Source organism: Dyella choica (assembly GCF_003977665.1).
GTDB classification, from domain to species: domain Bacteria; phylum Pseudomonadota; class Gammaproteobacteria; order Xanthomonadales; family Rhodanobacteraceae; genus Dyella_B; species Dyella_B choica.
The window spans coordinates 1-56,533 of sequence record NZ_RYYV01000018.1 but is presented as its reverse complement, the minus strand read 5'-3'; the positions used below and the strand labels follow the sequence as shown (position 1 = coordinate 56,533).

The 56,533-nt window shown below is 62.4% G+C and carries 53 protein-coding genes and 1 riboswitch (1 of these 54 cut by a window edge); of the genes, 36 read left to right on the top strand and 17 right to left on the bottom strand.

From position 1 onward, the window contains the following. Window positions 1-772, bottom strand: partial view of a cysteine synthase A gene (gene cysK, locus EKH80_RS18870; protein WP_126686345.1) — the 5' portion only. Its footprint begins 203 nt before the window's first position; the window shows 772 of its 975 coding nt (coding positions 1-772); it begins with the start codon at window positions 770-772; its stop codon lies off the left edge, out of view. A 116-nt stretch (window positions 773-888) separates the two neighbouring features. On the opposite strand from cysK, the gene ribD reads away from it, so the two are divergent. After that, complete coding sequence (ribD, locus tag EKH80_RS18865; protein WP_230473814.1) at window positions 889-1,983, top strand: bifunctional diaminohydroxyphosphoribosylaminopyrimidine deaminase/5-amino-6-(5-phosphoribosylamino)uracil reductase RibD; 1,095 nt, start codon at window positions 889-891, stop codon at window positions 1,981-1,983. 104 nt (window positions 1,984-2,087) lie between these two features. Here the strand turns inward: ribD and EKH80_RS18860 are convergent, their stop codons facing one another. Next, window positions 2,088-3,098 (bottom strand): zinc-dependent alcohol dehydrogenase family protein, encoded by a 1,011-nt coding sequence (locus EKH80_RS18860; RefSeq protein ID WP_126686344.1) that lies wholly within the window; start codon window positions 3,096-3,098, stop codon window positions 2,088-2,090. Window positions 3,099-3,189: 91 nt separating this feature from the next. Between EKH80_RS18860 and EKH80_RS18855 the strand changes: the two genes are divergently transcribed. The 15 genes from EKH80_RS18855 (at window position 3,190) to EKH80_RS18785 (ending at window position 17,211) form a co-directional block, all read left to right on the top strand. Further along, the gene (locus tag EKH80_RS18855; RefSeq protein ID WP_126686343.1) at window positions 3,190-4,101 is read left to right on the top strand and encodes a LysR family transcriptional regulator; all 912 of its coding nucleotides are present in this window, start codon (window positions 3,190-3,192) and stop codon (window positions 4,099-4,101) included. Window positions 4,102-4,257: 156 nt separating this feature from the next. Then, a riboswitch (FMN riboswitch) is annotated at window positions 4,258-4,407 on the top strand. Window positions 4,408-4,536: 129 nt separating this feature from the next. Beyond that, entirely contained in the window at window positions 4,537-5,175 is a 639-nt protein-coding gene (locus EKH80_RS18850) for a riboflavin synthase (protein WP_126686342.1), read from the top strand. A gap of 18 nt (window positions 5,176-5,193) precedes the next feature. Continuing rightward, window positions 5,194-6,285: a bifunctional 3,4-dihydroxy-2-butanone-4-phosphate synthase/GTP cyclohydrolase II gene (gene ribBA / locus EKH80_RS18845; RefSeq protein ID WP_126686341.1), complete on the top strand. Its 1,092-nt coding sequence runs from the start codon at window positions 5,194-5,196 to the stop codon at window positions 6,283-6,285. A 132-nt stretch (window positions 6,286-6,417) separates the two neighbouring features. Beyond that, window positions 6,418-8,643, top strand: a complete 2,226-nt coding sequence (locus EKH80_RS18840; RefSeq protein WP_126686340.1) for a beta-glucosidase family protein — start codon at window positions 6,418-6,420, stop codon at window positions 8,641-8,643. 157 nt (window positions 8,644-8,800) lie between these two features. Then, a complete protein-coding gene (gene ldcA / locus EKH80_RS18835; RefSeq protein WP_126686339.1) occupies window positions 8,801-9,754 on the top strand; it encodes a muramoyltetrapeptide carboxypeptidase in 954 nt (317 codons plus the stop codon). Between the two features lie 166 nt (window positions 9,755-9,920). Beyond that, the gene (ribH, locus tag EKH80_RS18830) at window positions 9,921-10,382 is read left to right on the top strand and encodes a 6,7-dimethyl-8-ribityllumazine synthase (protein WP_126686338.1); all 462 of its coding nucleotides are present in this window, start codon (window positions 9,921-9,923) and stop codon (window positions 10,380-10,382) included. Next, entirely contained in the window at window positions 10,382-10,828 is a 447-nt protein-coding gene (gene nusB, locus EKH80_RS18825) for a transcription antitermination factor NusB (RefSeq protein WP_126686337.1), read from the top strand. Before ribH ends, nusB begins: the two co-directional genes overlap by 1 nt. Before the next feature lie 61 nt (window positions 10,829-10,889). Next, window positions 10,890-11,909 (top strand): thiamine-phosphate kinase, encoded by a 1,020-nt coding sequence (thiL, locus tag EKH80_RS18820; RefSeq protein WP_126686336.1) that lies wholly within the window; start codon window positions 10,890-10,892, stop codon window positions 11,907-11,909. Then, entirely contained in the window at window positions 11,906-12,406 is a 501-nt protein-coding gene (locus EKH80_RS18815; protein WP_126686335.1) for a phosphatidylglycerophosphatase A family protein, read from the top strand. The genes thiL and EKH80_RS18815 overlap by 4 nt, the downstream gene beginning before the upstream one ends. Window positions 12,407-12,544: 138 nt before the next feature. Further along, window positions 12,545-13,396 carry a hypothetical protein gene (locus tag EKH80_RS18810; RefSeq protein ID WP_126686334.1) on the top strand — a complete coding sequence of 284 codons (852 nt, stop codon included), beginning with the start codon at window positions 12,545-12,547 and terminating at the stop codon, window positions 13,394-13,396. A 58-nt stretch (window positions 13,397-13,454) separates the two neighbouring features. Then, the gene (locus EKH80_RS18805) at window positions 13,455-14,252 is read left to right on the top strand and encodes a putative periplasmic lipoprotein (RefSeq protein ID WP_126686333.1); all 798 of its coding nucleotides are present in this window, start codon (window positions 13,455-13,457) and stop codon (window positions 14,250-14,252) included. 159 nt (window positions 14,253-14,411) lie between these two features. Continuing rightward, on the top strand, window positions 14,412-15,179 hold the full coding sequence (locus EKH80_RS18800) for a hypothetical protein (protein ID WP_126686332.1): 768 nt from the start codon (window positions 14,412-14,414) through the stop codon (window positions 15,177-15,179). 94 nt (window positions 15,180-15,273) lie between these two features. Then, a complete protein-coding gene (locus tag EKH80_RS18795) occupies window positions 15,274-16,242 on the top strand; it encodes a potassium channel beta subunit family protein (RefSeq protein WP_126686331.1) in 969 nt (322 codons plus the stop codon). A gap of 107 nt (window positions 16,243-16,349) precedes the next feature. Further along, window positions 16,350-16,565 (top strand): hemin uptake protein HemP, encoded by a 216-nt coding sequence (gene hemP, locus EKH80_RS18790; RefSeq protein ID WP_425481165.1) that lies wholly within the window; start codon window positions 16,350-16,352, stop codon window positions 16,563-16,565. A 76-nt stretch (window positions 16,566-16,641) separates the two neighbouring features. Beyond that, a complete protein-coding gene (locus tag EKH80_RS18785; RefSeq protein ID WP_126686330.1) occupies window positions 16,642-17,211 on the top strand; it encodes a hypothetical protein in 570 nt (189 codons plus the stop codon). 45 nt (window positions 17,212-17,256) lie between these two features. Here EKH80_RS18785 and EKH80_RS18780 read toward each other — a convergent pair whose 3' ends face one another. Then, the gene (locus EKH80_RS18780) at window positions 17,257-17,691 is read right to left on the bottom strand and encodes a hypothetical protein (RefSeq protein WP_126686329.1); all 435 of its coding nucleotides are present in this window, start codon (window positions 17,689-17,691) and stop codon (window positions 17,257-17,259) included. A gap of 376 nt (window positions 17,692-18,067) precedes the next feature. On the opposite strand from EKH80_RS18780, the gene EKH80_RS18775 reads away from it, so the two are divergent. The 15 genes from EKH80_RS18775 (at window position 18,068) to EKH80_RS18705 (ending at window position 36,984) form a co-directional block, all read left to right on the top strand. Continuing rightward, window positions 18,068-19,339, top strand: coding sequence for an efflux RND transporter periplasmic adaptor subunit (locus EKH80_RS18775; RefSeq protein ID WP_126686328.1), 1,272 nt, complete (start codon window positions 18,068-18,070; stop codon window positions 19,337-19,339). 26 nt (window positions 19,340-19,365) lie between these two features. After that, window positions 19,366-20,088: an ABC transporter ATP-binding protein gene (locus EKH80_RS18770; protein WP_126686327.1), complete on the top strand. Its 723-nt coding sequence runs from the start codon at window positions 19,366-19,368 to the stop codon at window positions 20,086-20,088. 92 nt (window positions 20,089-20,180) lie between these two features. Then, window positions 20,181-21,497, top strand: a complete 1,317-nt coding sequence (locus tag EKH80_RS18765; RefSeq protein WP_126686379.1) for an ABC transporter permease — start codon at window positions 20,181-20,183, stop codon at window positions 21,495-21,497. Between the two features lie 11 nt (window positions 21,498-21,508). Then, the gene (locus tag EKH80_RS18760; protein ID WP_126686326.1) at window positions 21,509-22,741 is read left to right on the top strand and encodes an ABC transporter permease; all 1,233 of its coding nucleotides are present in this window, start codon (window positions 21,509-21,511) and stop codon (window positions 22,739-22,741) included. Between the two features lie 93 nt (window positions 22,742-22,834). After that, on the top strand, window positions 22,835-24,160 hold the full coding sequence (locus EKH80_RS18755; protein WP_126686325.1) for an ABC transporter permease: 1,326 nt from the start codon (window positions 22,835-22,837) through the stop codon (window positions 24,158-24,160). 12 nt (window positions 24,161-24,172) lie between these two features. Continuing rightward, entirely contained in the window at window positions 24,173-25,426 is a 1,254-nt protein-coding gene (locus EKH80_RS18750) for an ABC transporter permease (RefSeq protein WP_126686324.1), read from the top strand. Between the two features lie 31 nt (window positions 25,427-25,457). Next, window positions 25,458-26,762, top strand: a complete 1,305-nt coding sequence (locus EKH80_RS18745) for an ABC transporter permease (RefSeq protein WP_126686323.1) — start codon at window positions 25,458-25,460, stop codon at window positions 26,760-26,762. A gap of 1 nt (window position 26,763) precedes the next feature. Next, a complete protein-coding gene (locus EKH80_RS18740) occupies window positions 26,764-27,993 on the top strand; it encodes an ABC transporter permease (protein ID WP_126686322.1) in 1,230 nt (409 codons plus the stop codon). A 17-nt stretch (window positions 27,994-28,010) separates the two neighbouring features. Next, complete coding sequence (locus tag EKH80_RS18735) at window positions 28,011-29,336, top strand: ABC transporter permease (protein ID WP_126686321.1); 1,326 nt, start codon at window positions 28,011-28,013, stop codon at window positions 29,334-29,336. A 10-nt stretch (window positions 29,337-29,346) separates the two neighbouring features. Beyond that, the gene (locus EKH80_RS18730) at window positions 29,347-30,564 is read left to right on the top strand and encodes an ABC transporter permease (RefSeq protein WP_126686320.1); all 1,218 of its coding nucleotides are present in this window, start codon (window positions 29,347-29,349) and stop codon (window positions 30,562-30,564) included. Between the two features lie 33 nt (window positions 30,565-30,597). Continuing rightward, window positions 30,598-31,758: an alpha/beta fold hydrolase gene (locus tag EKH80_RS18725; protein ID WP_126686319.1), complete on the top strand. Its 1,161-nt coding sequence runs from the start codon at window positions 30,598-30,600 to the stop codon at window positions 31,756-31,758. A gap of 144 nt (window positions 31,759-31,902) precedes the next feature. Continuing rightward, window positions 31,903-32,682, top strand: coding sequence for a L,D-transpeptidase family protein (locus EKH80_RS18720; protein ID WP_230473812.1), 780 nt, complete (start codon window positions 31,903-31,905; stop codon window positions 32,680-32,682). 97 nt (window positions 32,683-32,779) lie between these two features. Then, window positions 32,780-34,123 (top strand): sigma-54-dependent transcriptional regulator, encoded by a 1,344-nt coding sequence (locus EKH80_RS18715; RefSeq protein WP_126686318.1) that lies wholly within the window; start codon window positions 32,780-32,782, stop codon window positions 34,121-34,123. 114 nt (window positions 34,124-34,237) lie between these two features. Beyond that, a complete protein-coding gene (locus EKH80_RS18710; protein WP_126686317.1) occupies window positions 34,238-35,614 on the top strand; it encodes a sensor histidine kinase in 1,377 nt (458 codons plus the stop codon). 83 nt (window positions 35,615-35,697) lie between these two features. Next, window positions 35,698-36,984: a threonine/serine exporter family protein gene (locus tag EKH80_RS18705; protein ID WP_126686316.1), complete on the top strand. Its 1,287-nt coding sequence runs from the start codon at window positions 35,698-35,700 to the stop codon at window positions 36,982-36,984. A 65-nt stretch (window positions 36,985-37,049) separates the two neighbouring features. Here the strand turns inward: EKH80_RS18705 and EKH80_RS18700 are convergent, their stop codons facing one another. From EKH80_RS18700 to EKH80_RS18690, 3 genes are all read right to left on the bottom strand, one after another. Then, complete coding sequence (locus EKH80_RS18700; RefSeq protein ID WP_126686315.1) at window positions 37,050-37,385, bottom strand: H-NS histone family protein; 336 nt, start codon at window positions 37,383-37,385, stop codon at window positions 37,050-37,052. A gap of 294 nt (window positions 37,386-37,679) precedes the next feature. Further along, window positions 37,680-39,377, bottom strand: coding sequence for a proline--tRNA ligase (locus EKH80_RS18695; protein WP_126686314.1), 1,698 nt, complete (start codon window positions 39,375-39,377; stop codon window positions 37,680-37,682). 128 nt (window positions 39,378-39,505) lie between these two features. Further along, on the bottom strand, window positions 39,506-39,946 hold the full coding sequence (locus tag EKH80_RS18690) for a DUF4124 domain-containing protein (protein ID WP_126686313.1): 441 nt from the start codon (window positions 39,944-39,946) through the stop codon (window positions 39,506-39,508). Between the two features lie 285 nt (window positions 39,947-40,231). Between EKH80_RS18690 and pssA the strand changes: the two genes are divergently transcribed. The 3 genes from pssA to rimI are packed head-to-tail and all read left to right on the top strand — an operon-like array spanning window position 40,232 to window position 41,961. Continuing rightward, entirely contained in the window at window positions 40,232-41,008 is a 777-nt protein-coding gene (gene pssA, locus EKH80_RS18685; RefSeq protein ID WP_126686312.1) for a CDP-diacylglycerol--serine O-phosphatidyltransferase, read from the top strand. Next, window positions 41,005-41,490 (top strand): hypothetical protein, encoded by a 486-nt coding sequence (locus EKH80_RS18680; protein WP_126686311.1) that lies wholly within the window; start codon window positions 41,005-41,007, stop codon window positions 41,488-41,490. The genes pssA and EKH80_RS18680 overlap by 4 nt, the downstream gene beginning before the upstream one ends. Beyond that, a complete protein-coding gene (gene rimI, locus EKH80_RS18675) occupies window positions 41,491-41,961 on the top strand; it encodes a ribosomal protein S18-alanine N-acetyltransferase (RefSeq protein ID WP_126686310.1) in 471 nt (156 codons plus the stop codon). Window positions 41,962-42,065: 104 nt separating this feature from the next. Here the strand turns inward: rimI and EKH80_RS18670 are convergent, their stop codons facing one another. The 5 genes from EKH80_RS18670 to EKH80_RS18650 all read right to left on the bottom strand — a co-directional run bounded on the left by EKH80_RS18670 (window position 42,066) and on the right by EKH80_RS18650 (window position 48,694). Beyond that, entirely contained in the window at window positions 42,066-44,909 is a 2,844-nt protein-coding gene (locus EKH80_RS18670; protein WP_126686309.1) for a valine--tRNA ligase, read from the bottom strand. A 228-nt stretch (window positions 44,910-45,137) separates the two neighbouring features. Next, the gene (locus EKH80_RS18665) at window positions 45,138-46,484 is read right to left on the bottom strand and encodes a GH39 family glycosyl hydrolase (RefSeq protein ID WP_126686308.1); all 1,347 of its coding nucleotides are present in this window, start codon (window positions 46,482-46,484) and stop codon (window positions 45,138-45,140) included. A gap of 133 nt (window positions 46,485-46,617) precedes the next feature. Next, window positions 46,618-47,412 carry a helix-turn-helix domain-containing protein gene (locus EKH80_RS18660; protein WP_126686307.1) on the bottom strand — a complete coding sequence of 265 codons (795 nt, stop codon included), beginning with the start codon at window positions 47,410-47,412 and terminating at the stop codon, window positions 46,618-46,620. A gap of 7 nt (window positions 47,413-47,419) precedes the next feature. Continuing rightward, window positions 47,420-48,271 carry an alpha/beta fold hydrolase gene (locus tag EKH80_RS18655; RefSeq protein ID WP_126686306.1) on the bottom strand — a complete coding sequence of 284 codons (852 nt, stop codon included), beginning with the start codon at window positions 48,269-48,271 and terminating at the stop codon, window positions 47,420-47,422. 54 nt (window positions 48,272-48,325) lie between these two features. Further along, window positions 48,326-48,694, bottom strand: coding sequence for a nuclear transport factor 2 family protein (locus EKH80_RS18650; RefSeq protein WP_126686305.1), 369 nt, complete (start codon window positions 48,692-48,694; stop codon window positions 48,326-48,328). Between the two features lie 269 nt (window positions 48,695-48,963). On the opposite strand from EKH80_RS18650, the gene tsaB reads away from it, so the two are divergent. Then, window positions 48,964-49,662, top strand: coding sequence for a tRNA (adenosine(37)-N6)-threonylcarbamoyltransferase complex dimerization subunit type 1 TsaB (gene tsaB, locus EKH80_RS18645; protein ID WP_126686304.1), 699 nt, complete (start codon window positions 48,964-48,966; stop codon window positions 49,660-49,662). A gap of 62 nt (window positions 49,663-49,724) precedes the next feature. On the opposite strand, the gene EKH80_RS18640 is transcribed toward tsaB, so the two are convergent. Continuing rightward, window positions 49,725-50,654, bottom strand: a complete 930-nt coding sequence (locus EKH80_RS18640) for a YeiH family protein (protein ID WP_425481164.1) — start codon at window positions 50,652-50,654, stop codon at window positions 49,725-49,727. A gap of 198 nt (window positions 50,655-50,852) precedes the next feature. On the opposite strand from EKH80_RS18640, the gene EKH80_RS18635 reads away from it, so the two are divergent. After that, window positions 50,853-51,737 carry a LysR substrate-binding domain-containing protein gene (locus EKH80_RS18635; RefSeq protein ID WP_126686377.1) on the top strand — a complete coding sequence of 295 codons (885 nt, stop codon included), beginning with the start codon at window positions 50,853-50,855 and terminating at the stop codon, window positions 51,735-51,737. 82 nt (window positions 51,738-51,819) lie between these two features. On the opposite strand, the gene ptsP is transcribed toward EKH80_RS18635, so the two are convergent. From ptsP to hprK, 5 genes are all read right to left on the bottom strand, one after another. After that, complete coding sequence (gene ptsP / locus EKH80_RS18630) at window positions 51,820-53,568, bottom strand: phosphoenolpyruvate--protein phosphotransferase (RefSeq protein WP_126686302.1); 1,749 nt, start codon at window positions 53,566-53,568, stop codon at window positions 51,820-51,822. 125 nt (window positions 53,569-53,693) lie between these two features. Further along, window positions 53,694-53,963: an HPr family phosphocarrier protein gene (locus tag EKH80_RS18625; RefSeq protein ID WP_126686301.1), complete on the bottom strand. Its 270-nt coding sequence runs from the start codon at window positions 53,961-53,963 to the stop codon at window positions 53,694-53,696. Next, on the bottom strand, window positions 53,956-54,348 hold the full coding sequence (locus EKH80_RS18620; RefSeq protein ID WP_126686300.1) for a PTS sugar transporter subunit IIA: 393 nt from the start codon (window positions 54,346-54,348) through the stop codon (window positions 53,956-53,958). The genes EKH80_RS18625 and EKH80_RS18620 overlap by 8 nt, the downstream gene beginning before the upstream one ends. A gap of 43 nt (window positions 54,349-54,391) precedes the next feature. Further along, window positions 54,392-55,285, bottom strand: a complete 894-nt coding sequence (gene rapZ / locus EKH80_RS18615) for an RNase adapter RapZ (RefSeq protein WP_126686299.1) — start codon at window positions 55,283-55,285, stop codon at window positions 54,392-54,394. 30 nt (window positions 55,286-55,315) lie between these two features. After that, window positions 55,316-56,266 carry an HPr(Ser) kinase/phosphatase gene (hprK, locus tag EKH80_RS18610; protein WP_126686298.1) on the bottom strand — a complete coding sequence of 317 codons (951 nt, stop codon included), beginning with the start codon at window positions 56,264-56,266 and terminating at the stop codon, window positions 55,316-55,318. Between the last annotated feature and the right edge of the window lie 267 nt (window positions 56,267-56,533).

The following is a 56,533-nucleotide window of genomic DNA, read 5'->3' as shown; positions in this document are numbered from 1 at the left end:
CTTCTTCCTTCGCCAGTCGCCGGGACGTATCACGGGCCACTACTTCATCCACCGGCAAGTCCAGGTCGAAGATCTTGCGGTTCAGCACTTCGGGCACGAAATCCGGTGTCCAGCCCTGGATTTTGTGCGGCTGCCATGGCTTGTCCTGCAGCAGGGACGCGCCGGCCGGTTCGGAGACCACGATTTTCACTTCCGGGCGTGCCAGCTTGAGCATCTCGCCTACGCCGGTGAGGGTGCCGCCCGTGCCCCAGCCGGTCACGAAGGCGTCGAGCCGCTTGCCGGCGAAATCGCGCAAGATTTCCGTCGCGGTGGTATTGCGGTGATAAGCCGGATTGGCCGGATTCTGGAACTGCCGTGGCAGAAACCAACCGTGCTGCTTGGCTAGTTCTTCAGCGCGTCGCACCATGCCGCTACCGCGCTCGGCAGCGGGCGTCAGGATCACCCTGGCGCCGTATGCGCGCATCAATTTGCGGCGTTCCACCGAGAAAGTCTCGGTCATGGTCGCCACGAAGCGGTAACCACGTGCCGCGCACACCATCGCCAGTGCAACGCCCGTGTTGCCCGAGGTGGCTTCGACTACCGTATCGCCCGGCTTGAGCAGGCCTTTCTTTTCCGCGTCCAGAATGACCGCGATGGCCAGGCGGTCCTTGACCGATCCGCCAGGGTTGAAGGCCTCCACCTTGGCATAAAGTGTTACGTGCGAAGGTGCCACGCGATGCAGACGAACGATGGGCGTATTGCCGATGGTGTCCAGGATATTGTCGTAGATCATGGCCGTACCCTTTGCGCAAGATAAGAACAGAAGGCTACTCCCGATTTCGTCGCCGCGACAAATGCCAGCCGATCGCGCACACTGACCATCCTGCATATTCATATTCAGAAGCTTCCATGACCTTTTCCGGCCTCGATGCTGTGCACATGGCGCAGGCGCTGCGCCTGGCCGAACAAGGCCTTTACACCACCCAGCCCAATCCACGTGTGGGGTGCGTCATAGCCCATGGCGAACGAGTGGTAGGGCAGGGCTGGCATGAACATGCCGGCGAACCGCATGCCGAGGTGCACGCATTGCGGGAAGCGGGGGAGCAGGCGCGAGCGGCCACCGCTTTCGTCACGCTGGAACCCTGCGCCCATCATGGCCGTACCCCCCCTTGCGCCGATGCGCTGGTTGCCGCCGGCATCCGGCGGGTGGTCATCGCCGCGGAGGACCCGTTTCCGCAGGTGGCCGGGCAGGGCATCGCCAAGCTGCGTGCCGCAGGCATTGAAGTGGAAAGCGGTCTGATGCGGGAGGCGGCGCGCGAGCTCAACATCGGATTCTTCAGCCGGATCGAACGCCATCGTCCCTGGGTACGCGTGAAGCTGGCGATGAGCCTGGATGGCCGCACCGCACTTGCCAATGGTGAATCGAAGTGGATCACCGGCGAAGCAGCCCGTGCGGATGTGCAACGTTGGCGGGCGCGCAGCTCGGCGATACTCACCGGGATAGGCACAGTGCTTGCCGACAATCCCCAGCTCACGGCGCGACTGCCGCAATCCGGCGGCATCCACTCACCCTTGCGGGTTGTCCTTGATCGTCATTTGCGTACTCCTGCCGGCAGCCACGTCTTGGACGGCCAAGCACCCACGCTCGTGCTTCACGCAGCGTCGGCAAAAGTGAACGACGGGCGCTTCGCCAGGGTGGAATGCGTGGCCGTTACCGAACAAAACGAAGCCCTTGATTTGCCTTCCGTACTGGGGCTGCTCGCAGAGCGAGGCTGCAGCGAACTGCACGTCGAGGCTGGGCCGACACTCTGCGGCGCATTGTTTGCCGCCGGCCTGGCCGATGAGCTGCTGATCTACGTCGCGCCATTGCTACTGGGCGACACCGCAAGGCCTTTGTTGGCTTTGCCCTCTCTGGCCGATATGGCAGCACGCTGGAAGCTCAGCTTGCTGGACACCCGCGCCGTTGGCCAAGACCTGCGTTTGCGTCTGCGGCCCGCTGGGTAGGTTGGGTTACCCGGACTAAAGCGCGTCTGAAAAAGTCCGTGACGAACTTTTTCAGACCGTCCCTAGACCTGCGCAACCCAACCCATGCGATCACTGCCTTGCCGTCATCGGGCGAAGTCGATGCCGATTTTTCCGAAGTGCCTGCCTGCAAGCATGTGCTCGAACGCGGCGGGAAGTTCCTCAAAGCCGTAGACCTGGTCGAGCACCGGTTGCAGCCGGGTAGCTTCGAGGGCTGCGACCATGCGTTCGTGTTGCTCCAGCGAAGCGACCGAAATGCCTTGCACATGCACACGCTTGAGGATTATCTGCGTGAGAGGGATCTGCGCATCGATTCCGCCCATGAAACCCACCACAGCAACAAAGCCATGCATGCGCACTGCATCGAGCGACTGTGCAAAGGTCGACGCGCCTGCGGTTTCGATCACGGCGTCCGCGCCAAAGCCGCCGGTGGCTTCGCGCACCGCCGCGCCCCATTGTGGCGTTTCGCGGTAGTTGATGCCGATATCCGCGCCTAGCGCCTTGCCGCGGGCCAGTTTTTCATGGCTGGAGGAAAGCAGGATCACCTTTGCGCCGCGCAGCTTGGCGAACTGCAAGGCGAATAAGGATACGCCGCCGGTGCCCAGCAACAGCACGGTCTGGCCAGTGGTGATGTGCGCCTGCTCCAAGGCCTGCCACGCCGTGAGCGCGGCGATCGGCAGCGTTGCTGCCTGCAGGCTGTCCATATGCGAAGGCGCATGGGCGAGCGAGTATGCGTCGAAACAGGCCATTTCGCGCATCACGCCTTCGGCCGGTCCGCCGATTTCAGCCGCTTCCCATTCCGGGCGCATGGCACCGGCAAGCCAGCGCGACTTGTAGAACGTGGTGACTCGATCGCCCGGCTTGAAGCGCGTGACGGCTTCGCCGACCTCCAGCACCGTGCCCGCACCGTCTGATATCGGAACCATGGGCAAGCTCACAGCACGATAGAGATTGCCGCTCACCAGCAGCTGGTCGCGGTAATTGAGCGAGGCGGCTTCCATTCGCACCAGTACCTCGTTGGGCTTGGGGCGGGGTGGGGGCAGGTCGACGAGCTTCAGGTGCTCGGCTCCGAAAGCGGTGAGCTGGATGCTGCGCATGGTGGTGCTCTTGGTTAGGGGAACGGCGCCATGCTCCGACTTTCAGTAAGGAATGATAATCTCGTGCAAACACATATCTTTTATTCAACAAATGAACAAATCATCCGAGCTGACGCCAACCCGCCTGCGGGAGCTTCGTGGTTTTGCGGCTGCTGCGCGCCTGTTGAATTTTTCCCGGGCGGCACGCGTTGCCGGCTGCACGCCCTCCGTGCTCAGCCGGCGCATTGCCGCACTGGAACAGGCCACCGGCAGCGCGTTGTTCCTGCGCACCACGCGGCGCATGACGCTGACTGCGCGCGGCGAACAACTGCTCGCTTATTGCGAGCGGCTGGAAACGGTGATGGCCGAACTGGCCGTCAATCTGCGTCCTCGCTCGGGCGAATTGGCGGGGCGGTTATGTGTGCATCTCCCGGCTTCGTATGGGCGCACATGTATTGCCCCCTTGCTCGCCCAATACATGCGCAGCCATCCCCAGGTGCGCATCGAAGCGAGCTACGACGACACCTATGTCGATCTGGTCGAGACAAAGGTGGACCTGGCCTTGCGCGTGGGCAAATTGGCCGATGCGAGCCTGGTAGCCAGGCGGGTAGGAACGATGCGTCGTTACCTGTGTGCGGCGCCCGATTATCTGGCTTCAGCGCCGCCGTTGAACGATCCGTCCGATCTCAAACAGCACCGTTGCATCGCTTTCAGCAATTTGCGCACCGGCACTTTGTGGCAGTTCATGCGCCAACGGCAGCGGCGTTCGGTGCGTATCGAGCCAGTACTGACTTGCAACGACTCACAAGCTGTGCGCGACGCCATCCTGGCTGGGGTCGGCATGGGGATCCAGGGCGACTACATGGCGGACGGGTTGGTGGCGGAAGGGCGCCTGGTCGAGGTGCTCACCGATTGGCCGCCGAGCAGTTCGCCGATTCACCTAGTGTGGCTGCCCGGGGCGGATCGAGCCCAGGTCGTGCGCAGCCTGATCGATTTCCTGGTGCAGGCGCTTACGGGACAGTGAGCGACGCAGCGCGTAGGCTGGGTTGATAGTCCCAGCTTTGCACGCGACATCCCGATGCTGGGATTGTCATCCCAGCCTACGCACCTTCCACCCACGCGAACGGCCGCGCCCGCATTCGGTGTTAAACTATGCCAGCCGGTTTCCGGCACTTACAACAAACGTCTTCAGGGCGGGGTGTAATTCCCCACCGGCGGTAGGGGTCTTGAAGGGCCCGAGCCCGCGAGCGCTTCCGGCTCCGCCGGAAGGTCAGCAGATCCGGTCGAATGCCGGGGCCGACGGTCATAGTCCGGATGAAAGAAGACGGCAGCATGCGCCGCGCAAGCGGTGCGTGTGCCTTATGCCTTGGGGCGTTCCCACCTTAAGTATTTCGTGGAGAACGTTCATGTCCATGCATTGCGATCCGGTTCCAAGCACCTTCCTGATGGAGGTGCACTGATGTTTACCGGCATTATCCAAAGCGTTGGCCGCGTCACGCGGCTGGAGCCGCGCGGCGGCGACGTACGGTTGCACGTCGACACGGCCGAGCTTGATCTTTCCGACGTGCAACTGGGCGATAGCATTGCGGTGTCTGGCGTGTGCCTGACCGTGGTCACGCTTCATTCGGGTGGCTTTTCCGCCGATGTTTCCAACGAGACGCTGTCGCTCACGACCCTGGGCGGGCATCAGAGTGGCGATCCGGTGAATCTGGAAAAAGCCCTGCGGCTCGCCGATCGTCTGGGCGGCCACCTGGTCTCCGGCCATGTCGACGGCGTGGGCAAGGTGGTTGCGATCACGGCCGATGGGCGTTCGCAGCGCTGGACCTTCGAAGTGCCGGCGCAGCTCTCGCGCTACGTCGCATCGAAGGGCTCCATTTGCATTGACGGCACCAGCCTTACCGTCAATGAGGTGAATGGTGATCGGTTCGGGGTCAACCTCATTCCCCACACGGTGGAGCACACGGCGTTCCATGCAAGGCGCACGGGCGATGCGGTGAATATCGAGGTCGACGTGGTGGCTCGTTACGTCGAGCGCCTGATCGGCGGCGAGGCGTCGCGGATCGACGAGGCATTTCTCAAACAGCACGGTTTTGCGTGAGTCCCAAAGGAACAGCACATGGCATTCCATACCATTCCGGAAATCCTCGAAGACATCCGCGCCGGCCGCATGGTGGTGATCGTCGATGACGAAGACCGCGAAAACGAGGGCGATCTGGTCATGGCCGCGCAAATGGTGCGGCCCGAAGACATCAACTTCATGGTGCGCGAAGCACGCGGCTTGTTGTGCCTGACGCTCACTGAACAGCGCACGCGCCAGCTTGGCCTGCGCCCGATGGTGAGCGACAACACTTCGCCGTACCACACCAACTTCACCGTATCGATCGAGGCGGCCGAAGGCGTCACCACCGGCATCTCCGCGCACGATCGCGCGCGCACCATTCAGGTGGCCGTGAAATCGGATGCGAAACCACAGGATCTCTCGCAGCCAGGTCATGTTTTTCCGCTCACCGCGAAGCCGGGCGGCGTACTGACGCGTGCGGGCCACACGGAAGCCGGCTGTGATCTGGCCGCACTCGCTGGCCTGGAGCCGGCATCGGTGCTGATCGAGGTGTTGCACGAAGACGGCTCGATGGCGCGCCGTCCCGAGCTCGAAGTGTTTGCCAAAAAGCACGACCTGAAGATCGGCTCCATCGCCGACCTGATCCGCTATCGCCTGGAAACGGAAAAAACCGTGCAGCGCGTGCATGAAGAAGAGGTGCAGACGGAATTCGGTCCGTTCCGTCTGGTGGCCTATCGCGACGCGATTCGCCATGGCTTGCACTTCGCCCTGGTGCGCGGCAGCGTGGATGATGGCCATCCGGTGCTGAGCCGAGTGCACGTACGCAATACTTTGTCCGACGTGCTGCATCTGCAACGCGAAGACCTTGGCCTTACCGTCACCGCCGCTTTGCGCCGCATTGCCGATGAAAACCGCGGCGTACTGCTGGTGCTGTCCGGTGAGGACACACCCGAGGCATTGCTGCGCCGCCTCAACCGGCAACCCGCGCTGCAAGCACCCAGCGACGAGCATCAGGAGTGGCGCCAACATGGCCTGGGTGCACAGATCCTGACGGATCTGGGCGTGCATCGCCTACTTGTGCTTGGCACGCCGCGCAAACTGGTGGGGTTGGCGGGATTCGGTCTGGAAGTGGTCGAGTACGTAGAATGAGTGGCCGGCAGCCCTTCCCATGAAGGCGGAAGGGCTGCAATGATCATAAGCGCGGCTGGCCCTATTCAGCACTGCCACGGACCCCGCTTCGTGGCATCCTTCGCCTGGTTGAAACCAAACGAAGGGATCGGGATGAAGCTCGCCAACCTGCCGCGCACCGCCGCTTTTGTCCGCACCGCCTTGTTCACTGCGCTTTCGCTGGCTTGCCTGACACCGGCATGGGCAGATCAGGCCGCAGCTTCCCCGGACCAGCGCGCCAACCAGTTGCTCAAGCGCATGTCGCTGGAAGACATGCACCATATGGTGCAGAGCTACAACGACATGATGTCCCTGAAACAGCAGCCGGGCGGTATCGGTGCGGCGGGTTACGTGCCGGCACTGCCGAAGCTCGGCATTCCTGCCTTGCAGGAGAACGATGCCGGCATCGGCGTGCACAACTATCCGGTCGACCAGGGGGCGGGAAAGCAGCCGGCCCACGTGCGCGGCGAAGCGGGCAATGCCACGCCGTTGCCTTCAACGCTCGGCATTGCAGCCACCTTCAATCCGCAGGTCGCGTATGAAGGCGGCCGCATGATTGCGGGCGAGGCGCGCCACCAAGGTATCAATGTGTTGCTGGCCGGCGGCATCAACCTTACGCGCGAGCCACGGGATGGACGCACCTTTGAATACCTCGGCGAAGATCCGCTGCTCGCGGCGCGTATCGATGGCGGGGAAATTCGCGGAATCCAGTCGCAGCACGTGATCTCCACCCTCAAGCACTATGCCCTGAACGACCAGGAAACCAATCGTCTTACGGTCAGCTCCAATATCGACGAGCGCGTGATGCGCGAATCGGATCTGCTCGCGTTCGAGCTGGCCATCGAAGACGGGCATCCGGGTTCGGTGATGTGCGGCTACAACAAGGTCAACGGCGAATGGGACTGCTCCAGCAAGCATCTGCTGCAAGAAATCCTCAAGGGTGACTGGAAATATCCCGGCTGGGTGATGACCGACTGGGGTGCCGACCATGGCGTGATGGACGCGATGGCCGGCACCGACCAGGTCTCCGGGATCGACGCAGGCACCGGCTTCAGCCTGGGGCAGACGTCGAGCAGCTTCGGCGCACCACTGCTGCTGGCGATCCAGAAGGGGGATATTCCGCGCAGCAGGCTCGAAGACATGACGCATCGTATTCTGCGCTCCATGTATGCAGCGGGGCTGTTCGAGCATCCGCCGGCGACCAAGCCGCTGGACGTCGAAGCCGACGCGACGGTGGCGCTGCATGCTGCGGAAGAAGCGATCGTGCTGCTGAAGAACGATCACGATCAGCTGCCGTTGCACGAGGAAATCAAGACGGTCGCGGTCATTGGCGCGCACGCTGACGCCGGCGTGTTGTCGGGGGGTGGTTCCGCCCAGGTATGGCCCATCGGCGGTCCGGCCATTCCGGCGGTAAAGGGCCCGGATTGGCAGTGGAAGGTCTTCGATCCTTCCTCACCCGTGAAGGCACTCAAGCAACTGCTGCCGAATGCAAAAATCGCCTATGACGACGGCAGCGATCCGGTCAGGGCTGCCGCCTTGGCGAAGTCGTCCGATGTGGCCATTGTGTTCGCCACTCAGTGGACTTGCGAAGGTGTCGATCAAGCGGATCTCGCGCTGCCGGACAAGCAGGATGGCCTGATCGAAACCGTCGCTGCCGCCAATTCGCATAGCGTGGTGGTGCTGGAAAACGGCGGGCCGGTGAAAATGCCGTGGCTGTCGAAGGTCGGCGCCGTGGTGGAAGCCTGGTATCCAGGCGCGCGTGGCGGCGAAGCGATAGCCGGTGTGCTCACCGGCAAGGTGAATCCGTCTGGCCGCCTGCCGGTCACCTTCCCGCAGGACGAACAGCAGTTGCCGCGCCGGCAGATCACCCAGGAGCAACAAGTCGACTACAACATCGACGGCGCCGCCGTCGGCTATAAGTGGTTCGACAAGAACAACCTGCAACCGCTGTTTCCGTTCGGTTTCGGGCTTTCGTATAGCCGTTTCGATTACAGCAACCTGCAAGTAAGCGCGCAAGGCGATCGTGTTACGGTGAGCTTCAAAGTGAGTAATGCCGGCCAGCGCGAAGGCATGGACACGCCGCAGGTCTACGTGAGCCTGCCTGGCGACAGCGGTGAAGCACCTCGCCGGCTCGCGGGTTTCCAGAAGCTTGCGCTGCAGCCGGGACAGAGCCGCACCGTGACCGTCACGATCGATCCACGCTTGCTGGCGACGTTCGATGTGCCGGGGCACCAGTGGAAGGTTGCCGCAGGAAGTTACCCGATCCGGGTCGGACATTCGTCGCGGGACTTCGAGTTGAACGGTGCTGCGACGGTCGCTGCAGCGACGATGGCGCCTTGATACCGGTTGGGGTGCAAGCCCCAACCTACGCGCTAATGAGGCTCGCTGTTGCGAGGCCACGATCCAGTCGCAACCAAGTCATGGATATTCCACAGTCACTTGGGCTGCATGGTATAGATTGCTTTCCCTGCCTACGGAATGTTGAAACGAGCCTTGCATGCCATCCCACCCGTCCTGCCATATCCGCCTGATTGCTCCTTCCGGCTACCCACACGACCGTGAAGCCATGACGCGCGGCGTGCAGCGCTTGCGCGACGCTGGCTGCACGATGGACGGGGTGGATGTGATCGATCGCACCGAGCTGCGTTATGCCGGTAGCGATGCGCAGCGCATGGCCGACATCAACGGGCTGGCGACGCTGGATACCTTGCCGGATATCGCACTGTCGATCCGTGGCGGTTACGGCGCGACACGCTTGTTGGAGCACCTGCGGTACGACGCTTTGCGCGAGCGTCTGGCCGGCCAGCCGTTGGTGCTGGTCGGCCACAGCGATTTCACCGCGTTGCAGATGGCGCTGTATGCGAAAAGCGGTCTCGTCACCTTCGGCGGGCCGATGCTGGGGCCGGATTTCGGCGCGCAGCGGCTGAGCCCGCTGACCTGGCGGCATTTCTGGCGCACGCTCAGCTCGCCGCAGGGCAATGCGAGCTGGGATTGCGGGGAAGTTGCGGAGCTGGCTGTGGAAGGGCCGCTGTGGGGCGGCAATCTCGCCATGTTGTGCAGCTTGCTGCAGACGCCGTACTTCCCGCGCATCGAGGGCGGCATCTTGTTCGTGGAAGACATCGGCGAGCCGCCGTTCCGTATCGAGCGGTTGCTTTATCAGCTGCATCTTTCGGGCGTGCTGAAGCAGCAGAGGGCGCTGATCCTGGCGGACTTTACCCATTGCCGCCCGGCCCCGTATGACAACGGCTATGACCTTGCCGATGGCTTCAGGCAGATCCGCCAGGTCGCGGGTATTCCCGTCCTTTCGGGCATGCCGTTCGGCCATGCGGCGGACAAATTCACCCTGCCGTTTGGCGTGCCGGCACGGCTGCGCGTGGTGGGGCGGAGGGCCAGCCTGGATTTTCACGGCTATCCCCATCTGCGCCAGGCACACGAGCCTTCCATGGCGTAGGTTGGGATGCCAGCCCCAACATAACGAACCGTGGCTATGGCAATGCCGGGGCTGGCACCCGGCCTACATGCCGGATCGGAGCATCCTGGTGAGCAGTTCCGCCCGCAAACCCGTAAAATAGTCCGCTCGCTCGGGGCAGGCCGCCCACCAAAGGAATCCAAGCCGCATGAACATCATCGAAGGCGATTTCGCCACGCCCAAGGGCCGTTTTGCCATCGTCGCCGCCCGTTTCAACGGCTTCGTCGTCGAATCGCTGGTGGCCGCCGCACGCGACACCCTGGTGCGCCATGGCGTAAGCGAGGAAGCCCTCGACCTGGTCCGCGTGCCCGGTGCATGGGAACTGGGGCCGACTGCGCACAAGCTGGCACACTCGGGCAAGTACGCGGCCGTGATCGGACTTGGCGCGGTGATCCGCGGCGGCACGCCGCACTTCGATTACGTCGCCGGCGAATGCGCCAAGGCGCTGGCCCAGGCAGCGCTGAGTTCCGGCGTGCCGGTCGCTTTGGGTGTGCTCACCACCGATAACATCGAACAGGCCATCGAGCGCGCCGGCACCAAGGCTGGCAACAAGGGCGCCGATGCCGCCATGGTCGCTCTTGAAATGGTCAATCTGTACGGAAAGCTGTAATGCATCCACGTCCCGAAGGCATCGATCTCGCCGCGCGTTCGCGCGCCCGCCGCCGTGCTCTGCAGGCGCTGTATGCATGGCAGATGAGCGGCAGCTCGATGAAGTCGGTGATCGATCAGTTCCGGCATGAGCAGGACATGGAAGTGGCCGACCTGGAGTACTTCGAGGATCTGCTGCGTGGCGTGGAACAGCACGTCGCTGAACTGGATGAAGCGCTGAAGCCGTACATTGATCGCGAGGTGGAGCAGATCGACCCGATTGAACGGGCGGCGCTGCGACTGGCGGCCTATGAGTTGAAACATCGGCTGGACGTACCTTATCGCGTGATCATCAATGAGGCGATCGAAGTGACCAAACGCTTCGGGGCGGATCATGGGCACAGCTATGTGAATGGTGTGCTGGACAAGCTGGCGGCGCAGGTCCGGGGCGCCGAGAAAAAGGCTTGACCAACGGTTTCATAGGCTGAGGGCAAACCCCAGCCTACCGCGTCAATCAGCAGGGAAGACCATGGAATTCTCCCTCATCGACCGCATCCGCAAGCTCACCGAACAAGGGCGTGATGATGTGCGCCTGGGTATTGGCGATGACGCGGCTTTGCTGGCAGTGCCCGCGGGCCAGGAACTGGCGGTAGCCATCGACACCATGGTCGAGGGTGTGCATTTCCCGTCCGGCACTTCCGCGGCCGACATCGGCTGGAAGGCGCTCGCGGTCAACCTCTCCGACCTTGCCGCCATGGGTGCCACGCCGGCCTGGGCGCTGCTGGCGTTGAGCTTGCCGAGCGCGGATGTGGCTTTTGTCGATGGCTTTGCCTCCGGTTTCGCGCAGCTCGCACAGGCTTATCGGCTCGCATTGGTAGGTGGCGACACCACGCGTGGCACGCTGACGATCAGTGTGGCCGTGCATGGATTCGTACCGCCTGGACGTGCGCTCACCCGGGCGGGTGCGCAAGTCGGCGATGCGGTACTGGTGACTGGCACGCTGGGCGATGCCGCGGGTGGATTGCGCATGCATTTCGCGCGAGATCCATCTCGCGGAGAATCAACATACCGGCCATCCAGGCCGGACCATTCAAAAAAGGAGGGCCATGAAGACGCGCACATGGCCTATCTGGCCGAACGCCTGAATCGCCCCGTGCCGCGGGTTGATGCGGGGCTTGCCCTGCGTGAGCGTGCAAGCGCCTGCATTGACGTTTCCGATGGCCTGCTCGCCGATCTCGGCCACGTCTGCACCTCCAGCCGTGTCGGTGCGCAGATCGAAGCGGCCTTGCTGCCGCGTTCGCCGGCCTTGCTCGATCTGTTCGACGACGCTACCTCGTGCGAATTTGCGCTAAGTGGCGGTGACGATTACGAGCTGTGCTTCACCGTTCCGCCGCAGCACGTGGCGGCCGTGCAAGCAGATCTGGCCAGGTTGGGCTGCGGCGCAACGCGCATCGGCCGAATCGTGGAAGGTGAGGGCGTCACGGTACGCGATCGCGACGGGTATCCGCTGGCTCGGGACCGGCAAGGTTGGGATCATTTCAGCGCATGAACGAACGCAAAGTCCTCACGCCAGCGCAACGCCGCGCGCTGCTTTCGACGCCGGCCGGCTGGCTCGCCTGTGGTTTTGGTTCCGGCCTTGCGCCCGTAGCGCAAGGGACGTTCGGTTCGCTCGCTGCGCTTGTGCCATGGCTGCTGTTGCGTGAATGCTCGTTGCCAATCAATTTACTGGTCATCGCCGTTGGTTTTGCCATCGGGGTGTGGGCTTGCGATGTCGCAGGTCGTGCATTGGAAGTGGACGATCACCGCAGCCTGGTATGGGATGAGTTCATCGGCCAATGGATCGCACTGTTGCCGGCCTTGGTTGCGCCATGGTGGTCGGTGGTCCTGGGCTTTGTGCTGTTCCGTCTCTTTGACGTGTGGAAACCGTGGCCCATCCGCTATCTGGATCGGCATCTTAAAGGCGGACTCGGCGTGATGGTGGACGATGTGGTGGCCGGTATTTTCGCGGCGGGATTGGGCGTCCTAGCGCTGGCGCTGCAAGCTTGATCGAAAAATAATGCTGGTCATTTAGCTTGTTGCCGTCCGTTGAATTGGGGCATCATCGGCCAAGGAGCAAGACGGAAGGTCGGGCTCGCGCCATGGTAAACGGCACTGATTTTTAAGGGAAACAGGGGATAGGACAGTATGGGGTTTCAGGAAAGGAATGCTTGCCCGGCCATAGTTGTCGTTCATCCACGGATCGTTCGCCGCACGTCGCACATGCCGGTCAGCCTACTGACGGCGGGCATTGGCGGGCTCCTATTGAGCGGGTGCATTTCCAGGCCCATCAAGCCCGCTTCGCAGCTACAGCCACCCGTCAGTAAGGTCTTGCAGGACCGGGCCGCTTATCTGCATCAGGCGTTCACCATCGACGCGCTGCCCAGATCCGTGCGCAATACGCTGGCGACTGATGTCTCGGCCCCTGCGTTTCAACGCATCACCGTGGATACGAGGATCAGGACGTTCAAGACCGGGGTTGCTGCGCCGCAGAACTTTGCATCGCACACGGTCTACGAAGACCTTGGTAAGGGCCTTATCCGGGCCTGGTCCACGACTGATTCGAACGGCTTCAATGCTAGTAGCGATTTTTGGCTGGCCTATCACAACTATGTCGGCTTGCTGTCGCAGCGGGTTGCGCCCACGGCGAGTGCCATGCCTGCGATGTGGGGAATCGAGCAATTCGACCGGTTCCAGTCTGGGCTCAGTGCAGAGAACATGATCTATTCACTTCAATCCGGCTACTTGGGTCGGAGCAGCGTCCCCCAGCCTTCCCAGCTCGCTTGCCAGCTGGGCAGGACTTATGCGGGCACCACCGTCAACACAGCCATCGCAGGTAGTGTGCGCGATATGGATTGCCAGGTCTCCAATGCCAATGGCGTGGTCGTCGAAAAGCGCAGGTACGTCTACCTTGAACAGTACCGATTCGCGCTAGTTGTGCACATGCAGAATGCGAGCAAGGAAGACAACTTGGAAATCGTTGACTTCAAAGTGGAATGAGCCGTTGCCTTTGTGTCACGGCTCGGCGTCAGGTAAGTATTGGCAAGGGGGAATGAGAATGTTCGGTTTGAACGGAGCAAGACCATGGCTGGGTGCCCTGGCGTTCATGACTTTGGCTGCTTGCGCGCCGCCGCCGCGCCCGTCGGTGCCAGTAGCAGCAAACGGGCCGTCGGTGAGCACGGTATTCCGGGATAAAGAGTCTTACCTGGCACAGCATTTCACCGTGGGCTTTCTGCCCAAGTCTGTGCAGGATTCGGTCACGCAGGCCGGTGCGGCACAGCTTGGCTTTGATCGTGTGCGTCTCACCGAGAGGGTCACGATGCAGAAGAATGGTGCCGATGCGCCCACCATCTACGTGTCGGTGGCCACGTACGAGAATGCTGGAAACGGACTGGTGCGTGGCATGAGCACGCTGCAGACCAACGGCTTTGATGTCTCGACCACATTCTCGTTAAACTATCGCGGGGTTTACCCGCTGCGTTACCAGACGTTCCAGTCGTCCGCAACGCGCTGGCCAGGCCTGGCAGAGGCCAAGCAGATCGACCATTACGATGCGGATTTCGCCTCCGATCATCTCAGTTATGTCTACCACGGCGGTTATAGCGAGCGTCCCCAGATAGGCGGCACGCAGGAGATCAACTGCAACGCTGGCAGGCGCTATGACGCGGCTGCATTGAATGCAAGCATCACCGGCCAGGTGCGTGAGCTCACCTGCCAAGTGGGAAACTACAATGGGGTCGTCTCTGAAACCGTCGTCTACGCCTATCTGGAGAAGTACGGCTTCGCGGTGGTTCTGAACCGGCAGGACTCGGCCGGTCACTTTGAGTCCAGCATCTCCGAATTCAGGGCAGAATAAGGCACCGGTTGCGTGCGCGCCGGTGTCGGGCGCGCACGGATCCGTTACCGCCAGGCTCGGCCTCCGCAAGATGAGCCTGAGTCGCGCTCTAGCATGCAGCGTGGCAAGCGACCTTGCTATCTTAGGCGCCTCTACTTAGGTGAATCGAGGTGACGACCCATGGCTAGGACATGGACAAGAGGGCTGACGGCGGTGCTGGTCTGGGCCTTCATGCCGTTCTGCATGGCGTACGCACAGAGTGTGCCGCAGGCTGGGAGCTCCGAAGGCTCGAGCTATCTTACGCAGCACTTCAGCTTCGAATCGCTCAACCCCGAGGTGCGGGCAGCGATCACAGACGCCAATCTCGCGCCCGTGCCGTTCGCAAAAATCACCTTGCGCACGCGCGATTCCGTAAGCTCAGCGGATCAGGCCAAACCCTCCACCTACACCACGGCGATCACGCTGGAAAACGCCGGTCACGGCCTGGTGCGGCGCGTGGAAGCGGTGCAGGACAACAACGGCGGCACGATCGGGACACGGCTGGACCTTACCTACCGCGGCTATTTTTCGTTCCTCACCCAGGGCATTTCCCCGCAGGCCAAGAGCATTCCGCCGGTGCAGGAAGCTCGCAAGGTGTTGCGTCTCGATACCGGTACCCACGGCCATCTTGCCTTCGTCTATCTCTACGGCAGCACGGGGGCGCCAACCTCCCAGGATCCAGGTCAGTTCCTGTGCGACAGCGGCAAGAGCTACAGCGCTTCGCAACTTCATCCGTCGATCGAAGGCCTGGCATTGGAGCTGAACTGCCGTGTCATCGATAGCAACGGCATCGAAACCGACAACGTTACGCTGGCCTATCTGGACAACTATGCAGTGGCTGTAACAGTACGCACGCACACTGCTCAGCGTACAGTGGATAGCAGCATTGTTGATTTCAACGTTCGCTAAACCATCCTGTGCCGCCCTTTCGCTTTTTCGGGAACGACGGCCAAAACGATCGGCGCTTTGAGCAAAAAAGTTCCCATCGAATAAGGAGCTCACCATGCAATACCGCCGTCTTGGCCGCACCGGCTTGCAGCTGTCCGCGCTGTCCTTCGGCGCATGGGTCACCTTCGGCCGCCAGGTAGGCCGATCGGATGCACGCGAATTGCTGGCCCTGGCGTGGGATCGGGGCGTCAATTTCTTCGACAATGCCGAGACCTACAACCATGGCGACGCCGAGCGCCTGATGGGCGACGTGCTGGCGGATCTGCGCTTTCCGCGCGATAGCTACTGCGTATCGAGCAAGGTGTATTTCGGCGTGGCAGACAAGCCGCGGCCGACGCAGCGAGGCTTGTCGCGCAAGCACGTCATTGAGGCCTGCAACCAGGCGCTGGAACGCTTGCGAGTAGGACATCTGGACCTCTACTTCTGCCATCGTCCCGATCCGGAAACGCCGATCGAGGAAACGGTGGCCGCCATGGACACGCTGATCCGCCAAGGCAAGGTGCTGTACTGGGGTACCAGCGAATGGCCGGCCGCGGCCATCCACGAAGCCCACCGCATTGCACAGGCCATGCACATGTATGCGCCGGTGGTGGAGCAGCCCCAGTACAACTTGCTGCATCGCGAGCGCGTGGAACAGGAATACGCGCCGCTGTATGCCAGTTACGGCATGGGTACCACGATCTGGTCGCCGCTGGCGTCGGGCCTGTTGAGCGGCAAGTACAACCAGGGCGTTCCGGAAGGTTCGCGCCTGACGCAACCAGGTTACGAATGGCTGCGAGACATAGTGTTGGGCGAGGGCGGCGAGCGCGTGCAAAAGGTGAAGCGTCTGCCGGCGATTGCCGCAGAAGCAGATGTTACACCGGCGCAGCTGGCGATTGCGTGGTGCCTGGCCAATCCAAACGTGTCGACCGTGCTGCTGGGCGCGAGCCGGAAGGAACAGTTGGAGCAGAACCTCGGCGTGCTGGATCTGTTGCCGCGTTTCGATCTGGCGCTGAAGGAACGGATCGAACAGGCGTTGGCGTGATCGCATGGGTAGGCTTGGGTCGCTCTGATTTCATTCGATCAGGCGGCGCTTGACTGATAAATGAGAATCATTATCATTCAATCGTTCCTTGACGATGGAGTTCCGCCATGTCCACGACCGGTACGCTACTCACACTCTCCCGTTTGCCGCAGCCGCCGATGCGGTCCAGTGCGGAGCCGGCCGGCGTCCCGACGGCCCTGCCAGTGCGCCGCATTTCCAGCCAGCGACTGCTGGCCGGCGAGCGCGAGCTGGTGATCCAGCACATGGGCAACGAGTACCACCTGCGCCTAACACGTAACGGCAAGTTGATCCTCACCAAATAGAGCTTCGCGCCGCCAAGGTTTTCCACCCTTCCGCCAGCACGCTTGCGCCAGCCGGGTCTTCATGCAGGAGATCGCCATGTTCGGCTGGCTTGCCGCTCGTTCCTCTTCGCTCTGTCGTCGCGCGCCGCGTGCCGTCGTGTCGCAGCACGCACGGCGCATCGCGCCCCATGCCTTGATCGACATGCTTCCCGGGCTCGGCAGCGTGCTCTATCTCCACGCTGCATCGGACACCGCTGTACCGACCGTTCTGCCGCAAGGCCTGGTGGTGACGCAGCGCGCCTGCATACCCCTGCTGGATGTACACTGGCTGGTTGCCGTCAGCGTGGTGACCGACGACGGTCCACGCGAATGGTGTGAATGTGTCGACTTGCTCGGCCGCACGCGGGCGCGATGGTACTTGTTGCCCGATACCGACTACCTCGCCTGGGAGGCGCTTACGTCAGACTGTGCTACGCACAGGCCCACGCCGGTGGGCAAACATCTGCTACGGCCAGATCAAGCCAGCGTGGTGAATTTCCGCCTGCGCGAATTGGCCGGTATGTTGCTGCTGGAGCAGGACAACTCGGTCATGTTGTCGTCGTTGAGTCATCGCCTGGCTGCGCGCATTGCCCACGCCGAATCGGCCGCATTGAGTTTCCAGGATTAAGCCGGCCAGGGCGGCAAGGGCGTCACTGCTCCTGCCCGTTCGCTGCTAACGCGTCGAGGAAATGAAGCTATTTGGAGCGTAGAGCACCCAGTCATCCTCGTGCCCGGCCACTGATACGCGGGCATTAAATGCAGTGCAACTGTGGTCGGGGCATGGGCTCGTGCTTTGGGTATCGGTCGAAGCAGGCGTCAGTAAAGCGTAGTCGTGGCTGATGTTTATCTCGCGACAAAATTCAGGTGGGCCGTTGCCTACGAATTTGATGACCACCGGATGGGCGTAGTACTTGCCGTCGAGTAGCTGTCGCTTGAATTCCTCCGCTGTGCAGGCCCAGGTGCCGCGCTTGAATGTCACGGAGCTTGCACCTGCCGGTGGCGCAAGAGCGGCTTCCTTCTCCAGGGTAGGCATGGTGGCATTGGCGCCATAACGCCAAAACAGCAGGCCGCCAAATATCACCAGTCCCACCAGCGCGCGCTTCAGCATCGCAGTCCCCTTTTTACCCACGTCCGTATAAGTGCTGCTCAAGCTTGCATGGGAGCCATCGCACGTCAATGAACATCAGCAACGGGATCGATTGGGGGAATAGGGGAAGCGCAGCTCGCCGCCTTTTTAACGGCGTTGTTGTTGGCGGCCGGTTCGAGCATCCAGTGAACGGCTCACTCGGGAAAGAGGTCTTCTTCCACCGCGGTCGTGTCCGCCAGGTGAGCAACTGTCCGGCGAGTGTCCGCGGACAGCCGCTTTGATCTCAGGGTTGAATGCAAATCATTGAAATAATTGATGTATTTGACCGTCCGTTGGCTGGCACGCGGATTGCTAAATACGGTGTGGGGCCGCACTGTCCGCGGCCAGGGACCACACCATGATCCGTGACACTTCCGCCCAGGACCGCCTGATCCAGGTCAAGCCCAATCCCAAGAAAAAGCTCTTGTGGATCGGCGGGGCCGTGGCCGCCGTGATCGCCTTGGCGTTTTTCCTGCCTGGCGTCACGCGTCTTTTTTCCGCCGACTCCTCAGTCAGTGCATCCAGGCTGGCGTTCGCCAGCGTGCAACGCGGCCCGTTCGTGCGCGACATCGCGGCGGAAGGCCAGGTGGTTGCAGCGGTGAGTCCCACCCTGTACGCCACTTACGGTGGTGCCGTCACGCTGAAAGTGCATGCCGGCGACACGGTGAAGAAAGGGCAGGTGCTGGCGCTGATCGATAGCCCCGAGCTGGTCAACAAACTCGCCCAGGAGCAATCCAACGCCGACGCCATGCAAGTGGACTATCTGACCGCGCAAATCACCGCGCGCACCAATCAGTCCCAGATGCAGAAGGCCTACGACAACGCCAAGATCGATGAGGAAACCGCTGCGCGCGATTTCGATCGCTATGAAAAAGCCTACCAGCTTGGTGGCGTGCCGCAGATGGACGTGGACAAGGCCAAGGACACGCTGAACAAAGCGAAGATCGCCTTCGCGCATGCCCAGGCCGATCTCAATCTTGGCAACGACACCGGTACCTTCACCATCAAGGCCAAGAAGCTCGCGCACGACCGTCAGGTACTGCTGGTGCAGGACCTGCAGCGGCAGGTGGATAACCTCAACGTGCGCTCGCCGGTGGACGGCCAGGTCGGCCAGTTGTTCATCGCCGAGCGGGCGACGGTCGCGAAGGATGCACAACTGCTCAGCGTGATCGATCTTTCCGCGTTGGAAGTGGAAGTGAAGGTGCCGGAAAGCTTCGCACGTGACCTCGCCGTCGGCATGGGCGGCGATATCAGCGGCAACGGCAACAACTGGAAAGGCCTCGTCAGCGCGATTTCGCCCGAAGTAGTGAACGGCGAGGTGGCCGCACGCGTGCGCTTCGATGGCGGCACGCCCAAGCAGTTGCGCCAGAACCAGCGTCTGTCCGTGCGCATCCTGCTCGACCATCGCGAGAACATCCTGACCGTGCAGCGCGGCTCCTTCGTTGACGAATCCGGCGGCAGCTACGCCTACCTGGTGCGCGACGGGATCGCGACCAAGACGCCGATTCGCGTAGGCGAAAGCAGCATCGACAAAGTGGAGATCCTCGATGGGCTCAAAGAAGGCGACAACATCGTGATCTCCGGTACCGACAATTTCAAAGGCGCGCAGCGCGTCGTGATAAGCCGTTGATGGCCAAACCAAGAAGGAATGACACCATGCTGAAAATGACGCATCTCTCCAAGGTTTACCGCACCGAAGTGGTGGAAACCTACGCCCTTCGCGATTTCAACATCGACGTCAAGGAAGGCGAGTTCGTGGCCGTGACCGGTCCGTCCGGTTCGGGCAAGACCACCTTCCTGACGATTGCGGGGCTGCTGGAAACTTTTACCGGCGGTACGTACCACCTGGACAACCTCGATGTCAGCAACCTCGACGACAACGCACGCTCGAAGATCCGCAACGAAAAGATCGGCTTCATCTTCCAGGCCTTCAACCTGATTCCCGACCTCAACGTGTTCGACAACGTGGAAGTGCCGCTGCGCTACCGCGGCATGAAGGCTCTGGAACGCAAAGAACGCATCATGGGTGCGCTCGATCGCGTGGGCCTGGCTTCGCGCGCCAAGCACTATCCGGCTGAACTGTCCGGCGGTCAGCAGCAGCGCGTTGCCATTGCACGTGCGCTCGCCGGCAGCCCGCGCCTGCTGCTCGCCGACGAACCCACCGGCAACCTGGATACGCAGATGGCCCGTGGCGTGATGGAGCTGCTGGAAGAAATTCATCGCGACGGCGCCACCATCGTGATGGTCACGCATGATCCGGAACTGGCCGCGCGCGCGCAGCGCAATGTGCACATCATCGATGGCCAGGTGGTGGATCTGGCGGAGGATCCACGCTTCCACTCCGCGTACGTGGCAGCGGCCGGACAAGTTCGCGGCTGAGATGCATAGCACCCTCTCCCTCAGGGGAGAGGGTTGAGGTAGGGAAGCCACGCTTGCCAAAAAACTTTCACACCGAGATCAATCGTATCCTCATGCTTGCCCACTACCTCCAGCTCGGCCTGCGCAGCCTGCGGCGCAACCCCATGCTCACCGCGTTGATGGTGATGGCGATCGGCTTTGGCGTAGCGGCCTCGATGATCACCTGGTCGGTGTTCCGGGTGGTGTCGGGCAATCCCATTCCCGACAAATCCGAAGCGCTGTACACCGCGCTCATCGACAACCGCGGCCCCCAATACAACAACGCCGGCAACGAGCCTCCGGAAGCGCTGGATTACGATGAGGCGGTTGCGCTGATCCGCGCGCGCAAGGCAGCGCATCAAACGCTTTTCTATAACATCGGGCTTTCGGTGATGCCGGAGGGTTCTCACGACCTCCCGCTGAATGCCAGCGGATACGCCACCAACACCGATTTCTTCAACATGTTTGAGGTGCCGTTCCAGTATGGTGGCGCATGGACTGCGGCGGACGACGACGCACGCGCCGCCGTGGCCATCATCAGCAGCGACTTGAACAACAAGCTATTCGGCGGAGCCAACAGCGTAGGGCGCGAAGTCACCTTCGACCAGCACACGTATCGCATCATTGGCGTGACCGGACATTGGGATCCCAAGCCACGGTACTTCGACGTCTTTGCCGGGATGACCTATGCCGAACCGCCGGATGTCTACATTCCATTTACCCGGGCCATTGATCTAAAAATCGATACCAGCGGTCGCAACAATTGCGGCGGTGCGCCCGTTCACATCGAGAGCGCGGAAGCCTGGCTGCATCGGCAATGCGCCTGGATCCCCGTATGGGTCGAGCTGTCGACCAAGGCCGATGCGCAGCGCTACCTCGATTTCCTGACCGCATATGCGGCTGAACAGCAGCGCGCTGGCCACTTCAACTGGCCGCCCAATGTCCGCCTGAGAAGCGTGATGAACTGGTTGGACTTCGAACACGTGGTGCCGCCGGAAAGCCGCATATCGCTGTTCGTCTCGGTAGGGTTCTTCGTGATCTGCATGGTCAACACCATCGGTCTGTTGCTGGCCAAGTTCATGCGCCGCAGCGCGGAAATCGGCGTGCGGCGTGCCCTGGGAGCCACACGCCGCGAGGTGTATGAGCAGTTCCTGATGGAGGCCGCCACCGTAGGGCTGGCCGGCGGCATGCTGGGATTGATCCTCACGGCCATCGGCATGCAGGGCGTGAGCCTGTTGTTCGAACCGGAGATCGCGCGGCTGGCGCATCTGGACTTTTCATTGCTGGTGATGGCGATTGGCGTAGCCGTGTTGGCTGCGCTAATTGCCGCGTTCTACCCCAGTTGGCGCGCGGCGCAAGTACAACCGGCGTGGCAGCTGAAATCCAATTGAGACTTAAGCCCATGCAGATCAAACCCATTCTTACAGCCATGCGTCACCACAAGGCGGGCACGATACTCATTGCATTCCAGATTGCGCTGACGCTGGCCATTGTCTGCAATGCACTGTTCATTATCCAGCAGCGCGTGACGCGCGTGATGCGGCCAAGCGGCGTCGAGGAAGCCAATCTCTTCGCGATCGACAACCAATGGGCGGATTCGGCGTCCGTCCAGAACGTGGGTGCACAGATCCGGGCGGACTTGACCGCCCTGCGGCAGCTCGGCAGCGTGCAGGATGCGTATGCCACCAACAGCTTCCCGCTGCGCGGCTGGGGCTGGGACAACTATGTGAGGCTGCGCCCCGACCAGGTCCACAGGACGAGTGACAGCGCCATTTTCTTTACCGACGACCATACCCTGGCCACGCTTGGCGTAAAACTCATCGAAGGCCGCAATTTCACCTCCAGCGAAGCCCATGACGTGTCGATCAAGACGCTGGCAGCGTGGCCCGAAATCATCATCAGCAAGGATCTGGCCAAGAAGACTTTTCCCGATGGCCACGCAGTGGGAAAGCCGCTTTATGTGAATAGTGATGCCTCCCCATCCGTAGTCGTGGGGGTCACCGATACCCTCCAGTCCCATATGACGGACAGCGACATAACGCCTTTTGCCTATGATGCCGTGCTCGTACCCGGCTATCTGCTCCAGGGCATGACGCGCTACGTCATTCGGGCGCGCCCAGGCCAACTGCAAGCCGCCATGCGCGACGCGAAACGCGCGCTGGTCACCCAAAGCCGCATGCGGATCATCGATCCCAAGGACGGCGTCAGAACCTTCGCCCAGGTGCGCGCCAAAGCCTACGAGCGCGACTACGGCATGGCCATGCTGATGGGCATCGTCAGCGTGGTGCTGTTGGCGATCACCGCGGCAGGTATCGTGGGCCTGACCAGCTTCTGGGTCGGGCAGCGGCGCAAGCAGATCGGCATTCGCCGAGCGCTGGGGGCCACGCGCGCAGACATCCTGAGCTATTTCCTTACTGAGAACGCGATGATCGGCGGGTGCGGTGTCATCGTCGGCATCCTGTTGGCCTTGGGCATCAACCTGTGGATGGTCATGCGTTTTGAAATGGCGCACCTGTCGGGGCTGTACGTGCTGATTGCCGCCGCCATCCTGTTGCTGCTGGGACAGGGTGCTGTGCTCGCGCCGGCGTTGCGCGCCTCGCGCGTGTCTCCAGTGGAGGCGACGAGACCGGCATGACTTGATATCCATGCAGCCACGCAAGGCAAAACGACGTATTGGGTAAGACGGACATGCTCACCAGAGCAATGAATCAAAACGGGGAGGCAGCATATGCTGGGCTATTACCTTGATCTTGCAGTACGTAGTCTTAAACGAAGCCCGGGCCTTACCGCGCTGATGATCCTGATCGTCGGCTTTGGCGTGGCGGCTTCCATGACCAGCTATTCGGTGTTTCGCGCGGTATCAGGCGATCCGATTCCGTGGAAGTCTTCGCGGCTGTTCGTGCCGCAAATCGACATTTGGGGGCCGAGGGGGCACGCGGACGGTTCGAGCGACAACGATCCACCGGATGCGATGGACTATACCGATGCCGTAGCCTTGATGCGCGACCATCGCGGCAAATACCAGTCGGCAATGTATCGAGTATCGCCTTCGGTCGTGCCGCCCGACCCGCACATGCATCCGATCAACGTCGGCGGGCATGCCGTCTACAGCGAGTTCTTCGCGATGCTCGACGTGCCGTTCCAGTTCGGTGGCGCCTGGGGTGCTGATGGCGATGCGAAGCACGCCGCAGCGGTCGTGATCAATAGCAAGCTCAACCAGAAATTGTTCGGTGGCGCCAACAGCGTGGGCAAGACCCTCAACATCGATGGCAAGGACTATCGCGTCGTAGGTGTGCTGAACAACTGGAATCCAAAACCGACGTTTTTCGACGTGGTCAATACCGGAGGGTTCACTTCCGGCCAAGAGGACATGTTCCTGCCCTTTACCCGGGCCATCGATGTGGGCATGAGCAACGATGGCAACACCAATTGTTCGGAGGTGCCGAAGGGCTCGGGTTTCGTCGGGCTGCAGCAATCGTCCTGCGTGTGGATTGCCTACATGGTGCAACTGGAAGACAAGGCAGCTGTGTCCGCCTACAAGGATTACCTGGACGGCTATTTCCGCGACCAGAAGGCGTCCGGGCGATTCAACTGGGCCTTGAACAACCGCTTGCGCGACCTGCCGGCCTGGCTGGAGTCAGAGCATGTGGTGCCGAGCGACACCAAGATATCGCTGCTGGTGGCTTTGGGCCTGCTGGTGGCCTGCCTGGTGAATACGGCCGGCCTGTTGCTGGCGAAGTTTCTGCGCCGTAGTTCCGAGATCGGTGTGCGCCGTGCATTGGGCGCGCCGCGCATGGCCATCTATGTGCAATTCCTGGTCGAAGCCGGCATGGTGGGCCTGACCGGTGGCGTGCTTGGCCTGCTGCTGACCTGGGTGGGCATCCATGGCGTGAACTGGGTACTGCCCAAGGAAATCGCCTCGCTGGCACACGTCGACTTGAGCCTGCTGGCCCTCACCCTGGTGATTGCAGTCGTCGCCACCATGCTGGCCGGGCTTTATCCCACCTTCCGTGCCTCGCGCGTGCAGCCCGCGCTGCAGCTGAAAACAAACTGAGGAGACGCCGTTATGTCCTTGCATCCCATGATCGCAGCATTGCGCAAGCACAAGGCCGGCGTGGTGCTGATCGCGCTGCAGATCGCCTTGACGCTGGCCATTGTCTGCAACGCGATCTTCATCATCTATGCGCGAATCCAGAATGTGCAGCGCCCGACAGGCATGGAGGAAAGCAATCTTTTCCTGATCACCCAGCAATGGGTGGGGGCGCCGAGCGGCGACGATCCGGCCGACCTTCAGAAGCTGGATGCGATGATGCGCGAGGACCTCAACGTTTTGCGTTCGATGCCGGATGTAGTGTCGGTGACCCCGATCAATACGTTGCCGCTGTTTCCGTCGAGCTGGAATGGCTCGGCGGCATTGAAACCGGGTACTGATCTGCGCGCGGGTAACGCACGTACGACTTTCTACTTTGGCGACGAACAGCTGTTGAAGACGCTGGGCCTGCATCTGGTTGCCGGGCGCAATTTCACGGCGGCGGACGTGACCCATAGGGGATTTCGTGATGCTACCGAGTCGAGCATCATCATCGTCACCAAGCCGTTGGCGGACAAATTGTTTCCGCAGGGCGATGCGCTCGGCAAGGCGATTTACCTCAACGGCGGCAATACGCCAAGCACCATCGTCGGTGAAGTGGAGCGCCTGCAGGTGCCCTCCGTGGCCAGCTGGGCCAGCGGTTTCGTTTGGAACTCCGCGATCTCGCCGGTTCGCATGAACATCAACTTCTCGCGCTATGCCGTGCGGACGAAGCCAGGGCGGCTCGATGCGGTGATGCGCGCGGTGCCATCGAAGCTGTACGCCGTCGATGCCATGCGAGTGCTGGATGACGACAGTGTCAAGTCGTTCAAGGACATCCGCGCCGACGCCTATCGCGCGGACATCGGCATGGCGGTGCTGATGGGCGTGATCTGCCTGATCCTGCTGGCCGTCACGGCGGCTGGCATTGTGGGCCTTACCAGTTTCTGGGTCGGTCAGCGCCATCGCCAGATCGGCGTACGCCGCGCACTGGGGGCGCGCAAGATCGACATCCTGCGCTACTTCCAGATGGAAAACCTGATGATCGCCGGCGGGGGGGCGCTAGTCGGCGTTGCGCTGGCGGTCGGCTTGAACCGGCTGCTGATGAGCAAGTTCGAAATGCAAAGCATGCCGACCTTTTACGTGCTGGTCGGGTTGGCCGTGGTGGTGGTGCTGGGTCAAATCGCGGTATTCGTGCCGGCGCGGCGTGCTTCGAACGTGCCGCCGGTGGTGGCGACGCGCTCGGTGTAGCGGACAACAGGACCGGCGAAAGAGGATGCCCATGTTGTCCTATTACTTCCGCATGGCGATGCATAGCCTCAAGCGCAACAAGGCGCTGACTGGCTTGATGGTGCTCGCCATCGCCATGGGCATCGGCGCGAGCATGACCACTTTGACCGTGCTGCATGTACTTTCCGGCGATCCGCTGCCTGGACGCAGTGGGTCGCTGTATTACCCGCAGATCGATCCGCGCGACATGGCCGATTACGGACCGAACGTCGAGCCGCCGGATCAGCTCAGCTGGATCGATGGCATGTACCTGCTGAAGGCAAAGCGCGCCACGCGGCAGGCCCTAATGACCGGAGGGATGGTGCCGCTGCAGCCGGCGCAGTCGAGCATATATCCGTTTCACGCGATGGCGCTGTATACGTCGGCGGATTTCTTTCCGATGTTCGAAGTGCCTTTTCAGTACGGCAATGCCTGGGGTTCAGCCGAGGACGACAGCAAGGCACGCGTGGTAGTGATCAGTGCGAACTTGAACGACAAGCTGTTCGGAGGGCAGAACAGCGTGGGCAAGACGCTGCGCTTACAGGAGACCGCCTTCCGCATTATCGGCGTACTCGGAGCATGGCATCCGCAACCGCATTTCTATCAGGTCTATATGGGAAGCTACGCCGACGAGGAAGATGTATTCATTCCCTTGTCAGCCTCACGCGACCAGCACATGGATCATGCCGGCGAAACAGACTGCTGGGGCAATGGCGGTGGCGATAACAACACGCTTGAGCATGCGCCTTGTGTGTGGCTGCAGTTCTGGGTTCAGCTTGGCACTGCGCAGCAGGCGGCGGCCTATAAGGATTTTCTGGTGCATTACTCGCAGGAACAGCACGCGGCAGGGCGATTTCTTCGCCCGCCCAACGTACGCCTGCGCAATGTGATGCAGTGGCTGGATTATCAGCAAGTGGTACCCAGCGATACACGCTTGCAGGTGTGGCTGGCGCTGGGTTTCCTGATGGTCTGCCTGGTCAATACGGTGGGCCTGATGCTGTCAAAGTTCATGCGCCACGCCGGTGAGCTGGGCGTGCGCCGCGCCCTGGGAGCCTCTCAACGCGCGTTGTTCGGGCAACTGCTCATGGAGTCAGGCGTGGTGGGCTTGGTGGGCGGTGCCATCGGCTTGTTGCTGGCCTTGTTGGGCTTGTGGCTGGTACGCCAGCAGCCTACCGACTACGCGAAGCTCGCGCATATGGACACACGCATGTTGCTGGCTACGTTTGGACTTGCGGTTTGCGCCAGTTTGCTGGCGGGCCTGCTGCCGGCCTGGCGGGCATGCCGTATTGCACCGGCTCTGCAGTTGAAGGCGAACTGAGATGGAAATCAAACCCATTTTCGCTACGCTCGGGCGCCACAAATTCACGGTTTGCCTGCTGATTGCCCAGATCGCGCTCACCTGCGCCATCGTGTGCAACGCCATTTTCCTGATCAGTCAACGCCTGGATCGCATGGCTGTATCCAGTGGCATGGCCGAGCACGAACTTGTCTACATGCAGTTGGCCTTTATCGGCGCTCGACCCAATGCCATGGCGCGCACGCAGGCTGACCTGTCCGCATTGAGAGAGGTGCCAGGCGTGCAATCGGCGATGATCATCAACCATCTGCCGTTGAGCGGATCTTCCTCCAATTCCAGTCTTTGGCTCGACCCGGCCCAACGGATGGAGACGATGAGCGCCACGCAATATTTCGGCGAAAATCTGCTGTCCACGCTAGGTGTGCAGCTGGAAGCAGGGCGTGAGTTCAGTCCCGAGGAATACCGCGACCTCGACAAAATTGACAAGGCGCTGCAGACGGGCGACATGAAAGAGATTCCCTCGGCGGTCCTGATCACCCGCACCGTTGCCGATCGGCTTTGGCCTGGACAGAGTCCGCTGGGTAAACAGGTTTTCATTGGACGGAACTTCGCGCTGACCGTAGTCGGCGTCGTGAAAGGACTGGCGCGGCCGAATCAGCTGGAAAGAGGCGCTCAGTACAGTCTGATTCATCCAGTTCGGCTGTCGATGTCGGCGGGTTCGTATTATGTATTGCGCTGCGCTGCGCAGGATCGCGAGCGCGTGCTGAAGGCAGCACTTGCCAAGCTCAATGCACTCGATCCCAACCGAATCGTGCTGGACAAAGGCAGCTGGGACGAGATGCGCTACAACTTCTTCCGCAACGACCGCGCCATGGCCGGCATTCTCGTCGGCGTGTGCCTGGCATTGCTGGTCGTTACGGCGCTGGGCATCGTAGGCCTGGCCAGCTTCTGGGTGTCGCAGCGCAATCGCAGCATCGGTGTGCGCCGAGCGCTGGGTGCTACGCGCGGCCACATTCTCAACTATTTCCAAACCGAGAATTTCCTGCTGACCAGCATGGGCATCGTGCTGGGCATGCTGCTGGCGTATGCCATCAACCTGTTCCTGATCGTCCACTACGAATTGCCGCGATTGCCGTTGGCCTATTTCCCCGTGGGGGCGGTTTTGCTGTGGTGCCTGGGGCAGGCCGCTGTATTGGGCCCGGCGCTACGTGCCGCGGCGGTTCCGCCGGTGGTGGCGACGCGATCCGTCTGATCGTCTAAGGAGAGGGCATGTTCGGTTATTACCTTGATCTGGCCATCCGCAGCCTCAAGCACAATAAGGTGCTTACGGCGTTGATGGTGCTGGCAATTGGCGTGGGCATCGGCGCGAGCATGACGACCTTGACCGTCATGCACCTGCTCTCGGGCGACCCTCTGCCGGGAAAGAGCGCCTCGCTGTTTCGTCCGCTGGTAGATCCCGACCCCACGCCGTCGAGAAAACACGACACGCCCATGGATGTGATGGATTACCGCTCCGCGGTGGATCTATGGAACGCGCATCGCGCCGATCGCCAGACCCTGGTGGTGGATAGCCCGGTAAAACTGGCCGCCCCGGCAAGCAAAATGCCGCCGTTGATGCCGTCGTTGCTTGCTACCACGGCAGACTTCTTTGCGATGTTCGACGTGCCGTTCCAGTACGGCTCCGGTTGGAGCGACGCTGACGATCAGCGGCGCTCGCGGGTGGCCGTGATTAGTGCGTCGCTCAACGACAAATTGTTTGGGGGAGCCAATAGCGTAGGGCAGATTTTGCATTTGCGCAGCACGGACGTCCGCATCATCGGTGTGCTCAAGCCGTGGCGGCCATCGCCGTTGTTCTACCTGGTGGCGGGAGGGCGATTTGCGCATGGCGATACGGCAGGTTTTTATGGCAAGCCGGAAGACGTGTTCGTGCCGTTCTCCAGCAGTCTGGAGATCAATGACGGGTATTTCTATCAGTTCACCTGCTGGGCGGCGCCTAAAGTGCCTGGACATTTGATTGACGCACCATGCGAATGGGTTTCCGTGTGGGTTGAGCTCGGCGATGCCGGCAAGGTGGCGGCTTATCGCCGGTTCGTGGCGGACTATGCCGCGCAGCAAAAAGCGTTGGCGCGTTATACAAATGCCGATAACACCCGCTTGCCAAGCCTGATGGAATGGCTGGATTACAACGGCGTGGTGCCCGGTGATGTGCATCTGCAGGCCTGGCTGGCGTTTGCCTTCCTGGCGATCTGCTTGTGCAACACGATCGGATTGCTGCTGGCAAAGTTTCTGCGAAGAGGCAGCGAGATCGGCGTGCGACGTGCGCTTGGTGCGACGCATGCTGCCATTTTCATGCAGTTCCTGATCGAGGCCGGTTTGGTTGGGCTGCTGGGCGGGATCCTGGGCTGGTTGTTGACGCTTGCCGGCCTATCGCTGGTGCGCCAACAGCCGACGCCTTATGCGGACATGGTGCATCTGGATGAGTGGATGTTCCTGACGACGTTCGTGCTGTCCCTTGCCGTCAGCTTGCTGGCAGGCACCTTGCCGGCTTTTCGCGCCAGCCGGATTGCGCCGGCCTTGCAACTGAAGGCGCAGTAAGGAGATGCCCATGCAGATTCGACCCGTGTTCACCGCGCTACGCCGGCACCGGCTGGCCACCTTGCTGATTGCGCTGGAAATCGCGCTGGCGTGCGCGGTGCTGTGCAATGCCTGTTTCCTGATCATCAATCGTGTGCAGCGCATGAAGATGATAAGCGGCGTAGACGAGTCATCGCTGGCGTTCGTGCAGTTGACCGGGTTTGAAACCAAAGGGGCGAAGGATCTCAACGCACGCATGCTGAACGGGTTTGGGGGTATTGCGGGCGTGTTGTCGGCCCATGTGATCAACACCGTTCCCTTTGGTCAGCAGGCCGGTACTTTCGGTATTTCGTTGGAACGGTCCATGCGCAACATTCCTGCCGTCATTGATTTGTACTTGGGAGGCCCCGGCAGTCTTGAGGCGCTTGGCGTGAAGCTGGTAGCCGGCCGCGCTCCGCAACTGGCCGACTATGTCACGCTGACCAATGATTTTCCCAGTGACGCGCCCGTCCTCATCACGCGATCGCTGGCCGAGCATTTGTGGCCGGGCGGCGACCCGCTGGGCAAGGAATTCTGGAGTGGCGGCGATTACCACTACCGCGTCATCGGCGTGGTCGAACATTTGGCGATCGCCCAGCCCGGCAGCCGCGGCGTAGCAAGTGCGGATTGGTCCGCGTTTGCGCCCGTACAACCCGGTCCCTTCCTGGCTGGCGGTTATCTGCTGCGTACCGCACCGGGAGAGGCGCCGCGCGTACTGCGTGATGCACGAGCGACGGCGATGAAGATCGCACCGGATTCCGTGCTCGATCAGGATGCCAGCCAAACGGTCAGCGACCTGCGTATGCGCTATTTTGAAAACGACCGGGGCATGACCCGGATCTTGATTGGCGTGATCGTGTCGCTGCTGCTGGTCACCGCATTGGGCATTGTGGGCCTGGCCAGTTTCTGGGTGGGGCAGCGGCGCAAGCAGATTGGCATCCGCCGAGCGATTGGCGCGACTCGTGGCGATATACTGCGCTACTTCCTGATGGAAAATTTCCTGATCGTCAGTTTCGGTGTCGTGCTGGGCATCGGTTTGGCCTATGCCTGCAATCTGATGCTGATGAAGCGCTACGAGTTGGCGCATCTGCCGTTCTACTACCTGCCGCTCGCCGCCGTCGCGCTTTGGGTGCTCGGCCAGCTTGCCGTGCTTGGCCCGGCGTTGCGCGCGGCGGCGGTGCCACCGGTCGTGGCGACGCGATCCGTATGAATGACCGCGCAACCTTAACCTGATGAGAGAGAAATGAGAATGCGATTCCGTTGGCTGTTGCCTATCGTCGCGTTGCTGCCACTGTTCGCCGTGGCCGCAACGCATGATGCTGTTCCAGCGCAAGACAAAAGGGAGACGATGACGCGTACGGAGGTTACGCGGATCATTGCCAATGCAAACCGCATCGTGGCGCCCAACGGCGTCCAGGAGCTGGTGAAGGTACCCATCAATGGTATCGACCAGTGGCTTTCGATCCGCGGCAGGGATCGTCGCAACCCGGTTTTGCTGGTCCTGCATGGTGGTCCCGGTTCGCCGAACATCCCGGACGATTACCTCTATCAGTCGCCATGGGAAGACTATTTCACGGTGGTGCAATGGGACCAGCGCGGCGCCGGCAAGACCTATGCGGCGAATTCCGAGCAGAAAATGGCGCCCGGCATGACCGTCGAGGGCATGACGGATGACGCCGCGCAAGTGGTGCAATACCTGCGCAAGCATTACGCCAAGCAGAAAATTTTCCTGATGGGCCATTCCTGGGGCACGGTGCTGGGGACGCGACTTGCACAGCAGCATCCGGATTGGTTCTATGCCTATATCGGGGTGGGTCAGGTCGTGAACGTTCGACGGAACGAGGAGCTGGGTTACACCTTCGCTTTGCAGCAGGCGAAAGCAAGCGGTAACGCTGCAGCGGTCAAGGAGCTTGAGGCCATCGCGCCTTATCCCGGCACTGCGCCGCTGACACTCGAACGCCTCGGTGTGCGCAGCAAATGGGAGATGTACTACGGCGGCCTTACCTACGGGCGGCAGAACCTCGACTCACGCTCGGATGTCCAGGAGTTGTCACCGGATTACAGCCTGAAGGAGCTGGATCAGATCAATAAGGGCGGCGCATTCTCGATCAAGCATTTGAAGGAGTTTCTGGTGGATGTCGATTTTGACCACAGCACGCAATTCGGCTGCCCCGTCATCCTGTTCGTGGGGGCGCATGACGAAACCACCTCCCATGTACTGGCCGAACAATGGTTCGACAAGCTGCAGGCGCCATCGAAGCAGTTGGTGATGTTCGCCGATTCCGCGCATATGGTGATGGAGGAGCAGCCCGGCCGCTTCCTGATGCACCTGGTAAGCGATGCGCTGCCGCTGGCGCAAAAGGTGGGTGACGCGGCTCCGGCCGAGGTGGCAAGAGATCAATGAACGCGCAGGCCGGGCTCCGGCGTTTTTTGCTATAAGTAGGCCGTTTGGCGTGGCTGCCGCCCATACGGGGGCGGCACCATGCCTGCATGTGCAGCCGATACGTGCATGCCGTGCCGGTTCATTCTTGCAGGAGTGCCAAAGCTCATGAGACTACGGTTTCGCCTTTCCTGGGTGGCTATCTGCGCAGTCGGCATGCTCTGTTGTCTATCGGCGCGCGCCCATGACGTGGCGGATGGCGTGCGCCAGATCGTGGTTGTCACGACCGCCGACTGGAACAGCGTGAGCGGCACCCTGCAACGGTTTGAACGCGTTGGGTCACACGGAAAGTGGACAGCGCTCGGGCAAACGTTTCCTATCGTGGTAGGAAAGACCGGGCTGGCGTGGGGGGATGGCTTGATCACTACCGGCCGGCTGGGCGCCGGAGCGGGTGACCCGGTGAAGCAGGAAGGGGATGGCAAGGCACCAGCGGGCGTGTTCTCGCTGGGGACGGCATTCGGGTATGAGCCGCAACTGCTTGCCGGCTCGCGCATGGCTTACATGCGCCTTACCCCATCGGTCGAGTGCGTGGATGATGCCAAGTCGCATTACTACAACCGCATCGTCGACCGCCGCGACATCAGCGCGCCGGATTGGAGCAGCTCCGAACACATGCGACGGGATGACGAGCTCTATCACTGGGGTGTATACGTCGACCACAACGTCCATCCGACCAGGCCAAGCGGCGGCTCGTGCATTTTCCTGCACATCTGGCGCGCGGCCGGCCAGGGCACGGTCGGCTGTACCGCCATGCCGAAAGAGGATATCCAGCAGCTGATCGAGTGGTTCGATCCGGCGAAGTCGCCGCTGCTGGTGCAGATGCCTCGCGGCCAGTACGACCGGGTACGTCAGCGTATGGGATGGCCGACACTCGCAGCAGGCAAGTAAACCACGGGAAACCGCGCCGCCGGGTTTTACGTAAGCCGCTCGGCATGGCAACCTTTTCGACCGGAGCGGCATCCATGCCTGCATGTGTAGACGACGAATGCGTACAGTACTGATCATTGACGACAATCCGGCCGTGGGCGAGGCGCTATCGCTGCTGCTTTCGCTGAACGACGTACGTCCTCTGGTGGCACTGACCCCCGACGAGGGGCTGGCGACGCTGGCGCGCCAGTCCGTGGACGTGGTGATCCAGGACATGAATTTCACGGCCGATACCACCTCCGGCGAGGAGGGGGTGGAGCTGTTTCGTGCGCTCCGCCAGCGTTATGCAGACCTGCCGGTGATTTTGCTGACGGCATGGACGCATCTGGAAACCGCCGTGGAACTGGTGAAGGCCGGCGCGGCCGACTACCTGGCCAAGCCGTGGGATGATGCCAAGCTGCTGGCGACGGTGGAAAACCTGCTGGAGCTGTCCGAATCCACGCGCGAGGTCAACCGCACGCGCATGGAGCGCCGCAAGCGTCGCGAAGACCTGCAGCGTCGATACGACCTTGATGGCCTGGTGTTTGCCTCTGAAGCCATGGCACGGACTATCGACCTGGCCTGTCAGGTCGCGCGCTCGGACGTGCCGGTGCTGATCACCGGTCCCAACGGCTCGGGCAAGGAGCGCATCGCGGCCATCGTGCACGCCAATTCCGCGGTAAGGAACGGTTCCTTCGTGGCAGTGAACTGCGGCGCCTTGCCGGGCGAGCTGATCGAAGCCGAGCTGTTCGGTGCCGAAGCGGGCGCTTACACCGGTGCCAACAAGGCGCGCGAGGGACGCTTCGAGCTGGCTGATGGCGGCACGCTGTTCCTGGACGAAATCGGCAACCTGCCGCTGCCGGGCCAGATGAAACTGTTGCGTGTGCTGGAAACCGGGCAATTCGAACGGCTGGGTTCCGGCCGCACGCGCAAGGTGAAGGTTCGCGTGCTCAGCGCCACCAACGCCGATCTGAAAGGCATGATCCGCGCAGGCAGCTTTCGCGAGGACCTGTATTACCGCCTCAATGTGATCGACGTAAACCTGCCGCCGCTGGCCGAACGCATCGACGACATCCTGCCGCTGGCTGAGCATTTCCTGGCCGCCCGCGCGCAACTCAGTGATGCTGCACGTGAGGCCATGTTGAGCTATCCGTGGCCGGGCAATGTGCGTGAGCTGAAGAACGCCATCGAACGCGCGGCCTTGTTGGCCGGCAACCATCCGATCACCCCGGAACTGCTCAATCTGCCGCAGCAAGCCGGCCCCGCGGTGGTACGCAACCTGGATGAGCCCAGCCGCGAGGTGGTTGAGGCCGCGCTGCACAAGGCGGACGGCGTGGTCAGCCGTGCAGCGCAGTCATTGGGCCTGTCGCGGCAGGCGTTGTATCGGCGCATGGAACGGTATGGTTTGATGACACAAGCGTGATGCGCATAGATGATCTTCTGGCAGTGGCGCATCTGCGCGGCAACGTGTAGAAGAGCCGCACTTCATGCGTAGACCGCCCATGCCTCCACGTACCCGTCAAGCCAGGACCGCCTCATGCGCCTGAGATCGCTGGAAGCGCGCCTCACCCTCTGGCTGGCGTTGGCCGCCTTGACGGGTGCGCTGGTCTACATCGGTGTTACGCAGTGGCCGTTGCCGGAAATGCTGGCATGGCTGCATCGTGAACTCGGACTGCAGGTTGCCACGCCCAATCGCGTCGAAGCAGTCATGATCTGCGTCGCCATTCTGGCGCCGTTGTCGTGGTGGTTCGCGCATATCGTGATGAACCCGGTAAAACGCCTGCTGCGCGCGCTGGAAGGCGCTGTGGCGAGTTATCGCGATGGTGATTTCAGCATTTCCATCGCGCTCAACCGGCACGATGAATTGGGTGATCTGGTGCGTGTGCACAATGAACTGGGACAGACCTTGCGCGAACAGCGCCAGAACCTTGCCCAGCGCGAGCTGTTGCTGGACACCGTGGTGCAGAATACGCCGGTGGCCTTAGTGCTGACCGATGGCGGCGGCCGAGTTGCCTACGCCAATATCGCGGCGCGACATTTGTTCAATGACGGGCGCAGCCTCAATGGCCTGCACTTCGCTACTTTGATTGCCGATATGCCAGAGGCGCTGCGCAAGGCGACAGAGGGCTCGGAAGACGCTTTGTTCAGCGTGGAAATGGATGGCAGCGAGGAGACCTTCCATCTTTCGCAACGCGCTTTCCGCTTGCAGGGACGGCCCCATCGCCTGCAATTGTTCCGCCGCATGACGCGTGAACTGTCGCGCCAGGAAGTGGCGGCGTGGAAGCGGGTGATACGCGTGGTCAGCCATGAGTTGAACAATTCGCTGGCGCCGATTTCGTCACTGGCGCATTCGGGCGCCGAGCTGGCGCGTCGCGGTGATGTACAGCGGCTGCCTGGCGTGTTCGCCACGATCGGCGAGCGTGCGCGCCACCTGCATGGTTTCATCGATGGTTACGCGCGTTTCGCCAAGCTTCCCGCGCCGCGGCTGGCGGCGGTGGAATGGCAGCCGTTTCTGGACGCGCTCACCTTGCATTGCCGCTTCCAACTGGCCGGCCAGGCGCCGCCGCAACCGGGCTGGTTCGATCCGGTGCAGATCGAGCAGGTATTGATCAATCTGGTGAAGAACGCCCACGAATCGGGCAGCGCGCCGGAGGGTGTGACCATGGCGCTCAACCTCATGGGCCATGAATTACGGATCGAAGTCGCCGACCGCGGTCCCGGCATGAGCGAGGCGGTGCTGGCCCAGGCGTTGCTGCCGTTCTATTCCACCAAGCGTTCCGGCACGGGGCTGGGTCTGGCCCTGGCGCGCGAAATCAGCGAAGCACATGGCGGGCGCATTGCCTTGGCCAATCGTGAGGATGGCGGGTTGCGCGTGACGCTGTTTCTGCCGCAGCCGGGGACTTCGACGTCGTAGCAATCATCGAGCTGCAGATCTGCGACTCCTCAAAAGCCCAAAGCGACATACCCAAGCGACGCGCTTCCGGTAAGAATGGCACCATGCCTGCCCCCGCTATCCGCTCGCCGTTGCCATCCTTCGCCACCACGGCGATCAATACCCGCATCGCCTTCCTGGTGGAATTGGCCACCCGGCTGCACAAATACGGGGCGTCGTCGCCGCGCCTGGAGATGGCGATCAGCGGTTCGGCGCAGCGCATCGGCCTGACCGCCGACGTGTGGTCCAGCCCGACGGCGATCATCATTTCCTTCGCCGATCTCGCGCATGGCGAGGAGTCGCGCCTGGCGCAGGTCACCCAGGTGATCCGACTGCTGCCGGGCGACGTGAACCTGGACAAGCTGTGCCGTGCCGACGAGATCGCCGATCGGGTGATCGCCGGCGAACTCGACCTGCGCGATGGTTTTCGCCTGCTGCGCGCCCTGGAACTGCCGGATACGCCGCGCCAGCAAGCCAGCGTGATCATCAGCTATGGCTTGTCCGCAGCGGCGATCGATGCCTTGTTCCTGCATAGCTCGTGGGTGGATCTGTGCGTGGCGGCTGTCGTGGGGCTGATCATCGGCGCCATCACCATCCTGTCGGGCACGCGCCCGCGCCTGCAGGTGGCCAGCGATGCGATCTGTGCGATGGTGGCCACCCTGGTCGCCATCCTCTTCAGCGCCTTCGTGTTGCCGTTGGCAATCAAGTCGGTGGTGCTGGCCGGCCTGATCGTGCTGGTGCCAGGCATGTCGTTGACCACCGCGGTACGCGAGATCTCCAGTCAGCACCTGGTGGCCGGCATGGCCCGCATGGCCGGAGCGATGTCGACGCTGCTCAAGCTTACCTTTGGTACCGTGGCGGCCACCCAGATATGCGCCGTCCTCGGCGTCCAGCCCCGCGACTTCGCTTTGCCGGCCTTGCCGCCGTGGATGGACTATCCCGCCCTGCTGGTGGCGGCCATCGCCTTTGCCATGCTGTTCCGCGCGGCCTGGCGCGATTGGCCGGCCGTGATTTTCGCGGTGATCGTGGGCTACGCCGCCACGCGGCTGGGTGGCACCGTTTTCGTCAACTTGCCGGGGGCACCGTTCGGAGTTTTCCTTGGCGGCTTGTTGCTGAGCGCATTGGCGAATGTTTATGCGCGCTACGCCGGACGCCCCGGAGCGGTCATTCGCGAGCCGGGCATTTTGTTGCTGGTGCCGGGTAGCGTGGGATTCCGCAGCGTTTCCTATCTGCTCGATCGCAACGCGACGCTGGGCTTCGATTCCACCGTGTTGCTCGTGACGATCTTGATTTCACTGGTGGCGGGGCTGATGTTCGGTGAATTGCTGATTGCGCCCAGACGGTCGTTGTAGCCTGGAACGCAGCAAAAAAACGCCGGCATGGAGCCGGCGTTCCCTTGCATCCTCAACCTGGCCAATCAGATCGCCAGATCCTTTTCCTTCTTGCCGGCCTTCAGCGCCTCGTTGAACCAGCGCGGGCGCTTGCCGCGGCCCGACCAGGTCTGTTCCGGATCGGCAGGGTTGCGGTATTTCGGCGCCACCGAACCCGTGCCGCGGCGCTTGCCGCGTACGGCGGCACCGCCACCGCCACCGAATACTTCCTCGAAGCTGATGCCTTCGGCCTTCAGCAGGGCTTGCACTTTTTCGCGCACCCGGGTGACTTTTTCCTTCTCCAATTCCTGCTGGCGCGCTTGCGCCTTCTGGATCAGGTCATTGAGCTGGTTATGGTTGAGGCTCTTGATATCAATGGCCATGAGGCGAACTCCGGTAAAAGAGAATGAACAGAACATTCCGGGCTATTGGATTTGAAAATAAATGCCCAGCTGCATTTTCGATTCTCTCGCATTAACGACAAAATTGTAAAGCGCGCTTACGTCAAGAAAATGATTTTCGTTGTGTCTTCGGTCAAAAAAAAGGCCGCGCTAGGCGGCCTTATGTGTCGGGTAATAAGAAAACTCCGAATAAGTTCAAAGTTTCCGCGGGCCATGGATCGCGCGCGTCTGAAAAAGTCCGTCACGGACCTTTTTCAGACCATCCATAAATGGCCATTAGCCCAATATTTCAAATAGCTCGTCGCGCGTAATGGCGCTGCTTTCGCTTGCGCTGCGGGCGCGATATTCCAGCGTGCCGGCAGACAGGCCGCGTTCGCTTACCACCACGCGATGCGGAATGCCGATCAATTCCATGTCGGCAAACATCGCGCCAGGGCGTAGGCCTCGATCGTCCCACAAGCATTCGACGCCGCGCGCGCTGAGTTCGTTGTACAGCGACTCGGCGGCGGCGTTCACTTCGGGTGCGTTCTTGGGGTTGATCACGCAAACGGCCACGCGCCACGGCGCCATCGGCTCAGGCCAGATGATGCCGGCTTCGTCATGGCGCTGCTCGATGGCGGCAGCGACGATCCGGCTGACGCCAATGCCGTAGCAGCCCATCAGCATCACTTGCTTCTTGCCCTGGTCGTCGAGCACGGTGGCATCCAGCGCTTGCGCATACTTATTGCCGAGTTGGAACACGTGGCCCACTTCGATGCCACGGGCGATCTGCAGGCTGCCGTGGCCGTCCGGCGAAGGATCGCCCACCACCACCTGTCGGATGTCTTCCACACGCGTAATGCGTGCATCACGTTCCCAGTTGGCGCCGGTGTAGTGCATGTCGTTGGCGTTGCCGCCGCATACGAAATCGGCCAGCACCGCGACGCTGCGGTCGACGATGACCGGAATCGAATCGGGCAGCCCGACCGGTCCGATGAAGCCCGGACGCACGCCTACCGCGGCGAGAATTTCCTCGTCGGAAGCCAGCACGGATTCTCCCGGCAGCTCCGGCAGCTTGCCGGCTTTCACTTCATTGATGTCGTGGTCGCCGCGCAGGCACAAGGCGACCAGGCCTTTCTTGCCGCGCACCAGCACGGTCTTCACCACGCGATCGGCGGTGATGCCGAAATGATGGGTGACTTCCTCCACTGTGCGCACGCGCGGGGTATCCACGCGTTGCAACGTAGCCGAGGGGGCGGGGCGGCTGCCGGCCGGTGCCGCAGCCTCGGCTTTTTCGAGGTTGGCGGCATAGTCGGACGCATCCGAAAACGCCAGCAGGTCTTCGCCCGTTTCGGCCAGCACCTGGAATTCATGGCTGGCGTTGCCGCCGATCGCACCGGTATCGGCCTGCACCGCGCGGAACGTCAATCCCAGGCGCGTGAAGATGCGCGCATAGGCCTGGTACATCACCTCATAGGTTTCAGCCAGCGATTCCTGCGTGAGATGGAAGGAATACGCGTCCTTCATCAGGAATTCGCGTGCACGCATCACGCCGAAGCGCGGGCGGATCTCGTCGCGGAACTTGGTCTGGATCTGGTAGAAGTTGACCGGCAGCTGCTTGTAGCTTTTCAGCTCATTGCGCGCGAAGTCGGTGACGACTTCTTCATGCGTGGGGCCATAGCAGAACTCCTGCTCCTTGCGATCCTTGATCTTCAGGAGCTGGCCACCGAATTTCTCCCAGCGCCCGGTTTCCTCCCACAGTTCGCGCGGCTGCACGGAGGGCATCAGCATTTCGATCGCGCCGGCGCGGTTCATTTCCTCGCGCACCACGTTTTCCACCTTGCGTAGTACGCGCAGACCCAGCGGCGACCAGGTGTACAGGCCGGAGGCGAGCTTGCGGATCATGCCGGAGCGGATCATCAGCCGATGGCTGGCGATCTCCGCATCGGCAGGGACTTCCTTGACGGTGGCCAGGTGGAATTGGCTTAGGCGCATGAGAGGCAGGTCGGCTGTCGGAGTAAAGGGGCGATTATAGCCGGCAGCTTTTGCAGGTTGGGGTGCAAACCTCAACATTGCGCGGGAGGGCGATGGCAACGTTGGGGTTTGCACCCCAGGCTACGGCGTTATTGATTCGCGCAGAACTGGCTGTATTGCGACTGGCTGGCGTCGAGCTGCTGCTTGCGCTGGTCGGCATTGAGCAACTGCTGTTGCCCGCCGTTGTTCATCACCACCGGGCCCTTGCCCTGCAGGGTGCCGATGTTGGCCTTCAGCGAGGTGCATAGCTTGGCGCGGTTCTCGGGGGTGTCTTCCATGGGGGGCTGCGACGTGCTGCTGCCGCTGGCTGGTGAGGAGCTGTTGCTGCTGCCCGATGCGGCGGGTGGGTTTTCCCCCGCGGCCGGTGCGGAGGTGCCGGCGTTCACGCTGACCTGGCTGTACTTGGTGCCGGTCGGCGGGGGTGTTTCGGAGTAATGGACGGTACCGTGGGCGTCGGTCCACTTGTAAACCTGGGCACAGGCCAGGGGAGCGATCAGCAGCAGCGCCAGGGCGAGAGACAGTCGACGCATGAGCGGACTCCGGGACAGGGTGGTAGGTAACACGGCTAGTTAACAACCGGCGCGGTCGGGACTCAAGCGGCCGGCGTGTGCGGAGTGTGTGGAACGTGCTTGTTAGCACGTTTGGGAATGAAAAGGCGGGAAACGGGGAGTGGGAAACCGGGAACATCGAGTGCTCGACAGGCGCAAATCGGCAACCCTGGTCCGGGCGCATAGGCACAAGCGTTCATCCGTCCCGTTCCCAGGACCGCCCCGCCACCCTGCTAAACTGCCCGCCATCCCATCACGGATGGCTTCATGAGCGAGACGACCCCAGCACGGGCGCCGCGGCATCGCGGTATCTATCTATTGCCGAACCTGTTCACCACCGGGGCGATGTTCGCCGGTTTCTACGCCATCGTGGTGAGCATCGGGGGGCATTTCACGGACGCTGCCATTGCCGTGTTCGTGGCCGCCCTGCTGGACGGCATCGACGGCCGTGTGGCACGGCTCACCCATACGCAGAGCGAATTCGGCGTGCAGTACGACTCGTTGTCCGACCTGGTGAGCTTCGGCCTCGCGCCTTCACTGGTGATGTACAACTGGTCGCTCTCCAGCCTGCGCGAGCTTGGGCCGCTGCCGGGCAAGATCGGGTGGGCTGCTGCCTTCATCTACGCCGTATGCGCCGCGTTGCGCCTGGCTCGCTTCAATACCCAGGTTGGCGTGGCTGACAAGCGCTACTTTCAAGGCCTGCCCAGCCCCGCGGCGGCAGCGGTATGCATGTCGTTCGTGTGGAGCATGGACAACTGGGGCATCGCCGGCGATCAGCTGAACATGATCATGCCGTTCTTGGCGGTGATCGTAGGCTTGCTGATGGTGAGCCGCTTCCGCTATTACAGCTTCAAGTCCTTGCCGATGGGTGACAAGGTACCGTTCCTGTGGATCCTGATGGCCGTGCTGATCCTGGTGCCTTTCTTCGTCGATCCGCCGCGAGTGCTGCTGGCCGTGTTCTTCCTGTTTCTGCTGTCCGGGCCGATCGTGACCGCGTGGGGCCTCGCCACGCACCGTAAGCGCCCGCGTCGTGGAGCGGCATGAGCGCAGTCTTTGCCAGTCCTGCGCATCGGGCTCGTGTGCTGCGTGCACTGGGGATGGTGCCGTGGCAGCGGAGGGTGGTCGTTGAAGCGGCGCTGGCGGAACCGCCCACCCGGTCGATCGGGGTGCAGCAGGCGTCAACCAAGGCCGAGGTCGTGGTGGTGCTGCCGCCCGGCTGTGCGGTGCGCGAGTTGGATCTGCTAGGACGCGCGCTGTCGGCGTTTGGCGCTCAGCTTGCTCGCGCGCCGCGTATCGAGGCGCTGGACGGTGAGACCATGCAGGTGCCGCATGCGCCGGCCTATCTGGTCTTCGGCCAGGCCCAAGCCCATGCGCTTGGGCGAGGCTTGCCGGCGCAGGTGATGCGCGATGCGCATATCGTGCTGGCGGATGCGCCCGCGGACATCCTGACGCAGGGCGGCGCCAAGCGGAGGCTCTGGCAGGCCTTGCGCGCCTTGCGCCGAGCGCTGGCGGCCGGAGGCCGCTAAATGGTTGCGGTCGCGCGCCCTTCGCTGGAGCTGCGCGCGATGCGGCGAGAGGACCTGCCGCGAGTCAGCGAACTGGAGCACGCTTCCTACGCCTTTCCCTGGAGCCAGGGCATTTTTGGCGATTGCCTGAAAGCCGCGCATCCTTCCTGGGTGCTGTGCCTGGACGGCCGGATCATCGGCTACGGCATTCTTTCGGTCGGTGCCGGCGAAGCGCACGTGCTGAACGTGTGCATTGCCCCGGACCAGCGCGGGCAGGGCTTTGGCCGCCATCTGATGAAACGCCTGCTGGATATCGCACGCTGGAACGGTGCCGAGCGCGTATTCCTGGAAGTGCGGCCGTCCAATCCCAACGCACAGGCGCTGTATGCGTCGTTGGGTTTCCACGAGATCGGGCGCCGGCCGCGCTACTACCCGGCGCATGACGGACGCGAGGATGCGATCGTGATGGCCCTGGAGTTTCCGCTGCGCTAGGTCGGGGAGCGCCCAGCGCGCATCAGTCGGGTAGGCTGGGATGATAATCCCAGCATTCCGGCGGCCGGATCGAAAGCTGGGACTATCATCCCAGCCTACGCGCATTATCCCAGCTTGCGCATCTGCTCCCGCAGCGCGCCAAGCTGCGTACCCCAATCTGCAATGCGTTGTCGCTCTTGCGCAACCACTTCCGCCGGGGCATTCGCCACGAAGTTGGCATTGCCCAGCTTGTTCTCGCACTTCTTGAGCTCGCTTTCGATTTTCGCGATCTCCTTGCCGAGGCGGGCTTTTTCCGCCGTGAGGTCGATCAATCCGGCCAGCGGAATCAGCACGCGCAGTGAACCGACCACGGCGGCCGCGGCGGCGGGTTCATCGGCGCCCGCAGCAATCCACTGCGGCGCCTCCACGCGCGCGAGGAAGCTGATTTGCGCCGCGAACTTCGCCGCGCGCGCGCGATCGCCGGCATCGCCATCGGCGAGCAGCAGCGGAATGGTCTTGCCAGGTGCGATGTTCATTTCCGCACGAATGCGGCGAATGCCGCTTAGAACGTTCTTGTACCACTCGATCTCGGCGGTGGCCGCTTCGTCGGCCGCGATCTCGCCGGCGTTCGGCCACGCGCGCAGCAGGATGCCGTCGGCCTGGATGCCGAGCTTCGGCGCCACCGACTGCCAGATTTCCTCGGTGATGAACGGGACGATCGGATGCAGTGCGCGCAGCACCGTTTCCAGCACCACCAGCAAGGTATGACGCGTCGACGCGGCAGCGGCGGCGTCGTCGCCATTCAAGGCCGGCTTGGACAGCTCCAGGAACCAATCGCAGTATTCGTTCCACACGAATTCGTACAGCGCCTGGGCCAGCAGGTCGAAGCGATAGGTGGCAAAGTGCTGCTCCACCTCGACCAGCGTATGCTTCAGCCGCGTCAGGATCCAGCGCTCCGCTTCGGTGACCGGGCCCTTCGCCGTTGCCTGCAGCTCGCCTTCCGGCAGGTTCATCAACACGAAGCGCGCCGCGTTCCACAGCTTGTTGCAGAACGCCTTGTAGCCTTCGGCGCGCTTGATGTCGAAGTTGATCGTGCGGCTGTAGCTGGCCAGCGCCGTGAAAGTGAAGCGCAGCGCATCGGTGCCGATGGCCGGAATGCCTTGCGGATAGTCCTTGCGAATACGCTTTTCGACCTTCTCGCGCACCTGGGGGATCAGCAGTGAGCGGGTGGATTTTTCCACCAGCGGTTCCAGCTCGATGCCGTCGATCAGGTCCAGCGGGTCCAGCGTATTGCCCTTGGACTTGGACATCTTCTGGCCTTCCGCATCGCGCACGATGGCGTTTATGTACACCTCGCGGAACGGCACCTGCCCGGTGAAGTAGAGGGTTGCCATCACCATGCGCGCGACCCAGAAGAAGATGATGTCGAAGCCGGTGACCAGCACGGCGCTGGGCAGGAAGATCCTGTCGTGGTCCCAGTTGGCGAGCACTTCGCCGCGTTCGTTCTGCACCGGGCCGTTGTAGGGCCAGCCAAGCGTGGAGAACGGCCACAGCGCGGAGCTGAACCAGGTGTCGAGCACGTCTTCATCCTGCTTCAACTTGCCGACGGGCTCGACCGCAGCATGCTTGCGCGCGTCAGCCTCGTCTTCACCGACGAAGATGTTGCCGGCTTCGTCATACCATGCGGGAATGCGATGGCCCCACCACAGCTGGCGGCTGATGCACCAGTCCTGGATGTTCTCCAGCCACTGCGTATAGGTGGTGGTCCAATTCTCCGGCACGAACTTGATCGCGCCCGAGCGAACGGCGTCCAGTGCCGGCTCGGTGATCGCCTTGCGGCCACCGGGACGGCCATCCTTTTGCGCGTCGCTGGTGAGATCGACGAACCATTGGTCGGTAAGCATCGGTTCGATCACCGCATCGGAGCGCTGGCTCACCGGTACTTGCAGCTTGTGCGGTTTGGTTTCCACCAGCAGGCCGGCGGCTTCGAGATCGGCGAGCACGGCTTTGCGTGCTTCATAGCGATCCATGCTTCGGTACTTGGCCGGTGCGTTGCTGTTGATCTTCGCTTCGAGCGTGAAGATCTCCAGCGGCACGAGTGCGTGACGCTGGCCGATGGCGTAGTCGTTGAAGTCGTGCGCAGGCGTGATCTTCACGCAGCCGGTGCCGAACTCGCGGTCGACGTAGTCGTCGGCGATCACCGGAATCTGGCGGCCGGCGAGGGGCAGGGTGAGCATCTTGCCGATCAGATGCCGATAGCGCTCGTCTTCCGGATGCACGGCTACGGCGACGTCACCGAGCATGGTTTCCGGACGCGTGGTAGCGACGACGATGCTTTCTTCGCTCTCCGTTACCGGATAGCGGATGGACCACAGGTGCCCATCACGCTCGACATTGTTCACTTCCAGGTCGGACACGGCCGTGCCCAGTACCGGGTCCCAGTTCACCAGGCGGTTGCCACGATAGATCAGGCCGGCGCGATACCACTGAACAAACACCTTGCGCACGGCGGCGGACAGGCCTTCGTCCATGGTGAAGCGTTCGCGCGACCAGTCGGCGGCCACGCCAAGGCGGCGCATCTGGTGGGTGATGGTGGAGCCGGATTCCTCCTTCCACTGCCATACGCGCTCGACGAAGGGCTCGCGGCCCAGGTCGTGGCGGGTCCGATTTTCGACGGCGAGTTGGTTTTCCACGATTTTCTGCGTGGCAATACCGGCGTGATCGGTGCCGACCTGCCATAGCGTGTTCATGCCGCGCATGCGCTGGTAGCGGATCAGCATGTCCATTACGGTCTGCTGGAACGCATGCCCCATGTGCAGAGTGCCGGTGACGTTCGGCGGCGGCAGCAGGATGCAGTACGGCTCGCCGCGGCCCGATGGTTGGGGCGCGTCCATTTTGAACTGGCCGCTCCGTTCCCAGCGGGCATACCACTTCGACTCGATCGGGCGGGGCTCGAAACTCTTTTCCATCGGGGACTCGCAGTGGCGCGCCGGCAGCCGGCGCGCGTGGACAGGCATAGAAACGTTCATTGTAAGGGGCCGGGGGAGGGCTGCCAAAGCGTTGCCGGCTTTTGGGCCCCGGGCGCGCGGCAGAGCCCGCCCCGGATCGGATCCAGGGCGGCGACCGGGGCTGGGACGGGGCCAAGCTCAGGGCCAGCGCGGGTCCCGGCTACGGGGCGCACCCCGGCCTACGGCGCATCACCGAAACACGAACGTAGTCACCGAATACGGTGGCAACGCATAGCTGAGGCCATTGCTCAGCACCAGACTTGCCATGAACTGCGGCGTCTGAAAAGGCGCGTTGTTGTCGGTCTGCCACACATCGACGGTGGTTGCCGAGGTTCCGCTGGCTTGCAAAATCGCGATCTGCGTGGCGGCTGGGTCCTTGTTGATCATGACGACGTTCTGCCCATTCGTCGAGGCGAATACCTCGACATTGGCAAGAGTCGTCGAAGCCGACACGGCGACGCTGCCGAAGGGCCGGAACAGATCGCCACCGCTGAACATGCGCAGGCCGTGATAGATCGGCATCGGCGCGTCGATTCGCTGGCCGTAATAGGTGGCGTCGCTTTGTTTTTCGAAGGTGAGGCCGAGCGCGCCGTTCTGGTCGGAGTACTGATGGCCACGGCCCCCGGCGCGCATGATGTGGCCGGCCACCGACGCCGACCAGACCGTTGCCACGCCCTGATAGAAACGGTCGTCACCGTTCCGTCCGGGATAGCCGTCGCCGGTACGCCATGACCAGTTGTACTCGCCGACCTGGATCTCGATGGCGGCAGCCCGCTGCGGCACGGTGGTGTTGACCATTTGCCGAAGCTGGGAGATTTCGCTTTCCCAATTCGGCGTCTGCGCCAGCGCCGTGGCGTTGTCGAGATAACTGCCGCCCATGGCGTAATGGTGATAGTCGATCACATCCACCTTCGATCCGGCGCAATCGAGAAACGCTTGCAGCTCGTTCTGGTCGTAGTGCGACCACGCCGGTCCCGCGACCTTGATGGTGGGGTCGACAGCTTTCATCTTGTCCACCGTGGCGTTGAACAGCGCGCAATACGCGGCCATGCTCATGTGATCGTTATCGGGCTCGTTGCCGATCACCCAGTAGCCGACCGGGTTGCCGGGATTGAAGTGCTGCACCAGGGCTGCGGCGTCGTCGGGAGTGAAGTTGTTGTTGCTCGATCCCGCCACCACGACCATCGGCTGCGCGCCCAGGCTCTTGATGCCGCTGACCCATTGGTCGCCGGAAATGTTGGTGGGCCCATAAGCCGCGCCGGAAATGATGTTGCCGCCGTTCCATTGCAGCGGGACGCGATAGAGTCCCAGGCCGAGGCTGGCGAGGTTGGCTCGTTGTGTTGCGCTGGCAATGATCGAGCCACCGTTCTGGCCATAAGTGGAAATCGAGCTGGAGAAAGGAGCCGGTGCAAGCGCCTGCGGCAGCGGTGTACCGAAGTCGATATAGGTATTGGCTGTCTGCGCGGGAGTGGTAGTCACGGTAGCGGCGAAAAGCGACAACGTCGCCATCGCACGTGTTATCGGAGACGTGGGCATGGTTTCCTCATCCTTACGAAACGTTGGTGGGTCCGGGCGAGTGGGACACGCAGGGCGCTCGCACTATGGCGTGTTGCGCTTGGCAAGATTGCGATGACCTTCGCAAGGATCGCAGCGCGTCGGCGCTTGCCGGCTATTGCATCTGCCGCAAGGCTTGCGCCGTTTGCTCATCGGCAGGCACAAAGGCTTCCAGCGCCAATTCCGATAGCGTGATATCTACGGGGCTGCCGAAAACGGTGGTGGTGCTGATCAGGGACAGGGCCTGTCCACGTACTTCAAGCTGCATGGGTACGGCGATCGCCGAAGCGGAGCTGCGTGCGGGCGTGACGACGGGCGCGGGAAAGGCCTGCACTTCGCGTTGCAAGGCGAGCAACTGCGGATCGTGCGTGGCCTCGATCTGTTGCTGCAGGCGATGCAGCAGGTGAGCGCGCCACTCGCCCAGATTGCGGATGCGCGGAGCCAGTCCGGCCGGATGAAGACTCAGCCGCAGCACATTGATCGGCGCCTGCAAGCATTCTGCTGCAATGCCGTCGAGCAAGCGCAAGGTAGCCCGGTTGCTCGCCACCAATTGCCAATGCCGGTCGATGGTCAATGCCGGGTAGGGTTCGAAGCCTTGCAGCAACTGATCGATCAGGCGTCGCGCCGCATCCATCGATGCATCTTCCAGTGGCCGTTCCGGATAGCTGGGTGCAAAACCTGCGGCTACCAGCAGGGCGTTGCGCTCGCGCAGAGGGATATCCAGGTATTGGGCCAGGTGCAGGATCATGTCGCGGCTGGGCTGGGCGCGGCCGGATTCCACGAAGCTCAGATGCCGCGTGGAAACCTCGGCGTGGGTGGCCAGATCGAGCTGGCTCAGTCGGCGATGCCGGCGCCATTCGCGCAGCAGGTCGCCGACCGGGCGTTGGGGTTGAAGGCGGATGGCATGCATGGACCGATCATGCCGTGCGGAACATCCGGCCGTCCTGGGCCATTTGGCATTGCTCAGCGATGAAGCTGCCGATGTCGGCCAGCAGGCGCTCCCGGTGCGTGTGATAGAGGCCATGCGGCGCGTCGGTGTACTCGATGTAGCGGCTGTTCGGTACGAGTTCGGCGACCAGGCGGCCGTGTCCGGGCTCGCTGGCATCGCGATCGCCGTGGATCACCAGCATGGGCACGTCAAGCGCACGCAATTCCTCGCGCATGTCGACGTGCACGCGCGCCATGAAGCAATCGATCAGCGCTTTGAGCGAGGCATTGAGCACGCAATCGATGGTCCAGCGCGTCGTTTCTTCGGTGACGCCGGTCTCAGCGGGCAGGAAGAAAGGATCGGCGTTGTCGCGCAGCCATTGCGGCAGATCTTCGCGCAGCATGGTGCAAACCGCTTCGAATGAACTGAAGGGGAGACCTTGCGGATAGCTTTCGCTTTGCAGATAGCACGGGGCCGTTGCGCCGATTAGCGCCACGCGCGCGACACGTGAGCGTCCATGGCGCGACAGATAGTGCGTGCATTCGCTGGCACCCATGGAATGGGCGACCAAGGTCACGTCGTGCAGGTCCAGATGCGCGATCAGCTCGGCCAGGTCGTCGGCGAGGCGATCGTAGTCATAGCCGCGGCCGGGGCAATCCGAACGGCCGTGACCGCGCCGGTCGAGCGCGATGCAGCGCATGCCGAGCCGATTGAAGTGCAGCATGTGCGGTGCCCACATGCGCGAGTCCAAGCCCCAGGAGGAGACGAAGACGATGGTTTGGCCGACACCCCAGTCTGCATAGTGCAGACGAGCATGGTCGCTGGTTTCGAACGTAGGCATGATCAGGTACTCCAGAAGGGGCCGCGCGCTCCCGGCGCGCGGCGGGAAAGGATGTCAGGCGACCACTGGCACTTTGTCGAGGAAGCCGCAGACGCGGCTGATGCGGCCGTCTTCCAGCACGGCGACGTCGAAGCCGATCACCACCGGCTCATTCGCGCCCGGCTGGCCGAGATGCCAGCGAAAACGCATCATGTCGTGATGGGCATCCACTTCGCCGATCAGGCCAAAGACATGCCCGGGAAACATCTTCTGCACGGCGCTGACGGTGGCATTGATCGCCTGCCAGCCCTTGGCCGTGATCATCGGGTCGGTATAGCTGGCATGTTCCGTGTAGACCTCTTCCAGCAACGCGAGGCGGCGCAGCGGATCGGTTTCGTTCCAGCTGTGGATGTAGCGGGTGGCAAGGGTATGTGCGTCGGTCATGGCTGTTCTCCGTGGGTTGGTGGAGAAAGCTTGCAGCCGGTTCCGCAGTGCGGCGATTACCTGGGAGGTAATGACCTAAGGAAGCTCTGATTTATTCAGAGCTTCCGCGGTGCAAGGATGCACCGCCCACGAAGCAAGCACGTAAGTGCTTGCTTCGTGGTAGTCGCGTGCGGACATGCGCCGCGCGTGACGCGTCTGAAAAAATCCAGGATGGATTTATTCAGACCATCTCTAATCGGGGTGACCCTGCGCCGTGCGAGAATGCGGCCATGAATCTGCTTGCCATCGAAACCGCCACCGAAGCCTGTTCCGTCGCGCTAGTGCATGGCGAAACCGTTATCGCCCGCACCGAGCTGGCGCCGCGCCGTCATGCCGAGCGCGTGCTGCCGATGGCGGACGAGCTGCTGGCGGAAGCAGGCATAGGCAAGCATGCGCTGGATGCCATCGCGGTGGGGCGCGGCCCTGGCGCGTTCACCGGTGTACGCCTGGCGGTGTCATTGGCGCAGGGCATGGCCATGGCCTTGGATCGGCCGGTGGTTCCCGTTTCTTCGCTGGCGGCGCTGGCATTGGAAGCGCCGGAGGATGATGCCGCGATCCTGGCGGTGATCGATGCGCGCATGGGGGAGATCTATGCTGCCAGCTATCAGCGTGATGGCGAAGGCGGCTTGATCGCCCTGGATGAAGAGCGCGTGTGCATGCCCGACGCACTGGTGCTGCCGCCGGCGGATGCATGGAACGTGGCGGGTACCGGTTGGGCGACGTACCGTGAAGCATTGCTTGCCCGGCTGGGAGTGGAGCCTCGTTCGGCTGACGGCAACTGCTATCCGCAGGCGCGTCATGTGGCGACGCTGGCGGTGCGTGAATTCAACGCTGGTCGTGCGTTAGCGCCGGAGCAGGCATTGCCGGTGTATTTGCGCGACAAGGTGGCATTGACCCTGGCCGAGCAGGGGAAGGTCCGGGGATCCTAGGCGCGCGTGGTGTGACATCCACTTGGACGCCATTCCCGCTTTCGCGGGAATGACGGGGGGCGCTAAAGCTGCCCGATCACCAACTGCACCAGCAAGCTGCTGATCGACACCGCCGCCCACACGCCCAGTCCCAGCAGGATCGGCCGCACGCCGGTCGACGCCATTTTGCGCAGGTTGGCCGACAGGCCGATCGCGGTGAGCGCCACGATGATCATGAACTCGGCGGCCAGGTGAATCGCCGGTTGGATCGCCGCCGGCACCAAGCCCGCCGTGCGCACGGCCGAAGCCACCAGGAACCACAGGATGAACCAGGGAAAGATGCGGCGCAGACTGAAATCGCTGGTTACGCCGGCCTGTTTTGCGGCGCGCTTGTGACGCATCGCCACCACCACGGCAAGCACCAGGCAGATCGGGATGATGAGCGTGGCACGCGTCAGCTTCACAATGGTGGCGTAATCGCCCGCGGCAGTGCTGTAGCTATAGCCCGCAGCCACTACCGAGGAGGTGTCGTTGATCGCCGTGCCGGCCCACAGTCCGAAGCCAAGATCCGACAGATGCAACGCATGTCCCAGCAGCGGAAACAGCAGTACGGCGACGATGTTGAACAGGAAGATGGTGGAGATCGCAAACGCCGTGTCGTGGTCGTCCGGCTTGATGATGGGGGTAACCGCGGCGATGGCCGAGCCGCCGCAGATCGCGGTGCCTACACCGATCAGCACCTTCAGCTCGCCGTGAACTTTCATGGCCCGGCCCAGCAGCCATGCCGTCACGAACGCCACGCTCATGGTCACCAAGGTCACGGAGAGCGATTCCAGTCCGGTCTTGGCGACCTGGGTGAGGCTCAGTCCGAACCCCAGCGCGACGATCGACCACTGCAGCACCTGCTTGCTGGCGAACTGGATCCCCGGATTGAAGCTTTCCCCGGGGGAGAGCAGGTTGCGTACGGCAATGCCGATAACGATGCCGAACACCGGTCCGCCGATCAGCGGCACCCGGCGGCCCAGCCACCAGGCCGCCAGCGCAATGCCGAAGGCAAGTAGCAGGCCTGAAGCGTTAACGCGCAGGCGGGACGGGGCGAGGGGAAGCGATAGGGCATTCATGACGGTCAGCCGTTGGGGACCTGGCTATTGTCCAATTCGTCATGTATTAGGAAAATTTGAAATATCTGATCAGTTCAATAAAATATGCTGATGCTCAATGTCAGCCTGCGTCAGCTCGACGTATTCGTGCAGATCGCCCTGCTCGGCAGCGTGCGCGCCGCTGCCGAGCGGCTGCATCTTACCCAGCCGGCCGCCAGCATGGCCTTGGCGGAAATGGAACGGCAGCTGGACGCCCCGGTGTTCGACCGCGAGCGTGGCCGGCTGCAATTGAACGCGCGCGGCCGTGAATTGCTGCCCCTGGCGCAGGAATTGTTGGAACGCCATGCGGAATTCGGACGTCGTGCGGCCGGCAAGACGACTGCGCTCGCGGGGGAACTACGCATTGGCACCAGCAACACGATCGGCAATTACCGCGTGGGCGAATTGTTGGGCGAGTTCGTGCGCGCTTATCCGCAAGTGGCCATTCGCTTGCGCGTGGCAAATACGGATGGCATAGCGGCAGCCGTACTCGACCACAGCCTGGACGTCGGCTGCGTGGAAGGACCGGCCACGCATCCGTTGCTGGAGGCGCACCCCTGGCGTGACGACACCTTGCTGGTGTGCGCGCCGCCGGACCATCCCCTGGCGAACAAGCGCGTTCTGAAGCCCGAGCATTTTGCCGGCGCGCGCTGGGTCCTGCGCGAGCCAGGTTCTGCCACGCGTGCCATCAGCGAGCGGGCATTGATGCAGTTGCCGCCGGGAGAAACCGTGATGGAGCTGGACCAGACCGAAGCGATCAAGCAGGCGGTTACGGCCGGGCTGGGTATTGCGTGCCTGCCGGAAGTGGCGGTGACCGATGCACTGGCGACCGGGCGATTGGTGGCATTGGAGACACCCTTCCTGGATCTGCGGCGGCGGTTGTCGATCCTGCTGCACCGGGAGAAATATCGGGGTGCGGCGCTGGAAGCGTTTTTGCAATCCGTGCTCAACGCGTAATGCATATATCACGTAGGCTGGGTTGCAAAATCCAGCGTTGCCATCCACGAAAACCGCGCGATGCCGGGATCGTCATCCCGGCCTACGAAGTCGCACAGCTGTTCCCGGTAATCGCCGCCAGCAGCGCCTCCGCTTCCTCATGCGTGCGTGCGCGCAATAGGCGTGGCGCGAAGCTGCGCAGCTTGGCGTGATCGAGCGTGGCGAGGCGGTCGCGCACGTGCAGGATGCGGCTGGGGTGCATGCTGAATTCGCACAGGCCCAGGGCGAGCAGCAGGGCGGTGAAATTTTCATCGCCACCGATTTCGCCGCACAGGCTCACCGGCTTGCCCGCGCGGCGACCGGCCGAGATCACGTGCGAGAGCAAGCGCAGCAGTGCGGGCTGCAGTGGGTTGTAGATGTTTTCCAGCGCATCGTTGCCGCGGTCTGCGGCAAGTACGTACTGGGCGAGGTCGTTGGTGCCGATGGCGAGGAAGTCGGAGTGTTCGAGCAGGGCGCGCACGTTGATCGCGGCGGCGGGTACCTCGACCATGGCACCCAGCGGGAGCTTTTCCGGTAGATCGATGTTCTCGCGCTTGAGTTCCAGGCGTGCGAGCTTGAACAGCGTGCGTACGGCTATGAGCTCATCCGGCTGCGTCACCATCGGTACCAGCACGCGCACGGGACCGTAGCAGGCGGCGCGCAGGATGGCGCGAATCTGCGTGGTGAATACGGCCGGATGGCGCAACGACAAACGCACGCCACGCACGCCCAGCGCTGGATTTTCCTCTCCGCGGATGACCAGTCCCGCGGCGTCGGCCTTGTCGGCACCGAGATCGAGCGTGCGAATGGTCACCTGCGCGCCGCCCATGCCCAGCACCACGTCGCGATACGCGATGAACTGCTCGTCTTCCGAAGGCAGGCCTTTGTGGCGCAGGAACAGGAATTCCGTGCGATACAGGCCGACGCCGTCGGCGCCACGCGCGCGGGCAAGCGCGACGTCGCCGGGTGATTCGGCGTTGGCGAGCAGGCGGACGTCCACGCCATCGCGCGTACGCGTGGGAGCATTCGCCAAGCTGGCCAGCCGGCGGCCCTCCTGGGCAGCTTCGCGCTGCCATGCGCGGTAACGAGCGAGATCCTGGGCAGTCGGGTGCACCACGGCTTCGCCGCGCTCGGTATCGAGCAGAATCAAGTCATCGTCGTGAATGGTTGACAGCGCATCGCGCGTGCCCACCAGCATCGGCAGATTGAGGCTGCGCGCCAGGATGGCGCTGTGCGAATAGGCGCTGCCGGAACTGGTGATGACGCCTAGCAGGCCATTGCCGGCCAAGTGCGCCATGTCGGCCGGCGCGATGGTGTCGGCTACGAGAATTTCGCCGACGCGTGCGGCGAGCTTGCGTTCCTCGACACTGGTCTGGCGCTGCAATGCGGAAATGACGCGGCCGATTACCTGGTCGACGTCTTCCATGCGGCTGCGCAGATAAGGATCGTCCATCGCACTGAACACGCCGGCCAGGCGATCACGTTGCTTTTTCAACGAGGCACCGGCGCGATAGCGGCCGATGGTGATCATTTCGTCCAGGCCACGCAGCAGCTCCGCGTCGTCCAGCAAAAGGCTATGGGCGTCGATGAACTCGTTGACCTCGCGCGCCAGTGCCCCGTGCAGCTTGCCGCGCAACTCGCGCAGCTCCTGTCGCGCGGTTTCCAGCGCTGTATGCAGGCGTTCGAGTTCCGAAGGAATTTCTTCCTCCGTCAGCGGCCTGGTGTCGACCAGGTAGCGGCTGGGTTGGACCAGTCGCGCACGGCCCAGGGTCATGCCGCGTGAAGCCATGGTACCGGCGAGTATCTGCCTCATGCGCACCTCCTGCCGGAGGTGCCGGGAACGGGGCGCAGGGCACAGGAAACGCCAGTATCGCAGCGCGGCAAATCCACGCGCGTTGTGTGCGTTCCCCGTTGCTCATTTCCCGTGCCTTGCTTCATTCACGCCCCTTCGTCGAATTTGCGGTCAAACAGATCCGTCACCGCCGTGATCGCGGCCGATTCATCCGGGCCATCCACGCGAACGGTCAGCGGCGTGCCGATACCGGCAGCCAGCATCATTACGCCCATGATGCTTTGCGCATTCACTTCGCGGCCTTTGCTGATCAACCATACGGTGGATTTGAAACTCTGCACGAGCTGCACCAGCTTCGCCGATGCGCGGGCATGCAGGCCCAGTTTGTTGGAGACGACGATTTCTTTTTCAAGCATGGTCGATGAAGATTCCTCCGCGACCGCCGCTGGCCGCGATTTCCGCAAGTTCGTCCAGCGGCTTGTCGGCGTAGTTGAGTACGCGCAGCAGCATGGGCAAGTTCAATCCCGAAACACAGCGCAGCCTTACGCCCACTGTAGCCAACGACAGTCCGATGTTGCAGGGAGTCGCGCCATACAGATCCGCCAGTACCAGCACGCCGTCGCCCTGATCCAGTTCGCGCGCATGCTTGGCGGTCAAGGTGCGCATGACATCCGGATCGGCTCGGGCGGGCACTTCCACGGTGGCGACTCGCAGCGGCAATTTCGGCAACACGTGACGTGCAGCCTTCACCAGCGCCTGGCCAACCGACTCGTGGGTCATCAGAAGCACGCCGACGCTCATGATACGGCGGCTTCGTTTGGAATCGTGAAAGAGGGCATAAACATCACTCGAGTTCGCGATGGAAAGTGAGAACCCCTTCGCGCGTGGTGCGATAGTGCGCGGCGAGTTTCTCGACCAGGTATACCGAACGGTGGCGGCCGCCCGTGCAGCCGATGCAAATGGTGACGTAGCTGCGATCGTCCGCCTCGAAGCGGGGCAGCCATGCGTCCAGCCAGCGGGCGGTGTCGGCGTAGTACTCGCCCACCACCGACTGGCGCTCCAGGAATTCGCGCACCGGCGCATCCTTGCCGGACAGCGGACGCAGCGTCGGTTCCCAATGCGGATTGGGCAGGCAGCGGGCATCGAATACGAAGTCCGAATCCAGCGGCAACCCGCGCCGGAACGCGAACGATTGGAACATCAGCGTGAGGCCGGTGGCGGTCTGTGCGTAGCCGGTAGCGATCAGGCGGCGCAACTGATGCACGTTCAAGTCGCTGGAATCGATCACGCGTTCGGCGATCGCCATCAGCGGGCGCAGCAGGCGGCGTTCCTCCGCGATGGCATCGGCGAGCGATACGCCGCGCACCGCCAGCGGATGCCGGCGGCGAGTTTCCGAGTAACGCTTGATCAGCGCGGCGTCGTTGCAATCGAGAAAGATCAGATGCACCTGCACGGTGGCGGCCAGCGCCGACAGCACCTGGGGCATGTGTTGAAAATCCTCGTCGCGGTTGCGCACGTCTACGCCCACTGCAATGCGACGGCGATGGCTATCGCCGCGCGTGGCCGCTTCCACCAACTGCGGCAGCAGGGCGCTGGGCAGGTTGTCGACGCAATAGAATTCCAGGTCTTCCAGCGCACGCAGGGCGACAGTCTTGCCACCGCCGGACATGCCGGTCAGCACCACCAGGTGGATGGCGTCCGGATCGTCGTGGGCGAGCAGTCCTTGGTATGGGCTCATGAGATTTTGGTCACTGTCTCAAGCGCGGGCCTACCATGGCGGCAGCCGGCGCATCTGGTGGGCTTGGCGGTCCATGAAGCTTTGCGCCGGATCGATGCCCTTGCTCTTCAACATATGGCTGCGCACCGCCGCTTCCACCAGTACCGCCAGATTGCGGCCGGGGGCGACGGGCAAGGTGATCATCGGCATGTTCACGTCGAAGATTTCGCGGTGACCCACGTCGCCGGTGAGGCGGGTGATCGCATCGACATTCTCGCCGTCGCGCATGGGCTTGAGATGGATCACCAGGCGCAGGTACTTGGACGTCTTGACCGAGGTGTGGCCGAACATCTCGCGTACATTGAGGACGCCCAGGCCCCGCACCTCAAGCAGATCCTGCAACAGCTCGGGGCAGGCACCATCGATCACGTCCGGGGCGATCAGCGTGAATTCCGGGGCGTCATCGGCGACCAGGCGATGTCCGCGGCTGATCAGTTCCAGCGCCAGTTCGCTCTTGCCGGAGCCGGCTTCGCCGGTGATCAATACGCCGATGGAGAACACTTCCAGCAGTACGCCATGCAAGGTGAGGCGTGGCGCCATGGTGCGCGCCAAGTGGTACTGCATCCAGGTCAGCAGTTCATGGCCACGCTTGGCGCTGATCCATAGCGGAGTATCGGTTTCCTCTGCCACTTCGCGCAGGTCGGCGGGTATCGCCTGATCCTTGGTGACAATAAACGCCACCGGCTGCGTGGCGGCGGCCTTGTGGATCACCTCCCAGCGCTGACGGGAATCCAGGCTGTCCAGGTAACTGAGCTCCTCGGTACCGACGATCTGGATCTTGTTGGGGTAAATCACATTGAGATAGCCCACCAGCGAGGGGCGGCGGGCCGGGGTCGAGCCGTATTCCAGCACACGCATCTCGCCACGCATGCCGGCCACCCAGCGCAACGCCATGCGCTCGTGGATATCGTCGAAGAGTTGTCGTGCAGTGAGCCGGTCCAAGAAGATTCCCTTTATGCCGCTTGGCTGCCTGGGACGGGGCGGCGGCAGGGAACATTGTGCCAGTTTTGGGGTTTCGGTCTTAAGTGCCGTGAAGCTACGGCAGGAGGGACGGGCTTGGTGCGCGGGTGCTGGTGAATTTGCCGGCAAGCCCCGGCTTCCCCGCCCCTCCCCGCACTTGATTAGCGTCGAGTCTCAGTAGGTGAGCAGAGGTAGGGCGAGCATGGCGGCATCCCTCAAGCGGAGGTGCCGCCATGCCGATGAACCGCG

Bases quoted from the DNA above. Each gene is read 5' to 3' on its own strand.
- rapZ (WP_126686299.1), bottom strand. From the start codon at position 55,285: ATGAGCCCATACCAAGGACTGCTCGCCCACGACGATCCGGACGCCATC.
- EKH80_RS18840 (WP_126686340.1), top strand. From the start codon at position 6,418: ATGAAGCTCGCCAACCTGCCGCGCACCGCCGCTTTTGTCCGCACCGCC.
- tsaB (WP_126686304.1), top strand. From the start codon at position 48,964: ATGAATCTGCTTGCCATCGAAACCGCCACCGAAGCCTGTTCCGTCGCG.
- EKH80_RS18710 (WP_126686317.1), top strand. From the start codon at position 34,238: ATGCGCCTGAGATCGCTGGAAGCGCGCCTCACCCTCTGGCTGGCGTTG.
- ldcA (WP_126686339.1), top strand. From the start codon at position 8,801: ATGCCATCCCACCCGTCCTGCCATATCCGCCTGATTGCTCCTTCCGGC.
- EKH80_RS18700 (WP_126686315.1), bottom strand. From the start codon at position 37,385: ATGGCCATTGATATCAAGAGCCTCAACCATAACCAGCTCAATGACCTG.
- EKH80_RS18770 (WP_126686327.1), top strand. From the start codon at position 19,366: ATGCTGAAAATGACGCATCTCTCCAAGGTTTACCGCACCGAAGTGGTG.
- EKH80_RS18800 (WP_126686332.1), top strand. From the start codon at position 14,412: ATGGCTAGGACATGGACAAGAGGGCTGACGGCGGTGCTGGTCTGGGCC.
- EKH80_RS18785 (WP_126686330.1), top strand. From the start codon at position 16,642: ATGTTCGGCTGGCTTGCCGCTCGTTCCTCTTCGCTCTGTCGTCGCGCG.
- EKH80_RS18655 (WP_126686306.1), bottom strand. From the start codon at position 48,271: ATGCCTACGTTCGAAACCAGCGACCATGCTCGTCTGCACTATGCAGAC.
- EKH80_RS18775 (WP_126686328.1), top strand. From the start codon at position 18,068: ATGATCCGTGACACTTCCGCCCAGGACCGCCTGATCCAGGTCAAGCCC.
- EKH80_RS18850 (WP_126686342.1), top strand. From the start codon at position 4,537: ATGTTTACCGGCATTATCCAAAGCGTTGGCCGCGTCACGCGGCTGGAG.
- EKH80_RS18735 (WP_126686321.1), top strand. From the start codon at position 28,011: ATGTTCGGTTATTACCTTGATCTGGCCATCCGCAGCCTCAAGCACAAT.
- EKH80_RS18795 (WP_126686331.1), top strand. From the start codon at position 15,274: ATGCAATACCGCCGTCTTGGCCGCACCGGCTTGCAGCTGTCCGCGCTG.
- EKH80_RS18855 (WP_126686343.1), top strand. From the start codon at position 3,190: ATGAACAAATCATCCGAGCTGACGCCAACCCGCCTGCGGGAGCTTCGT.
- ribH (WP_126686338.1), top strand. From the start codon at position 9,921: ATGAACATCATCGAAGGCGATTTCGCCACGCCCAAGGGCCGTTTTGCC.
- EKH80_RS18740 (WP_126686322.1), top strand. From the start codon at position 26,764: ATGGAAATCAAACCCATTTTCGCTACGCTCGGGCGCCACAAATTCACG.
- EKH80_RS18730 (WP_126686320.1), top strand. From the start codon at position 29,347: ATGCAGATTCGACCCGTGTTCACCGCGCTACGCCGGCACCGGCTGGCC.
- pssA (WP_126686312.1), top strand. From the start codon at position 40,232: ATGAGCGAGACGACCCCAGCACGGGCGCCGCGGCATCGCGGTATCTAT.
- EKH80_RS18695 (WP_126686314.1), bottom strand. From the start codon at position 39,377: ATGCGCCTAAGCCAATTCCACCTGGCCACCGTCAAGGAAGTCCCTGCC.
- EKH80_RS18715 (WP_126686318.1), top strand. From the start codon at position 32,780: ATGCGTACAGTACTGATCATTGACGACAATCCGGCCGTGGGCGAGGCG.
- EKH80_RS18680 (WP_126686311.1), top strand. From the start codon at position 41,005: ATGAGCGCAGTCTTTGCCAGTCCTGCGCATCGGGCTCGTGTGCTGCGT.
- ribBA (WP_126686341.1), top strand. From the start codon at position 5,194: ATGGCATTCCATACCATTCCGGAAATCCTCGAAGACATCCGCGCCGGC.
- ptsP (WP_126686302.1), bottom strand. From the start codon at position 53,568: ATGAGGCAGATACTCGCCGGTACCATGGCTTCACGCGGCATGACCCTG.
- EKH80_RS18720 (WP_230473812.1), top strand. From the start codon at position 31,903: ATGAGACTACGGTTTCGCCTTTCCTGGGTGGCTATCTGCGCAGTCGGC.
- EKH80_RS18815 (WP_126686335.1), top strand. From the start codon at position 11,906: ATGAACGAACGCAAAGTCCTCACGCCAGCGCAACGCCGCGCGCTGCTT.
- EKH80_RS18665 (WP_126686308.1), bottom strand. From the start codon at position 46,484: ATGCCCACGTCTCCGATAACACGTGCGATGGCGACGTTGTCGCTTTTC.
- EKH80_RS18780 (WP_126686329.1), bottom strand. From the start codon at position 17,691: ATGCTGAAGCGCGCGCTGGTGGGACTGGTGATATTTGGCGGCCTGCTG.
- EKH80_RS18725 (WP_126686319.1), top strand. From the start codon at position 30,598: ATGAGAATGCGATTCCGTTGGCTGTTGCCTATCGTCGCGTTGCTGCCA.
- EKH80_RS18690 (WP_126686313.1), bottom strand. From the start codon at position 39,946: ATGCGTCGACTGTCTCTCGCCCTGGCGCTGCTGCTGATCGCTCCCCTG.
- EKH80_RS18660 (WP_126686307.1), bottom strand. From the start codon at position 47,412: ATGCATGCCATCCGCCTTCAACCCCAACGCCCGGTCGGCGACCTGCTG.
- EKH80_RS18760 (WP_126686326.1), top strand. From the start codon at position 21,509: ATGCAGATCAAACCCATTCTTACAGCCATGCGTCACCACAAGGCGGGC.
- EKH80_RS18670 (WP_126686309.1), bottom strand. From the start codon at position 44,909: ATGGAAAAGAGTTTCGAGCCCCGCCCGATCGAGTCGAAGTGGTATGCC.
- EKH80_RS18635 (WP_126686377.1), top strand. From the start codon at position 50,853: ATGCTCAATGTCAGCCTGCGTCAGCTCGACGTATTCGTGCAGATCGCC.
- EKH80_RS18650 (WP_126686305.1), bottom strand. From the start codon at position 48,694: ATGACCGACGCACATACCCTTGCCACCCGCTACATCCACAGCTGGAAC.
- EKH80_RS18620 (WP_126686300.1), bottom strand. From the start codon at position 54,348: ATGAGCGTCGGCGTGCTTCTGATGACCCACGAGTCGGTTGGCCAGGCG.
- rimI (WP_126686310.1), top strand. From the start codon at position 41,491: ATGGTTGCGGTCGCGCGCCCTTCGCTGGAGCTGCGCGCGATGCGGCGA.
- nusB (WP_126686337.1), top strand. From the start codon at position 10,382: ATGCATCCACGTCCCGAAGGCATCGATCTCGCCGCGCGTTCGCGCGCC.
- EKH80_RS18810 (WP_126686334.1), top strand. From the start codon at position 12,545: ATGGGGTTTCAGGAAAGGAATGCTTGCCCGGCCATAGTTGTCGTTCAT.
- EKH80_RS18755 (WP_126686325.1), top strand. From the start codon at position 22,835: ATGCTGGGCTATTACCTTGATCTTGCAGTACGTAGTCTTAAACGAAGC.
- EKH80_RS18805 (WP_126686333.1), top strand. From the start codon at position 13,455: ATGTTCGGTTTGAACGGAGCAAGACCATGGCTGGGTGCCCTGGCGTTC.
- EKH80_RS18750 (WP_126686324.1), top strand. From the start codon at position 24,173: ATGTCCTTGCATCCCATGATCGCAGCATTGCGCAAGCACAAGGCCGGC.
- EKH80_RS18705 (WP_126686316.1), top strand. From the start codon at position 35,698: ATGCCTGCCCCCGCTATCCGCTCGCCGTTGCCATCCTTCGCCACCACG.
- EKH80_RS18765 (WP_126686379.1), top strand. From the start codon at position 20,181: ATGCTTGCCCACTACCTCCAGCTCGGCCTGCGCAGCCTGCGGCGCAAC.
- ribD (WP_230473814.1), top strand. From the start codon at position 889: ATGACCTTTTCCGGCCTCGATGCTGTGCACATGGCGCAGGCGCTGCGC.
- EKH80_RS18625 (WP_126686301.1), bottom strand. From the start codon at position 53,963: ATGCTTGAAAAAGAAATCGTCGTCTCCAACAAACTGGGCCTGCATGCC.
- EKH80_RS18745 (WP_126686323.1), top strand. From the start codon at position 25,458: ATGTTGTCCTATTACTTCCGCATGGCGATGCATAGCCTCAAGCGCAAC.
- hemP (WP_425481165.1), top strand. From the start codon at position 16,350: ATGTCCACGACCGGTACGCTACTCACACTCTCCCGTTTGCCGCAGCCG.
- thiL (WP_126686336.1), top strand. From the start codon at position 10,890: ATGGAATTCTCCCTCATCGACCGCATCCGCAAGCTCACCGAACAAGGG.
- EKH80_RS18860 (WP_126686344.1), bottom strand. From the start codon at position 3,098: ATGCGCAGCATCCAGCTCACCGCTTTCGGAGCCGAGCACCTGAAGCTC.